Here is a 53,848-nt window from a genome sequence, read left to right on the forward strand (position 1 = left end):
CCGATGGCCGGGTGGCCCTCTGGCTGCCGGTGAACGGCGTGGCGGATCCCGCCGCCCTGGCGGCCCTGGCCGAGGGGCGAGAGGGGGTGTTCTGGCAGGATCAGCGCAGCCAGTGGAGCCAGCTGTTCGCCCACTATCGCCTCACCCTGGCCGAGCTGCTGGCCCTGGCCGTCGCCCTGGTGGGCGGCCTGCTCTGGTACCGGCTCGGCTGGCGCAAGGGGGGGCGGATCCTGCTGGTCAATGGCCTGGCGCTCGGGGCCGGTCTGGCCCTGCTCGCCGCCTTCGACCAGCCTCTCACCCTGTTCGGGGTGCTGGCCCTCGCCCTGATCTTTGGCATCGGCATCGACTATGGGCTCTTCTTCGCCCACAGCGGCGCCGATCCCCGGCGTCAGCGGGCGACCCTGCTGGCGGTCCTGCTGGCGAACCTGACCACCCAGCTGGCGTTCGGTTTGCTGGCCCTGAGTCACACCCCGGCCATCGCGGGCTTCGGCCTGGTGTTGAGCGGGGGTATCTTTACCGCCTTCCTGCTGTCGCCCCTGGTGTTGGAGAAATCATGAGAATTGCGATGCTGTTTGGTCTGCTGCTGCTCACGGCCTGTGCCGATCGGTCAGGCGCCGGGGCGCCGGACAACCGCGCCCTGCTGACCCCGACCGTCAGCCTGGTGCTGCCCGCTCCCCTGCGGGATCAGCCCCTCTATCGCCAGCAGCTGCTCAGTGCCCGGACCCGGGGCGGCGAGCATCAGCTGCTGACGGTGCTGGAGGCAGACGGTCGCCAGCTCACCCTGGTGGGGCTGACCCCGAGCGGGATCCGGCTGTTTCGGCTGAGCTATGACGGCGAGGCGATCCGCAGCGAGCAGCTCTCCAGCCTGCTGGGGGGCACGGCGCTGCCGCCGGTGGCCCAGGTGCTGGCCGACGTCATGCTCGGCTACTGGCCCCTCTCGGCCTGGCAGCCCAGGCTGCCCAGGGGCTGGCGTCTGGAGGACGAGGGCATGGTGCGTCGCCTGCGGGATCCTGCGGGTACCCTGGTGAGCGAGATCCACTACCGGGAGATAGGCGGGGAGCGGGAGCCGGTGCGCCTGGTGCAGCACGCCTTCGATTACGAGCTGCAGATGGAGAAACTGGCCCCATGAACACTGTGATGACTCGCGTCTCTCCCTGCTTCATTGCGGATTACGGCCTGATCTGCGCCCTGGGAGAGGGGAAGACGGCGGTCGCTGCGGCCCTGAGCCGCTGGCAGGAGAGCGGCATAAGCCCCCTGGACGGCGAGCGCCAGCCACTGAGCGACGGCAGGTTGACCCCGGTCGGCCGGGTGAAAGGGGCTCTGCCGTCCGTGCCACAGGCGCTGTCGGCCTACGACTCGCGCAACAACCGCCTGCTGCTGGCGGCCCTGGCCCAGATCCGGCCCGGGCTGGATGCGCTCATGGCCCGGCTGGCTCCGGATCGCATCGCCATCGTGCTCGGCACCAGCACCTCGGGGATCGCCGAGGCGGAGCGGGCGGTCGCCGCCTGGCAGGGGGGGGAGGGGATCCCGGCCGGGTTTGACTATCGCCAGCAGGAGCTGGGCTCCCCGAGCGATTTTCTCGCCCGCCACCTGGCCCTGACCGGCCCGGCCTATACCCTCTCCACCGCCTGCTCCTCCAGCGCCCGCGCCTTTATCAGCGGCCAGCGGCTGCTGGCGGCCGGGCTGGCGGATGCCGTCATCGTCGGTGGCGTCGACAGCCTGTGCGGCCTGACCCTCAACGGCTTCGACAGCCTGGAGTCCCTCAGCCTCAGCCGCTGCCGTCCCTTCGGGGCCGAGCGGTGCGGCATCAACATAGGGGAGGGGGCCGCCCTCTTCCTGCTGACCCGGGAGCGGGCCGGGCTCGCCCTGCTGGGGGCGGGCGAGTCTTCCGACGCCTGGCATGTCTCGGCACCCCACCCAGAGGGGCTGGGAGCCGAGGCGGCCATGCGCATGGCGCTGCGCCAGGGGGGAGTGACGCCGGGCGAGCTGGATTACATCAATCTCCACGGCACCGCGACCCGGCTCAACGACGAGATGGAGAGCCTGGCCCTCGCCCGGCTGTTCGGGGCGGCGCAGAGCGCGCCCGCCAGCTCCAGCAAGATGCTGACCGGCCATACCCTGGGGGCGGCCGGTGCCATAGAGGCGGCGATCTGCTGCCTGTTGCTCGCCCGGGAGATGGCGCCGCCCCGTCAGGGGGAGGCCCAGGATCCCGCCCTGGCCCCCATCCGGCTGGCCCGGGGGGAGGCGCCGGCAAGGCCGCTGGCCCGGGTGCTGTCCAACTCCTTTGCCTTCGGTGGCAACAATGTCAGCCTGCTGCTGGGACGGGTCCCGGCGCGAGAAAAGGGAGCCTCCCATGAATGAGATAGCCATCGACGCGCTCTTGCCCCATCAGGCCCCCATGCTGCTGCTGGATCGCCTGCTGGATTATCAGGGGGCCCGGGTCTGCTGCGAGACCCGGGTGGGGGAGCGTCACGCCCTGCTTCTCGATGCCGATGGCGCCCTGCCGGGCTGGGTCGGCATCGAGCTGATGGCCCAGACCATCGCCGCCTGGGCCGGGATGCGGGGACGGGAGCGGGGGGAGCCGGTGCGCATCGGCATGCTGCTTGGCAGCCGCCAGTATCGCAGCCGGGTAGCCGCCTTCGCCCCTGGGGATCGCCTGACGATCGAGGCCGAATGCCTGCTGGAAGATGGTGCCATGGCCAGCTTCGAGTGCCGGATCCTGCGCGAGGGGCAACCGTGTGCCGAGGCCAGGCTCAGTACCTATCTCCCCGCCGAGGGAGAGCTGGCTCAGCTGCTGGCGCCGTCATCGCCATGAGCGCCGGACCGGCGGCAAGACCGAATTTGATGAATCTGTGAGGAAAGGATTGATGATGAATTCCACCGTACTGGTGACCGGGGCCAGCAAGGGCATAGGCCGCGCCATCGCCCTGAGACTGGCCGCCGATGGCTTTCACATAGTGGTGCACTATCACGGCGATGAGACAGGTGCCCAGACGACCCTGGACGCCATAGTGGCGGCCGGGGGCCAGGGGCGGCTGATCCAGTTCGATATCTCGAACCGGGAGCAGTGCCGCAGCCGGCTCGAGTCCGATATCGAGGCCCATGGCGCCTACTACGGCGTGGTCAGCAATGCCGGCGTCATCCGCGATGGCGCCTTCCCGGCCCTGACCGACGAGGAGTGGGACGGGGTGCTGCACACCAACCTGGACGGCTTCTACAACCTGCTCAAGCCCTGCATCATGCCCATGATAGGGCTGCGCCGGGGCGGGCGCATCGTCACCTTGTCGTCGGTTTCCGGCATCATGGGCAACCGGGGGCAGGTCAACTACAGCGCCGCCAAGGCGGGGATCATAGGGGCGAGCAAGGCCCTGGCCCTGGAGTTGGCCAAGCGCAGGATCACGGTCAACTGTGTCGCCCCCGGCCTCATCGACACCGGCATGGTGAGCGCCGAGGTGGAGGCCGAGGCGATGAAGATGATCCCCCTCAAGCGGATGGGGCAGGCGGACGAGGTGGCGGGCCTGGTCTCCTATCTGATGTCGGACATCGCAGGCTATGTCACCCGTCAGGTGATCTCCATCAACGGGGGGCTGATATGAACGCAGTCAGTCTCTTGATTCAAACGCGTCACACATGGCAGGGAGTGGGAATATGAAACGGGTCGTGGTAACCGGCATGGCCGGGGTGACCGCCTTTGGCAACGATTGGCAGAGCGTGGGGCCCCGCCTCAAGGCGGAGCGCAACGCGGTGCGCCAGATGCCGGAGTGGGCCGTCTATGACGGTCTCAACACCCGGCTGGCGGCCCCCATTCCGGAGTTTGCGCTGCCGGCGCACTATCCCCGCAAGAAGACCCGGGCCATGGGGCGGGTCTCCGAGCTCGCGACCGTGGCGACCGAGCTGGCCCTGGCCCGGGCCGGGCTTCTCGGCCACCCCGTGCTGACCGGCGGGCGTACCGGCATCGCCTATGGCTCTTCCACCGGCAGCACGGCACCCATCAGCGCCTTTGGCGCCATGCTCAACGACAAGACCACGGCCAGCATCACGGCCACCACCTATGTGCAGATGATGCCTCACACGGCGGCGGTCAATACCGGCCTCTTCTTCGGCCTGCGGGGCCGGGTCATTCCCACCTCCAGCGCCTGCACCTCCGGCAGCCAGGGCATCGGCTATGCCTATGAGGCGATCAAGCACGGCTACCAGGATCTCATGGTGGCGGGGGGCGCGGAGGAGCTCTGCCCGTCCGAGGCCGTGGTGTTCGACACCCTGTTTGCCACCAGCCAGATGAACGATCACCCCGAGCTGAGCCCCAGGCCCTTCGATCGGCAACGGGACGGTCTGGTGATAGGGGAGGGGGCGGGCACCCTGATCCTGGAGGAGCTGGAGCATGCCCAGGCACGGGGCGCCCCCATCATCGCCGAGCTGGTGGGCTTTGCCACCAACTGCGATGCGGCCCATGTCACCCAGCCCCAGCAAGAGACGATGCAGCTCTGCATGGCCCTGGCCCTGGCCGACGCCGGCCTGGAGGCCGGGCAGATCGATTACATCAGCGCCCACGGCACCGCCACCGAACGGGGGGACATCGCCGAGAGCCACGCCACCTCGGCCCTGTTCGGGGACAAGACCCCCATCTCCTCCCTCAAGAGCTATTTCGGTCACACCCTGGGGGCCTGCGGCGCCGTCGAGGCCTGGCTCTCCCTGGAGATGATGGCAGAGGGCTGGTTCGCCCCCACCCTCAACCTCGGCGAGCCGGATCCCGCCTGCGCCCCCCTTGACCATATCCGCAGTGGTGGCCGGGTGCTGGATGCCACCTACCTGATGTCCAACAATTTTGCCTTTGGCGGCATCAACACCTCGCTCATCTTCAAGCGCTGGTCATGAAGGCGCGTCCCTGAATGAACAGAGGCGCCAGGGGCGCCTCTGTCATAGGGGGGCAGGTTATTTCTTGGGACGAAACGGCTTGATGACGCGCTCGTCGCACTCGAGATAGGGTCCCTCCATCAGATCGATGCAGTAGGGGATGGCGGGGAAGACCGCATCCAGACACTCGCGGATGGACTTGGGCTTGCCAGGCAGGTTGACGATGAGGGTGCTGCCCCGCAGGCCCGCGGTCTGGCGCGACAGTATGGCGGTGGGCACGAACTTGAGGGATTCGGCCCGCATCAGCTCGCCAAAGCCCGGCATCATGCGATCGCACACCGCCTCGGTGGCTTCAGGGGTGACATCCCGTCTGGCCGGCCCTGTGCCGCCCGTGGTGACGATGAGGCAGCACCCCTCCTCGTCCGCCAGCCGGGCCAGGGTCGCCTCTATCTGATCCTGCTCATCGGGGATCAGCCGGTAGACCGGCTCCCAGGGGGAGGTGAGATAGGTGCCCAGGGTCTCCATGATGGCCTTGCCGGAGAGATCCTCGTAGATGCCTGCGCTGGCTCGGTCGCTGACGGTGACGATGCCGATTCTTGCCTTGTTCATACGACCCCTTGTCGTGACGGTAAATAGGCAAATAAAATAGCATAATCAGATAGATGTGTTAAACGCCCTATATGACGCCTCTCTTTCGAGGCGGTCATTTTCCACAGGCGTTCCTGTGCTTGAAAATATATTTTCAGGGGATGTTTCGAGAAAGGGGAATAATGACGCGGCTATGGCCATGAAAAATGTATAAGTAATAGCGTTAGGACTTATTTGCCACCCTCCATATTCAAGGTGTTGATCCCTAATGGGGAATAGGAAGGCATCATGAAAATACGTTTTCAATGGGAGCCTTGCTTCCCGTCGCCGTCAAATTGAACTCCCGCCCTCGCTGGCATATATAACCAGTAGAGGGTGCCGGGCCCGGTCGGGCACTGGCACCACACCCTCTCATCTCGAGAGTGGAGGGAACCATGGAATTACCCGACTTCGATACCCTGAAACGACTCGCCGCCAGCGAGCCGCAATTGCTGGAAACCCTGCTCTATGAACAGATAGAGGCGGTCATCGCCAGCGCAGGCCCGGATCAGCAGCGCAGGTTGCGAGGGTTGCAGTTTCAGGTCGATTGCCAGCGCCGCCTGGCCAAGAACCCCATCGACAGCTGCATTCGCATCGTCAACATGATGCAGGAGACCTTCTTCCTGATGCATTGCGAGATGAACCGGCTCTGCTCCCTCTCCGCCGAGGATGAGCCGCCTCCTCCGATCCGGCGAAATAACAATGTGGTGTCGCTGCAAGATCGTCTCCCCAAATAAGGGCAGAGGGTAGCGGGCCAGGGCCCTTATCCGTCGCCGGGGGCGATGATCCTTTCATCTTTTCCGTTTGGCGCCATATCGAGGGGCGCCTTCGCTGCGCTGGCGGCCAGAGGCGCTCGCTGGACGAGTTATCTGCCAACATCTTGATCTTCTCACCTGTTTCCCCCGCTCTTCCCGGATGAATGGTCTGCCGGGTTTGGTTAAGATAACGGCTTTCATGCCATGTCTCGAAGGGAAGATGAGAAGTATGAGCCCAAGCAGGGAGCTGTCCCGGGAACAGCAGACGGACGTCACCCGTATCGTCGTCAAGACGGGGCAGATGCTGGCCCAGTTCGGTGCCGAGAGCCGTCTTATCGAGCAGACCACGACGCGGCTCGGCCTGGCACTGGGGCTGGAGAGCGTCGAGATGGCCATCTCCTCGAGCGCCATCGTCCTGACCAGCCTCTATCGGGGGCACTGCGTCACCACCACTCGCCGGGTCCGCGAACACGGCATCAACATGCAGGTGGTGTGCGAGATCCAGCGTCTGTGCATCATGGCGGAGAAGCAACTGATCGAGGCGCGGGAGGTTCGGCATCGCCTCGATGCCATCAAGCCGTTCCACTACCACCCCTGGCTGGTGGTGCCCATGGTGGGCCTCTCCTGCGGTGCCTTCAGCCTGCTGTTTGGCGGCGACTGGCCCATCTTCCTGGTGACCTTCCTCGCCAGCGCCTGCGCCATGCGGGTACGTCAGCTGATGGCGCGCCACCATCACAGCCCCCTCATCAACTTTGCCGTGACCGGCTTCATCGCCACTCTGCTCGCCTCCAGCGCCACCTTCTTCGGCTGGGGTCAGCAACCCTATCTCGCCATGGCGGCCAGCGTGTTGCTGCTGGTGCCCGGCTTCCCCCTCATCAATGCCGTCTCCGACATGGTGAAGGGCTACTTCAACATGGGGCTGGCCCGCTGGGGGACGGCGAGCCTGCTCACCATCAGCGCCGCCATCGGCATCATTCTGGCGATGTCCATCGCCGAGGTCTGGGGAGGCAAGGTATGGTGGAGGCTGATATGAACCTGGGTCAGTGCCCCATGAGGTGCTTGCCTGCCCGGTCGGCTGTCGCGGGCGAGGGGAGGGGGAGGCCATGATGGAGCTGTTCTGGCTGCTGGCCAGGGATGCCTTCTGGTCGGCCATTCCGGCCGTCGGTTTTGCCATGCTGTTCAATGTGCCGCCGCGCATGCTGAAATATTGCGCCATGGGGGGGGCCCTGGCCCACAGCCTGCGCACCCTGCTGATCCACCAGGGGGTGCCCATCGAATGGGCCACCCTGGCGGCATCCACCATGGTGGGTTTCGTGTGTGTCTATTGGTCGCGGCGGCTGCTGGCGCCACGGCCCGTGTTCAGCGTGGCGTCCATCATCCCCATGATCCCCGGCGGCTATGCGTTCAAGGCGATGATCGCCATCGTCGAGCTCAACATTCATGGCGTGACCATGACACTTATCGAGAGCGCGCTGGAAAATGGACTCAAGGCGCTCTTCATCGTCGGCGCCCTGAGCTTCGGGCTGGCGATACCCTCCCTGGTCGTGTACCGTAACCGCCCCATTGTGTGAGAGACGCTGCGAGATGAAGATTTCCATGATTGCCGCCATGGCCCGGGACAGGGTGATAGGGCTGGACAACCAGATGCCCTGGCACCTGCCCGCCGATCTGGCCCATTTCAAGCGGGTCACCCTGGGCAAGCCGGTGTTGATGGGACGCAAGACGTTCGAGTCCATTGGCCGCCCGCTGCCCGGACGACGTAACCTGGTGATCAGCCGCAATGCCGGATTCACGGCGCCGGGTATCGAGGTGTTCTCCTCCATCGAGGACGCATTGACCACCCTGACCGAGGGGGAGGCGCCGGCGGAGTTGATGGTGATTGGCGGTGGTCATCTCTATGCCCAGCTGTTGCCGCGGGCGGATCGCCTCTATCTGACTCACATCGATCTGGCGGCCGAGGGGGATACCCGCTTCCCGGAGTATGAGGGGCCGCAGTGGCGCTGTATCGAGCAGGAGATCTATCAGCCCGATGCACGCAACCCCCATTCCTACCGCTTCGAGACCCTGGAGCGGATCGCCGGTTGATCCCCGGCGTCCCATCATGAAAAAAGGCCCGGTACGGGCCTTTTTGCTGTCTGCGTCCCTCAGCGGGCGTAGGCGGGACAGGGGGTGCTGAAGAGGGCGTCATCCTCCTGGCGCCACAGGGTGAGGCTGTTGCCCCAGACGCAGCCGGTATCGAGGGCCTTGATGTGGTCTCGCCCCGTGTTGCCCATCAGGGCCGCCCAGTGACCGAACACCAGGATGGGATCCTCGTCGCGACGCGTCCGCAGCTCGAACCAGGGACGCAGCCCAGGGGTGGATTCGTCCGGTCCCAGCTTGCACTTGAAGTCGAGTCGGCCATCGAGGTGGCAGAACCGCATCCGGGTGAAGCTGTTGATGATGTAGCGGTAGCGTTCTATGCCGAGCAGCCCTTCATGCCAGGCATCCGGCTGGTCGCCATACATGTGGTGCAGCAGCCACGAGTATTGATCCCCCCGCAGCAGTGTCTCCACTTCCCGGGCGCAGCGCCGGGCGGTCGCCACGTCCCAGCTGGGGGGCAGGCCGGCATGCACCATCAGCACGGGGCGGGTCGGATGCTCGCTCTCGGCGAGCAGGGGTCGATGGCGCAGCCAGTCGAGCAGCGCATCCCTGTCCGGCGCCTCCATCAGGTCGTGCAGCCTGTCTTTCTTCTTGAGCGGCGCCACCCCTTCGGCCACCGCCAGCAGGTGCAGATCGTGGTTGCCCAGGATGCAGACGGCGCGCTCGCCGAGGGAATGGGCATAGCGCAGCACGGCGAGGGAGTCCGGCCCCCTGGCCACCAGATCCCCCGCCAGCCAGAGGGTGTCATGGGCGGGATCGAAACCGGCCATATCGAGCAGGCGACGCAGGTCGTCATAGCAACCCTGCACATCGCCGACAAAACAGTTTGCCATGGGACCTCAGTTGATGATGTGGGGGACGGCCAGGGTGAAGGGGGCGATGGGGGCCTCGAACTCGTGGCCCGCCTCGTCACGCATCAGATAACTCCCCTCCATCACCCCCAGCGGCGTGTCGAGGGGCACCCCGCTCTGGTAGCGGAACGTCTCGCCGGGGGCGATGACGGGCTGTTCACCGACCACTCCGGGTCCCTCTACCTCGATCCGCTTGCCGTTGGCGTCCGTGATGAGCCAGCGGCGGGCGAGCAGCTGCGCCTTGCCCGGCCCCAGGTTCTGGATCTCGATGAGATAGAGGAACTGGTAAGGGTCCCGGCTGCCCTCGATATAGCTGGGGTGGGGGCGGATCTGTATGGTCGGTGTCGCCATGGCGTCAGCCCTGCTGCTGATCGGCCAGCCAGTTGGCCACGGTCACGAACTGCTCTAGGGAGAGGTTCTCCGGGCGCAGGTTGCCGTCGATGCCAAGCTCGGCCAGCTGGGCTTCGGTGATGAAGTTCGCGAAGCTGTTGCGGATGGTCTTGCGGCGCTGACCGAAGCCTTCGGTGCAGACCCGGTTCAGGCAGCGAATGTCTTTCGCGACGATTGTCGGGTTCTTGTGGGGCACCAGGCGCACCACGGCGGAATCCACCTTGGGGGCCGGCTTGAAGGCACCCGGGCCCACTTCCAGCACGGGGATCACCTGGCAGTAGTACTGGGTCATCACGCTCAGGCGGCCATAGGCCTTGCTGCCGGGGCCGGCGGCCAGACGCAGCACCACCTCTTTTTGCAGCATGAAGTGCATGTCTTCCACCCGGTCGGCGAAGTCGCACAGGTGGAAGATGAGGGGGGTGGAGATGTTGTAGGGCAGGTTGCCGAAGATGCGCAGCGGCCCCTTGCCTTCTCCCATCAGGGTGCTGAAGTCGAAGCGCATGGCATCGGCCTCGATGACGGTCAGCTTGTCCTTGAGGGTGGGGTGTTCGCGCAGGCGCGCCGCCAGATCCCGGTCCAGCTCGACCACGGTCATCTTGTCCATCTGGGCGGCGACCGGCTCGGTCAGCGCGGCCAGGCCCGGGCCTATCTCCACCAGGTTCTGGCCCGGCTGGGGGTTGATGGCGGCCACGATCTGGTCGATCACATAGCTGTCGTGCAAGAAGTTCTGACCGAAACGCTTACGGGCCGTGTGGCCCATGTGCATCTTACTGCTCATATTTTTTTCTCTACCATCAAGATGGCGTGGTTAAGCGCGGTGACCAGGCTGCCCGAGTCTGCCAGGCCCTTGCCTGCCAGATCCAGTGCGGTGCCGTGGTCCACCGAGGTGCGGATGAAGGGGAGTCCGAGGGTGATATTGACCGAGCGCCCGAAGCCCTTGTATTTGAGCACGGGCAGCCCCTGGTCGTGGTACATGGTGAGTACCGCGTCCGCATCCTTGAGGTACTTCTCCTGGAACAGGGTATCGGCTGGCAGGGGGCCAACCAGATCGATCCCCTCCTGGCGCAGGGCGTCCAGGGCGGGCTCGATGACATCCATCTCTTCACGGCCCAGGTGACCCCCTTCCCCGGCGTGGGGATTGAGGCCGCAGACATAGATCCTGGGGGCCTTGATGCCGAACTTGTCTCTGAGGTCGGCATTGAGGATGCGGATCACCTTGCCCAGGCGCTCCGCCGTGATGGCGCGGGCGACGCAGGCGAGGGGAATATGGGTGGTGGCCAGCGCCACCCGCAGGCCGTCGGTGGCGAGCAGCATGACCACATCCGGTACCCCCGCCTGCTGGGCGAAGAATTCGGTGTGGCCGCTGAAGGAGACCCCGGCCTGGTTGATGATGCCCTTGTGCACGGGCCCGGTCACCACGGCGGCAAATTCACCGTTCATGTTGCCGTCGCAGGCACGCTGCAAGGTGGCCAGCACATAGGCGCCATTGGCCTCGTCGAGCTGACCGGCCTGCTCGGGGGCGCCGAGGGCGACCGGACACAGGGTCAGGGTGCCGGCCCGCTGGGGGCGGGCAGGCTGGGCGGGATCATAGGGCAGGAGCGCGATCTCAAGCCCGAGGGCCTTGGCCCGGCGCTGCATCAGCTCGGGGGAGGCAATCACCACCAACTGGTGGGGCCAGTCGCGCCGGGCGATGTCGAGTACCAGATCCGGCCCTATGCCGGCCGGCTCACCCGGGGTGATGGCAAGACGCTGACAGGTGATCAACTGCCGGCACCTTCGATGCGGATATAGGCCTCGTCACGCAGCTCGTCGAGCCATGCCTGGGACTCTTCCACGAAGCGACGGTTGTAGATCAGCTGATAGGCGCGCTGCTCCTGGGCCTTGTCGGTGGCATCCTGGCTGCGTCTCTCTTCCAGCTGCACCAGGTGCCAGCCGTGGCTGGTCCGGAAGGGCTCGCTGTACTGGCCGGGCTGCAGGCGGTTGACCATGTCACGGAATTCCGGCACATAGACGTTGGGATCGGACCAGCCCAGCTCGCCGCCCTGCACCGCAGAGCCGGGATCTTCGGAGTACTTCTCCGCCAGGGCGGCGAAGTCGGCCTTGCCGCTCTTGATGTCGTGGAGGAAGCCGTCCAGCATGCCCTTGGCCTTCTCTTCGCTCAGTATGATGGAGGGCTTGATCAGGATGTGGCGAGCCTTCACCTCGGTCTGCACCACCTGCTGTAGACCCTTGGTATCGAACACCTTGACGATGTGCAGACCGGCGCCGGAGCGCAGCGGGCCGACGATGTCCCCCTTCTTGGCACCCTGTACCGCTTCGGCCATCAGGGTGGGCATGCCTTGCGGGCTCATCCAGCCCCAGTCACCCCCTTCCAGGGCCTTGGGACCGTTGCTCTCGGCGATGGCCAGCTCACGGAAGTCGGCGCCGCCACGTAGCCGGGTCAGCAGGCTCTCTATCTTGGCCTTGGCGGCATTGAGCTGCTCGGCGCTCGGGTTGTCCGGCAGGGCGATCTGGATGTGACCGACGTGGTACTCCTGCTGCTGCTGGCCCTGGGCCTGCAACGCCTGTACCACCTGCTTGACTTCCTGATCCGAGATGTTGATGCGGCGGCGGATCTGGTTGCGGCGCACCTCGTTCATCAGGATCTCGCGGCGTACCTCTTCCCGGTACTGGGCATAGCTCATGCCCTCGCGCTCCAGCTGGGCCCGCAGTTGCTCCAGGCTCATCTTGTTGTCCGCCGCTATGCTGCGGATGGCCTGCTCGAGCTGGGTGTCGCTGATCTTGAGGCCCTGTCTGTCCGCCAGTTGCAGCTGCAGGCTCTCCTGGATCAGGCGATCCAGCGCCTGTTTGCGCAGGGTGGCGTCATCGGGCAGCGCCTGGCCGCTCTCCTTGGCCGAGAACTTGATCTTGTTGACCAGGGCATCCTGCTGGCTGGCGAGTACTACATCCTTGTTGACCACGGCCAGCACCTTGTCGATGAGCTCGGGGGAGGCAAACGCGCTCTGGCTCATGACTCCGAACAGACCTGCGGTCAGCAGGGAAATCCACGTCTTCTTCATATCCATCTCTCAAGGCGTTTTGCGATGACTCACTGGTCCCGCAGGTTAAACGGACGAATGTAAGGCAGGGCATCGGTATCCAGGCTGGTGCCCTTGGCACCCGTACCCACACTGCCCAATCCTTTCATCTCAAACTGGATGCCGAAACTACGCTCCGAGGTGGGCTGGTAGGTGACGTTATCCGGGCTGTTGACCCATTCCAGGTTGAAGTTGATGCTCCAGCAGCAGGAGTCATATTTGATCCCTACCTTGCGGTCAACATTCACGTTCTGATCCAGGTCGTAGTAGTAGCCGCCATAGAGGTGCCACCGGTCGTTGAGGGGGGTACCGAGCAACATGCCGACCTGGTTGATGTCGGCGCTCTCGCCACTGCGGGAGAGGTCGTAGTTGGCATCGCGCACGAAGCGGTAGTTGAGCTGGCTCAGCAGCTTCTCGTGGCGATACTCCAGGGCGCTGTTGGCGGAGCTGAACTCCTTCTCCTGCACGTCATACTGGGCACCGACGTGGGCAAACCACTGCTCGCTTATCTTGGCATCCCCCTCGAATGACAAGGGTGAGCGGGTGTTGGTGCTCGCCTCGTCGCTGGGATAGAGGGTGACCCTGGGGGCGACGAAGTCGAATGCCTGGGCCAGGGCCAGGCGCAGGCGCTCGTCACCGACGGCATCATAGACCCGGCTGGTGACCCCGACAGAGACTCGGTTGGAGTCGCTGATCCGATCCAGCCCGGCGAAGCGGCGATCGCTGAACAGGCTGTAGTAGTCCTGGCGCATGCTGGTCGAGTCGTAGATGCCTATGTTGTCCTGATCCTTGTAGGGGATATAGAGGTACTGGAACTCGGGCTCCAGGGTCTGGTTGGCACGCTCGCCGAACCAGTCCTGCTGACGATCGAAGGTGAGGCCACCCTTGAGGCGGAACGAGGGCAACACCCGGGTGACGTTGTCGTCGAGGTGGGTCAGCCCCTTGTTGCGGTAGTAGCTGGTGAGCTTGCTGGTATCCGGGACATCCTGATTGTACTGGGTGTACATCAGCTTGTACTGGCTGTCGAGGTAGTAACCGTCCGCATCGATGAGCGGCACCGTCAGGGTCGGCGCGCTGTAGAGGCGGGTGCCGGTATAGGCTTCTCCTATGGTGGACTGGTCGTTGTCATAGCCGAAATTGGTCAGCTCTGTGTTCCAGGCCAGATCGTACCAGCGGCCCTGATGGTAATAGTTGTGGTTGATGCGCGGCAGCATGGTGTGGGGCTGCTGGGCACCGGCCAGCAGGATCTGGTAGGTGCGCGCCTCCGTGGTCAGGTTCCAGTTCTGCTGGTAGTAGCCGGCGGTGAGGGACTGTTGCAACTGGTTGTCGACCTGGGTGCCGACCGGCGGCGAAAAGTCATTGAAATAGTTGTAGTCGTTGTCCCGCACCTTGGTGTAGTCGAGGGAGACCACCAGGGCGTTGTCGAGGAAAAGAGAGGTGTGACGGGCGCTCAGCAGGTAACGGTGACCATCGGCAAGATAGTCGTTGAGGCTGGCCGTGTCGTCATACTGCTTGTCGTCTGCCAGGTTCTCGAAATAGAGGGTGCCGCTGTGGGCCGGGTCCGGCATGTAGCGGAACTCGACCTGCTCCATCAGGCCGCGCCTGTCCATGAAACGGGAGCTGATGGTGGCGTCGTAGTTGGGGGCGATATTCCAGTAGAAGGGCTGGTTGATGTCCATGCCGTTCTTGGAACTCTGCTCATAGCTGGGGTAGAGCAGACCCGTCTTGCGCTCGTCCTTGATGGGGAAGTTGATATAGGGGAAGTAGAACACAGGGTAGTCATAGAGCCAGAGGCTGGCGTTCCAGGCTTCGCCGAACACCTCGTTCTGGTCGATGTCGATGCTGCCCGCCTTCAGGGTCCAGGCTTCCTGGCCCGGTGGGCAGGTGGTGTACTGGGCCCCTTCCAGGGTGATGTTCTGGTTGTTGTTGGTCATGATGACCCGATCGGCCGAGCCGCGCACCGCAGAGCCATGGACCTGATACTTGCCCTCTTCGAGCTCTGAATCCTTGGTATCCAGGTTGGACTTGAGGGTCTTGTCGCTGGTGACCGTGATCTGGCCATCGTTGTAGTAGATGTTGCCGATGGCGATCACATCCCGGCTCTTCTGGTCGAGCTGGGCATAATCGGAGTCAAACTTGCGCACGCCCTGACGCACCTTGACGTCGCCTTCATAGACGGCGGTGCCGCCCTGCTTGGCTTCGAGCCGGTCGGCGTCCACCTCCACCGGCAGGGCATTGGCATCCTGACTGGCGGGGGCTTTTTCTATCTTGGGAACATAGTCATAGCAGAGCTCGTCCAGCAGACCCGTGGCGGCGGGTACGCTCATTGGCGCAGCCTGGAGATATGCCGGGCTCAACAGCGCCGGAGCAAGGCCAATGGTCAGGGCGATGGGACAGGCACGCCCCAGTGTCCATTTTGTCATGTAGAAGACTCGCGCAATCCGTATCGAAACGGCTGATTCAAGAGCATGCATAATACGCCAGGACTCATCGAGTTGACATTGCATCTCATTGCTTTATGTTAGCCGGCAATGATAAAGCATTATTGCGGCCAGGGCTAACAGCCAAGCGCTGCTTTCCACCTTGGTCCTTCACCCATGCCAGATCGTTTTGACTCCCTGCTCCAGTTCGCTCGCCACCACACGGGCGACCACACCCTGACCTTGTCTCTCATTTCCGGCGACGCCAGTTTCCGTCGATACTATCGGGGCGGCGGCCTTGTCTGGGTGGATGCCAATCCACAAACAGAGAAAAATCAAGAGTTTGTCCGCAATGCTTCGGCCCTGCACGCAAGGGGCCTGCTGGCTCCCGAGGTGCGGGCGGTCGATTATGCTCTCGGGCTGCTGGCGGTGACGGATCTGGGCGACACCCAGCTCATCCGTTGCCTGGACGAGACCTGCGTGCTGGCCTGGTATCAGAAAGCCATCGCCTTGCTGCCGCGGCTCGGTGGCGTGACCCTCTCGCTTGAGCCCTTCGATGCCGCCTTCATGGCCCGGGAAAACGCCATCTTCCCCGAATGGCTGCTGGGTCAGCACCTCAATCTGACCCTGGACGAGGACGAGCGACGACAGCTCGAGGACACCTTCGCCTGCCTCACCGAGAACAACCTGGCCCAGCCCCAGGGGGTGATGCACCGGGATTTCCACAGCCGCAACCTGATGGTGTGTGGTGGCGACACCCCGGACGAGAGCGAGCTGGCCATCATAGATTTTCAGGACATGGTCATCGGGCCGCTGAGCTATGACCTGGTCTCCCTGCTCAAGGACTGCTATGTGCGCTGGCCGGACGAGGTGATGGAGCAGGGCATGCGCCACGGCTTCGAGACCCTGAGCCGCGCCAATCTGCTGGCCGGGCTCGACTATGCCAGTTTCCGTCGTCATGCAGATCTGACCGGCATGCAGCGTCACCTGAAGGCGGCGGGGCTCTTCACCCGCCTTTATCACAGGGATGGCAAATCCGGCTATCTCAAGGACATTCCCCGCACCCTGGGTTATGTGGTGGATGCGTGTCGTATCCATGGCGAAGCCCATCCGGTGCTGAAGGCATTTGGCGACTGGCTGGTGCGCCGGGTGCTGCCCGGCTTTGCGCCACGACAAGCGGGTGAGGGCGAATGAAGGCGATGATCCTGGCCGCCGGCCGTGGCGAGCGGATGCGCCCGCTGACCGACACTCTGCCCAAGCCGCTCTTGGCGGTGGGGGGCAAGCCCCTCATCGTGCACCATATCGAGAAACTCAAGGCGGCCGGGGTAAGCGAGCTGGTCATCAATCACGCCTGGCTCGGCCACAAGCTGGTGGCGGCCCTCGGCGATGGCCGCCAGTTCGGGGTGCAGATAGCCTGGTCGGCGGAGGAGAGCGCCCTGGAGACGGCGGGGGGCATAGTGCAGGCCCTGCCCCTGCTCGGCGATGCCCCGTTTCTGGTGATCAACGGTGATACCTGGCTCGATGCGGATTATGGCGCTCTGGTGCACCAGCCGCTGGGGGCGGATCTCGCTCACCTCTGGCTGGTGCCCAATCCGCCCCAGCATCCCGAGGGGGACTTCTCCCTCGCCGCAGACAGGGTGCAAGACAGGCCCGGCCTGACCTTCAGCGGCATCGGCCTCTATCGGCCCGAGGCCTTTGCCCCCCTCGCCCAGGGCAGCCGCAAGCTGGCGCCCCTGCTGCGCGACTGGATGGCTCAGGGACGGGTCGGCGGTTCGCGTCTGGTCGGTGAGTGGCGTGATATCGGTACCGTGGCGCGTCTGCGCGCCCTGGATGACGAGCTGGCAGGCTCCACTAATTGAGATGAGGTCTTGAGTCATGCGTATTTGGGGCAAGGTGCTCGGCGCCTTCTTCGGTTTTCTGCTCGGCAATGTCTTCGGGTTGCTGATCGGCCTCTGGCTCGGTCACCGGTTTGACCGCGGGCTCGGCATCCAGGGGGCGTTTCGCCGTACCCCGAGCGCCGAGCAGCAGGCCATCTTCTTCCACGCGACCTTCGCCGTCATGGGTCACATCGCCAAGGCGGGGGGCCAGGTCACGGAGCAGGAGATCCGGGTCGCCTCCAACCTGATGGACAGGATGCGGCTCTCTCCCGAGCAGCGCAGCAGTGCCCAGCGCTCGTTTCGCGAGGGCAAGGAGGCCGATTTCCCCCTGCGCCAGACCCTGGCCGGGTTTCGCAGTGCCAGTCAGGGGCAGCGCGACATCTTGCGCTTCTTCCTGGAGGTGCAGCTGCAGGCGGCCTTTGCCGATGGTCAGGTGGAGGCGGCCGAGCGGGTCATCTTGCAGACCATCGCCGAGGAGCTGGGCTTCAGCCAGATAGAGCTGGCGCGGATCCTGGCCATGGCCGAGGCGCAGATGAACTTCTTTCGCCACGGCGGCCAGTACCAGGGCGGGCATCAGTCTGCGGGGCAGCAGCCTCCGAGTCGTGACAGGCTCAAGGATGCCTACCAGCTGCTGGGGGTGAGCGAGGAGGCGGCCGATGCCGAGGTCAAGAAGGCCTATCGCAAGGAGATGAGCAAGCATCACCCGGACAAGCTGGCCGCCAAGGGGTTGCCCCCCGAGATGATGGAGATGGCCAAGGAGAAGGCCCAGGAGATCCAGCAGGCCTGGGAGTGGATCCGCGAGGCCCGCGGCATTCGCTGAGCCCCTCCTTCGCCAGCCATAAAAAAATGCCCGTCGATGACGGGCATTTTTGTTTGTGCAATAAAGGCTTAGTGGCTATCGACCCAGACGAACTTGAGCACGAACAGCAGGGCCACCACCAGCACACAGGGGTTGATCTCGCGCCAGCGACCCGTGCCCGCCTTCATCACGCAGTAGGAGATGAAGCCCACGGCTATCCCCTCGGTGATGGAGAAGCTGAACGGCATCATCACCGCTGTCATGAAGGCCGGCACCGCCTCGGTCAAGTCTTCCCACTTGACCCGGGTCAGCTCGGAGCACATCAGCACCCCCACGTAGATGAGGGCGCCGGCGGCGGCATAGGCCGGCACCATGGCGGCAACCGGGGAGAAGAAGATCGCCAGCAGGAACAGCACGCCGACCACGATGGCGGTGAGGCCGGTGCGACCGCCGACCGCCACCCCTGAGCTGCTCTCGATATATGCAGTGACCGAGGAGGTGCCCATGAAGGCGCCGCCGACCGAGCTCACGCTGTCCACTACCAGGGCCTGTTTCATGCGCGGGAAGCGGCCCTGCTCATCGGCCAGCTTGGCGCGGGTGGTGACCCCGATCAGGGTGCCGGACGAGTCAAACAGGTTGACCAGCATGAAGGAGAAGATGATCCCGGCGAGGCCGATGTCGAGCGACCCCATCAGGTCCAGCTGACCGAATACCGGCGCTATGCTCGGCGGCAGGGAGACGAATCCCTTGAAGGTGACATCGCCAAACAGCCAGCCCAGGGCCGTGGTGACCACGATGGCGATCAGTACGGCGGAGTGGACGCCACGGGCCGAGAAGATGCAGATGAGGAAGAACCCCAGCAGCCCCAGCAGGCAGGGCAGGGAGGTGAGGTTGCCCACGGTCACCATGGTGGCCGGGCTCGCCACCACTATGCCGGCGTTGTGCAGGCCGAGCAGGGCGATGAGCAGACCGATACCGGCTGTGATGCCGACCCTCAGGGTGAGGGGAATGTTGGCAATCAGCCAGTAGCGCACCCGCAGCAGGGTCAGGATCAGTAGGCCCAGCGCGCCCCAGAAGATGGTGCCCATGCCCACCTGCCAGGAGTAGCCCATGCCCGCCACCACCACGAAGGCGAAGAAGGCATTGAGCCCCATGGCGGGGGCCAGGGCGATGGGCAGGTTGGCCAATAATCCCATCAGAATGCTGCCGATGCCGGCGATGAGACAGGTGGTGACGAACACCGCCTGGGTATCCATGCCCGCATTGGAGAGGATCTGCGGGTTGACGAACACGATATAGACCATGGTCAGGAAGGTGGTGACCCCGGCGATGAGCTCGGTGCGGGCATTGGTGCCATGGCTCTTGAGCGCGAACAGACGCTCGAGCCATCCTTGCCCCGGGGCAGGCTGAGCGGTTTGTGGTGCTTGATTCATGTTGGATTCCATAGGTGACGTGAAATAGGTGGCAGGCACGGGGTCGGTCCCATCCATGCGGGGCATGACCCGGAGCTGATGACAAACCATCAGATCCCTCCTGATACCGTGACAGCGCGCACATTCTCACACAGGCGGCGCCATTCATAAACCTGGGAAGCGGGTGTTTGCTCCATCAATAGAGCAAAAATTCAAACGTTTGCCGGGTCGGGCTGGAAAAGGGTGCCGATAGACGCTTGTTGCTGGGCCCTGGCGCCAGGGTCAGGGGCTTCTGCTCCCCAGGGTCTTGAGGTAGCGATCCACCAGTTCGGCCAGTCGCTCGTCCGCCTGTTCGCGCAGTGGCGCCAGGGCCAGCCCCAGCCGTTGCAGGTAGCGCTCGGCCTGGGGATCGGTCAGGGTCTGATCCTGGAGCAGGAAACTCAGTTCGGGCAGGCGCTTGTCGTGGCGCGGGATCAGCTGCCAGCAGAGCCCCTGGGGCGCGCTGGCGGCAAACAGCCGGGTCGCGGCGGCGCAGAAGGTCGCTATGTGCAGCTTGCCGTCCGGGCCGAGGCAACCGGGCTCGATCCGCATCAGCAGGGTGAGTCGGGCAGGGTGTGGGGTCATGATGTGGATCCGGACCTGGGTCAGCCGTCAGTATGGCAGCGGACAATGGGGGCATGGGGGATAAGTGCAGGGGGAGCCAAGGTTCCCCCTGCGGCGCATCACTTGGTGATGCGTTTGTACTTGGCACGGTGCGGCTGAACCGCATCGGCGCCATAGGTCTTCTTCTTCCACTCTTCGTATTCGGTGAAGTTGCCCTCGAAGAAGGCAATCTTGCCCTCGTCCTGGTAGTCCAGGATGTGGGTGGCGATACGGTCGAGGAACCAGCGATCGTGGGAGATGACCATGGCGCAACCCGGGAACTCCAGCAGGGCGTTCTCGAGGGCGCGCAGGGTTTCGATGTCCAGATCGTTGGTCGGTTCATCCAGCAGCAAGACGTTGCCGCCGGTCTGCAGCAGCTTGGCCAGGTGCAGACGGCCCCGCTCACCACCGGACAGCTCGCCCACCCGCTTCTGCTGATCGGCGCCCTTGAAGTTGAAGCGGCCGATATAGGCGCGGCTCGGGAACTCGTGGTTGCCGATGCGCAGGATGTCCTGACCGTCGGCCACCTCTTCGAACACCGTCTTCTTGTCATCCATGGTGTCGCGGAACTGGTCCACCGACGCCAGCACCACGGTGTCACCCAGGGTGATGGAACCGGAATCCGGCTGCTCCTGGCCCGACATCATGCGGAACAGGGTGGATTTACCGGCGCCGTTGGGGCCGATAATGCCGACGATGGCACCCTTGGGAATGGAGAAGGAGAGATCGTCGATCAGCTGCCTGTCACCATAGGACTTGCAGAGGTTCGCCACCTCCAGCACCTTGTCGCCGAGGCGGGGTCCGGGCGGAATGAACAGCTCGTTGGTCTCGTTGCGCTTCTGGTAGTCGCTGGTGTTGAGCTCCTCGAAGCGGGCCATACGGGCCTTGGACTTGGCCTGACGGCCCTTGGGATTCTGACGAACCCACTCCAGCTCCTTCTCGATGGACTTCTTGCGCGCCGCTTCCGAGCTCGCTTCCTGGGCCAGACGGGCATCTTTTTGCTCCAGCCAGGAGGAGTAGTTGCCCTCCCAGGGGATGCCTTCGCCGCGGTCCAGCTCAAGGATCCAGCCTGCCACGTTGTCGAGGAAGTAGCGGTCGTGGGTGATTGCCACCACAGTGCCTTCGTAGTCGTGCAGGAAGCGCTCCAGCCAGGCCACGGATTCTGCATCCAGATGGTTGGTCGGTTCGTCCAGCAGCAGCATGTCCGGTTTTTCCAGCAGCAGGCGGCACAGGGCAACCCGGCGGCGCTCACCCCCGGAGAGGTGCTTGATCTGGGCGTCCCAGGCCGGCAGGCGCAGGGCATCGGCCGCGCGCTCCAGCTGGTTCTCCAGGTTGTGGCCACCCTGGGATTCAATGATGGCCTCCAGCTCGCCCTGTTCCCGGGCCAGCTTGTCGAAATCCGCATCCGGATCGGCGTAGGCCGCATAGACCTCATCCAGGCGGGCCATGGCGCGCTTGACCTCGCCGACCGCCTCTTCCACCGCCTCGCGCACTGTCTGCTCCGGATCCAGCTTGGGCTCCTGGGGCAGGTAGCCTATCTTGATGCCTGGCTGAGGACGGGCTTCCCCTTCGATCTCGGTATCCAGCCCCGCCATGATGCGCAGCAGGGTGGATTTACCGGCGCCGTTCAGACCCAGCACGCCTATCTTGGCGCCCGGGAAGAAGGAGAGGGAGATGTTCTTGAGAATATGACGCTTGGGCGGCACGACCTTGCCGACCCGGTTCATGGTGTAAATAAATTGAGCCATTGGCTAATTCTCTTTCCTTTTCATCAGGTTAACTTGTTTTTGTCAACGAGCTGATGCCGTGGTGGGGCCAGCTGACGACTGGGGTCAGCCGGTTCCGAATAACGGGGCGATTGTAAACCAATGGCCGACGGGGGGAAAGCCGATGGCGCCGTGAGGGAATGGCCCCATGGCGCCAGTCGAGGCGCGGGCGCAGTCGCTAGCGGTTCGGGCGCCCGGCCTGCTTGGCCAGGGGATCCTGGCCGGCGAAATAGAGCACCTTGCGCACATAGTGCTGGGTCTCGGCATAGGGGGGGATGCCGCCATAGCGGGTCACGGATTCCTCGCCGGCGTTGTAGGCGGCCGACATCAGTACCCAGTCCCCGTCGAACTCCCGATCCAGCCACTTGAGATAGGCCAGGGCCCCCCTGATGTTCTGCTCCGGGTCGAAGGGGCGAGTCACTCCGAAGCGCGCCTGGGTGGCGGGGATGAGCTGCATCACCCCCTGGGCATTCTTGGGGGAGACTGCATGGGTCTCCAGATTGGACTCGGCGATGGCAATGGCCAGCACCAGGCGGGGGTCTATCTCATGGCGATCGGCGGCCTGGCGCAGCAGGGTGGCGAGCCTGCGTTTGGCGGGAGACTGGCGGGCGAGATAGGCGTCGAGGTTGAAGGGGGTGCTGGGGATGGTGAAGCCGCCGCCACCGCCCAGCTGGGCGCCGCAGTTGTCCCCTATGGGGGTGTTGCCGACCCGGCTGTTGTAGTAGCGAGCGGCCTGCTGGCTGCCAAGGCGCATGGCCATGGCGAGATAGCCGTTGGCCAGCTTGGGATTGCGGGGGGCAAGCAGGCGACCGATGCGGTAGTAGCCTTCCGGGTTGCCCGTGCTGGCCGCCACGCAGTAGTGGCGTATGGCCTGGCTGATGTTGCCCCGGTTCTGGGCCGCCTGACCCTGCTGCAGGGCATTGATGGCGCGCGGTGCCTGACGAAACTGACCCTTGTCGGCCGCCTGGGCCGCGGCGGCGGGCAGCAGGGGCAGCATTATCAACAGCAGGGTTGCGGGCCAGTTCACCATGGCAATTCTCCAGCGAATGTCCAGAACCTATAGGGGAGATCGGCGCGCACTGCCAGTGGCACGGTGGAACCTGTGGTTATGGCAGGGCGACTCGCGAGAACGAAATCATCTGGAACTAACAGCGAGCTCCCGGATTGACACGGCTGTCAGGGAGTGATCACGGCGTGGGGAGTGGCGGGAGGCTGGCAGAGTTGCCGCTAATAACTATTTTGTTATTACAGTGTGCAATTGCTGCCGGGCAGGGAAGCGGCCATGGCTAAGGACGGCATATGACCTCTGACGATATAGAAATAGTGCAGCGAGCATGGAGCCGTATCTCGCTGTTTAGCAATGAATTTGTCAAGGAGATCTACCGGGAGCTGTTTCGCCTTGACCCGGGATTGCTCCCCATGTTCACCATGACGGATGAGCGCCTCATCAACAAGGTGGCTCAGACCCTCAACACGGTGTTGACCAGCCTGGAGCAGCTGGACGCGCTGCGCTTCATCATTCGCCACCTCGGCCAGCAGCACAGGCGCTACGGGGTGAAGCCGGAACACTTCGTCCTGGTCAAGGTCGCCATGACCCGGGTCATGGCCCAGCGGCTCGGCGAACACTTCACCCCGACCCTCGCCCAGGCCTGGTCCGCCGCCTATGACGAGATTGCCGCCATCATGATAGAGGGATTGCAGCAAGAGCCCAGGGCCGAGGAGCCGGCGGACATGGCGCTGCCCTGGCTCTGCTGAGTCGCCGGGAGGGCGGGGGATGAGCCTCATCTTGGTGCAACGACTGTCAATGGAGGCTGACAGGCACCAAAAGGGGGCGTGGTGGACGGCTATTGTGATCATGGTCGCAAAAAATAGACTGGACCCCATAACGAAGCCCTGAGGACAGGGCTCGCGTCCGCCAGCGCGGACTCGCGGACTAAAGACACGCTTTTCACTTCGCCATTGGATACAGGTTATGGACAACACCCCCCACGCGGCCCAGCCCGCTCGCTCTGCGCACCCCCTCTATGAAGATGTGCTCGCCCTGCTGACCGCGGCGGGTTTCGTCTCCCTCGGTATCTTTCTGTTTCATCAGGTCGGCTTGCTCACCGGCGGCACCGCCGGGCTGGCACTGCTGCTGCAGCAGGTGACGGGCCTGAGCTTTGGTCTGCTGTTCTTTGCCATGAACCTGCCGTTCTACGCCCTGGCCTGGCTCAGGATGGGACCGCGCTTCACCTTCAATACCTTCGTCTCGGTGGCAGCGGTCTCCTTCATGACGGATCACCTCAACGCCGTGCTGCAAATCGGCAAGATAGAGCCGGTCTACGCGGCCCTGATCGGCGGCACCCTGATCGGCATGGGGCTGCTCATCATGTTTCGCCACAAGTCCAGCCTGGGGGGCTTCAACATCCTGGCGCTGTTTATCCAGGATCGGTTCGGCATCCGCGCCGGCAAGCTGCAAATGGGGCTGGATTGCACCATAGTCGTCGCCTCCTATTTCGTGGTGCAGCCCTGGATCCTGGCGCTCTCCGTGGTGGCGGCCATCATCTGTAACCTGGTGTTGACACTCAATCACAAGCCGGGCCGCTACCAGATAGCCTGAGCTCCCCTTCACTTCCCAAACAAACAGAGCGCCTGATGGCGCTCTTTTGCTATCCGGGATCCTGGCTGGATTCACACCACCATGGGCAGTCCGGTCTCGGGATGAGGGATCACCTGGGCCGGGTAGTCATAGAGGCGGGTCACCAGCTCGGGGGTGAGCACCCTTGCCGGGGGGCCATCGGCCATCAGTCTGCCCCGCTCCAGCATCAGCAGCCGATCGGCGTAGCGGGCCGCCAGATTCAGATCGTGCAGCACCACCAGCACGGCGGTGTTGCGGGAGGTGAGGGCGCGGGCCAGGGTGAGCAGCTGGTGCTGGTACTTGAGATCCAGGGCCGAGGTGGGCTCATCGAGCAGCAGCAGCCTGGGAGGCGCATCGGCATCGGGGGTCTGCCAGATCTGGGCCAGCACCCGGGCAAACTGCACCCGTTGGCGCTCGCCGCCGGAGAGGCCCGGATAGAGGCGGCTGGCCAGGTGCTCCACCCCGGCATGGGCCATGGCGGCTCTCACTATCTCGTCGCGCCGGCTGCCGGGTTCGCTGTGGGGCAGGCGTCCCATGGCCACCACCTCTTCGCACAGGAAGGGGAAACTCAGGGAGGAGCTCTGGGGCAGCACCCCGACCCTGTGGGCCAGTTCGGTGCCGTCCCACTCCTGGCGCTTTCGGCCAAACAGGCGGGTCTCTCCTTCATGGTCCAGCTCGCCGGTCAGGCATTTGAGCAGGGAGCTCTTGCCTGCGCCATTGGGGCCGAGCAGGGCGGTGAGGCTGCCCCCGTGCAGGGTGAGCTCGAGCCCGTCCAGGATGAGGCGGCCACCTCGGGTGAGGCTGAGCTGGCGGCAATGCAGCAGAGGAGGAAGTGCTGACAAGATGGGATCTCCGGTTACAGCGTGCGGCGGCTCTTGATCAGCAGCCAGATGAAGAAGGGGGCACCGAGCAGTGCCGTGATGATGCCCACCGGCAGCTCGGCCGGCGCCAGCAGGGTGCGGGCCAGCATGTCGGCCCCCAGCAGCAGGGCGGCGCCCACCAGGGCACTGAGCGGCAGCAGCCTGACATGGTTGGGGCCGGTCAGCAGCCGCACCAGGTGGGGCACAACCAGGCCGACGAAGCCGATCATGCCGGCCACCGCCACGGCCACCCCCACTCCCACGGCGGTGAGCAGTATCAGTCGGCGCTTGAGGGCCTGCACATTGACCCCCAGGTGACGGGCCTCTCCTTCCCCCAGCAGCAGGGCATTGAGAGGGCCGGCATCGCGCATGAACAACAGCAGCAGCAGGGCGAGGGCCGCCAGTGACAGGGCGACATCGGCGGGTTTGCCCGCCGCCAGGGTGCCCAGTTGCCAGAGGCTGAGGTCGCGCAGCATCTGATCGTCGGCGAGATAGGTGAGCAGGCCGATCACCGCGAAGGAGAAGGCCGTGATGGCGACCCCCGCCAGCAACATGACGGTGACCGAGGTGCCCCCCTCCCGGGAGCCCAGCAAATAGACCAGGGTGGTGGTCAGCGCCCCGCCGAGGAAGGCAAACAGGGGGAGCAGGCCGATGCCGAGCAGGCTCTGCAGCTGCTGGCCCAGGGGGGCCAGCAGCACTATGGCCAGGGCGGCGCCCAGCGCCGCGCCGCCGGAGACGCCAATGATGCCGGGGTCGGCCAGGGGGTTGCGAAACAGCCCCTGCATCACGGCCCCGCAGAGGCCGAGCATGCCCCCCACCGCGATGCAGAGCAGGGTGCGCGGCAGGCGGATCTCCTGCACGATCAAGATCTTGTGCGCTTCAATTCCACTCTCCTGCCCGGCCAGCAGGGCGCGCAGGCTCTCGCCGAGGGAGAGGGCAAGGGGGCCGGTGGCCAGCGACCCGACCAGCAGCAGTGCCAGCAGGCCGCCGCTGAGGGTGATGAGCCAGGGCAGTGGCAGGCGCATCATGACCCCTGCTTGATCCACTGGGCTATCTGGGCCGCCTGCTGCAAGGAGCGCAGACTGAGGCCCCCTTGCAGGGCCTGGCCGTCGATGGCGTGGATGGCGCCCCGTCTGCCCGCCGGGGTGGCGGCCAGTGCCGGTACCTGGGCCAGCACGCTGGCCGGATCCTGATACAGCTGCCAGTCGCGGCCGCTCACCAGCACCAGATCCGGTTGCAACTCGATCAGGGATTCGGCGGACACAGGCTTGTAGTCCCGCAACTGGGCGACCGGATTGACGCCGCCCGCCAGGGTGAGCAGGGCGCTGGCGGTGGTATTGCCCCCGGCGATGCTGGTGGGCTGGCCCTTGTGCAGCAGCAGGAAGGCGACCTTGAGGGGCTGGTTCCCGCTCGCCTGGGCGGCCAGGGCGTCGCTCTGGGCCTGGATCTCGGCCTGCAAACGGGTACCGGCGGCCGGATCCCCCAGCAGCCGGGCCAGGGTCTCGATCCGCGCGTTCAGGTTGGCCAGGGTCGGCGCCGTCTCCAGCACCTTCACCTCGACCCCGGCCCGGCGCAGCTGATCCAGCACAGGGGCCGGCCCCATCTCGTCGCTGCCGATCAGCCGGGTCGGGGCCAGGCTGAGGATCCCCTCCGCGGCCAGGGCGCGGTGATAGCCGACCCTGGGCAGCCCCTTGGGCTCCGGGCTGCTGATGTCGGTGGCGATCAGGCTGGATTGGCCGCCGAGCGCCAGTATGAGTTCAGTGGTGGCCGGGCCTATGCTGACGATACGTTCCTGTGCGCCTGCTGGCAGGGCCATGACCGAACAGCCGAGCAGGGTGAGTGCGAGGGCAAGACGAGGGCCCATGCTAACCTCCGAGGGTAAATGAAGTTGGGTTTGCGCCGAGAATATCAAGCCGAAGGAGAAAATGCACTGATAATGAAACTGATTATCAATTGCATTGGTTTTGCGGCTTGATTAGAGTATCCGCCATGACAGTCGAGGGGTGGCAAACCCCTCCCAAGGGAGAACCCATGAGCATTGCACAACGCATCCAGGCGCTGCTGGAACAAGATCCCGGCGCCCATCCATCCAGCCTGGCGACCCAGCTGGCGGTCAGCGAGTGGGAGGTGGTGCGCCATCTGCCGTCCGAGCTGGTGACCCGGGTGCCCGCCGAGCAGGCCGAGGCCCTGCTGGCGGACCTGGCCAATTGGGGCCAGGTGACCACCATCGTCGAATCCGACGGATCCATCTTCGAGGTGAAGGCCCCCTTCCCCAAGGGCAAGCAGGCCCGCGGCTACTACAACCTGATGGGACGAGACGGCGAGATGCACGGCCATCTCAAGCTCGACAAGGTGGTCGGCATTGCCCTGGTCAGCAAGCTGTTCATGGGCAAGGAGGGACACTCCTTCCAGTTCTTTGGCGCCAGCGGCCGCTGCATCTTCAAGGTCTATCTGGGTCGGGACGAGCAGCGTCGGTTGCTGCCTGATCAGGTGGAACGTTTCATGGCCTTGCGCCACCAGTATCAAGAGGAAGTGAAAGCATGAGTGAACGTCAGGAGCGTCTGCAGAACCGCCTGCAACCGGAGATCCGCGAGTTTCGCGATGGTTGCCGCACCCTGCAGCTCGCCACTGTGGACAGCGAGGGCAGGCCCAACGCCAGCTACGCCCCCTTCGTGTTGCAGCAAGATGGCTACTATGTGCTCATCTCCGAGATTGCGCGCCATGCCCGCAATCTGCAGCAGGTGCCCAGGGTCTCCCTGATGCTGATCGAGGACGAAACCGGCGCCCGCGAGCTGTTCGCCCGCAAGCGTCTCACCTTCGATGCGCTGGCCGAGGTGGTGGCGCGGGACGACCCACGCTGGGGCCAGGCGATTGCCGCGCTGGAGGGGCGCTTTGGCGACATCGTCAAGGGTCTCTCCAACCTCAAGGACTTCGTGCTGTTTCGCCTCAAGCCCGAGCAGGGGCTGTTCGTCAAGGGCTTCGGCCAGGCGTTCCAGGTCTCCGGCGACGAGCTGGTGGACTTCGTCCATCTGGCGGAGGGCCACAGGCGCATCGACAACGGTGCCGAGTTGACCCGCGAGACAGACGCACCGGTCTGACGAGGGGAGATGAAATGAAAAACGGACAGCCCAGGCTGTCCGTTTTGATTGATGGGCCCATTAGCCTTGCCAGTTGCCCCGGTTGGGGAAGGCCTGGCGGTCGGCGTCGCTGGCGGTCTCGTTGCACTCCCCCCTGATGCGCCAGGAGGTCTGGCTCAGCACGATGAAGCCCTGATGGCAGTAGCCCCTTTGCTCCAGGGTGTGCTGGAGCTGGGCATCCTGCAAGGCGGTGCGCCGCTCCAGCAGGCTCTTCTGGCGCTGCAATTTGCCGCCATCCTCATCCTGCAGCCGGGTGGGCAGCGTCTCCAGTGGCGCGGCTTCAAACAGGAAGCGCTTGCTGCCCTCTTCGTTGATATGGGTGCTGAACAGCGGCGCCGGCTGATCCGATGGTGGCGTGAAACCACAGCCGGTCAGGACCGGCACCATGGCAAGCAGCAGGGCGCAGGGGAGGGGAAGTCTCATTCAGATGATCTGATCCGTGGGTTGCACCAGGACGCGGCGATCACCCGGCAGGGCCAGGTTTTCCCACATCCAGTTGTGATGGGTGATGATGTCGTCCGCACCCAGGTGGGGGCGATCGGCCGTGGTGTGGGCGTCCCGGGCCACAGTGACCTCGAAGCCGTGGGAGGCGGCGCTGCGCACCGTGGTGTCGACGCAAAAGTCGGTGGCGCAGCCGCACAGGATCAGCCTGTCCACGCTCTGCTCCGCCAGCAGGAAACCGAGTTCGGTATCGAGGAAGCTGTCGCAGGCGCGCTTGCGAACCCGGCTGTCGGCGGGCCTGGGGGAGAGGGCGGCATGGATCTGCCAGGCCGGGCTGCCGGGCTCAAGTTCGCCACCCGGCTCGTCATGCTGCACATAGATGACGCGCCCGCCGCCCTGGCGCACCCCCTCGGTCAGGCGGTTGATATTGGCCAGCACCTGCGCGTCCTGGTGACGCGGTTGCTCGAACAGCCCTTGTTGCACATCGATAACCAGTAACACGTCCATATGCACTCCTCGTGCTGTTCATCGTTGGCCCTTGCGGGCCTTGGGATAGACGGGGGTTACCCTGTCATGGCGCGAGCGGGTGCCGGCTTGCCCGCGCCGCTCAGTCAGCCTGGGATTGCAACCACTGGGTACAGTCCCGTTGCCGGGACCGATGCAGCGTGCCCATATCTTGCTTCATTTCCCCCTCGCTTTGCCAGCGTTTGGGCAAGGGTGCCATGGTGACCCGCACCTCGGGGGCCCGTCCCGGCACAGGTTCAGCCGTGGTGACGGGGACCACCAGGCTGACCTTGAGGGCCGGATTGCGGCTGGCGATGCGGCTGGCGAGGCCAAGCCCTCCCTCCACGTGGAAGTTGCCGGCGATGTGCATGATGCGTCTGCCCGGATGGCTGGCCAGGTAGTCCACCATGGATTCGGCCATGGTGTCATCCCAGCTGGTCTGGGCGGCGAAGCGGCGGGCATTGCCGTCCGCATCCCCATGGTGCAGGGAGGCCATGAACTTCTGGCGATAGGGGTCATCGCCCAGGGTGAGGGTGCGTGCCAGCTGGCCGCGATAGACGGGGGCGAGCCGGTCGAGCCATGCCGGGCCTTCCTGACCGATGCAGCTCACCAAGGGCTTGGGGGCGTTGGCCGCGATGACGGCCAGGCCCTGCTCCTTGGCAAATTCCACCAGGGGGCGATAGTCGCTCTGGTAGTTGGGCCAGGCGTTGCCATCGCGGATGAGGGCCGCCTCACCGATGCGCCCGGCGAGATAGGCATCGAGCACCGGCTGGGCGTCGCGACCGAACTGCTCCATGGAGAGCGCCAGGGCCCGGCCATGGTCGCGGCTCTGGCGCTGCAAGCCGGCCAGCAGCTGGGCCTCGAGCAGGTGGGCGGCCGGATGGCTGTGCAACTCCCCCACCAGCACTATGTCGGCGTCCCTGACCCTGCCCAGTGCTTGCTGCAGGGTCAGTGTCTCGCCGTCTGCCGAGCTCAATCGGTAGTCGTAGAGGGTGCCGGTCAGGGGAGGGGTGGGGGATGGGGGGCTTGCGCAGGCCCAGAGCAGCAGGGGCAGCGTCAGCAAGGTCAGGGATCGGATCATGGTCTCTCACGACAAGGTTGGTCAGCCAGCATCAGCATGGCAGAGGTGGCGTCATGATGACAGGGGGGCTCAGGGGGATGCAAATAAATCACAACAAAAATGATAACCATTATCATTGATCTTTCCGTCGCGCTGGGTAAGATGCATGCCGTTGATAACTATTCTCAATAAGGACATGCAGTGGCTCACATAACACCCCCCACCCAGATTGCGATCGCGGTCATGGCCGCCCTTAGCCTCCCGGTTCAGGCGGCGCAGCCGACTCACTCCCGCGGCAATGACGATGTCATGGTGGTCAGCGGCTCCCGGATGGAGCAGAAGCTGGAAGATGTCTCGGGCCCCATCACGGTGATCACGGCCGAACAGATCGAAGAGCAGCTGGTCAGCAACGTCGCCGACCTGTTCCGCTACCAGCCCGGGGTGACAGTGGTGGGCGGCGCCGGCGATGCCCAGACCTTCGTGGTGCGCGGCATGGGGGAGAACCGGGTCAAGACGGTGCGCGACGGCGTGCGCCAGAATGATGCCTACAAGAACGGCGGTGTGGGGCAGAGCTACTTCGATACCGACATGATCAAGCAGGTGGAGGTGGTCAAGGGACCGGCATCCGCCGCCTACGGCTCCGATGCCCTGGGTGGGGTCATCGCCATCACCACCAAGGATGCCAGCGATTTTCTCAAGGGGCGCGACAGCTATCTGGATGCCACCACAGGCTATGCCTCCAGCAGCCACCAGAACATGGCCGGTTTCACCGGCGCCCTGCGCAGCGGCGAGTTCGAGCACCTGCTGCGCTACACCTGGCGCGACGGCGGTGTGACCCAGAACTATGACGGCGACAAGAACGAGTTCGACATCGCCAGCCAGGCGGTGCTGTTCAAGAGCCGGTGGGACATGAGCGAGGATCAGTTCCTCAAGCTGACCGTCGACTACTTCACCGAAGATGAGGATCCGGATGCGGTCGATCTGACCAAGTCAGGCTCCGTCTTCAATCAGCCGATCACCGACAAGGAGACGGACAACCTCTCTCTGATGCTGGATCACGGCATCGCCCTGAATGCCCCCTGGGTCGATCGCATCGACAGCAAGCTTTACTACGCCCGCACCAAGCAGACCCTGGATCAGTACGCCTCCTCCAAGTACCCGGTCAATCCGCGCAACCCCTATGTGACCAAGAACTCCCTCGATCACAACGGTTTCGAGCAGGAGAGTCTGGGGGCCCAGGTGAAGTTCAGCAAGGCGCTGGCGAGTCAGCGTCTGGCCTGGGGTCTGGAGTATGAGCACACCGACAACGAGCGGACCCGTGTCAAGGGGCCGGCCACGGCGGGGGACTTCGTCTCCTACAGCGAGCTGAGCTTCCCCTCCACCACCAGCGAACACGGCGCCCTCTGGGCGTTCGACGAGCTGAAGTTCGGCGAGCGCTGGGTGCTGACCCCAGGGCTGCGTTACGACTACTACAAGATGACCCCGGACGAGGATCCCGCCTACACGGGAAACAAGCTCAAGGCCTTCTCCGAAGGGGAGCTCTCCCCCAAGCTGGGGCTGGTGTTCAAGGCACACGAGGCGGCCAATCTGTTCGCCCAGTACAGCCATGGCTTCAAGGCGCCCATGTATGACAACGCCTTCTCCACCCTGAATCACCAGGCCTATGGCTATCGTATCGAGCCGAACCCGGATCTCAGCCCGGAGAGCAGCGACGGCATCGATCTGGGGGTACGCGGCAGCGACGGCGGGTTCAGCTATGAAGTGGCCACCTTCTACAACAAGTTTGACGACTTCATCGAGCTGGGCCAGGTCGGCAGCGAGGGCCGTACCGCCGTCTACCAGTACCGGAACCTGGACGAGGCGACCACCAAGGGGGTCGAGGCCAGGGCGGACTACTGGCTCAGCGATCTGGTCAACGTCTGGGGCAACCTGGCCTACATCGAGGGCAAGGACGGTGACGGCAACTACATCAACAGCCTGAGCCCCCTCAATGGCAGCCTGGGCCTGCGTCTGGATCAGCCGAACTGGAACATCAACACGGCGCTGCGCTTTGCCGATGACATGAACAAGGTGGGCAAGGATGCCAGGGGCAACGACAACATCAAGAGCGCTGGCTGGGGCGTGGTGGATCTCTACGCCCAGTTCAAGCCGATGCAGGATCTGCAGCTCAACGTCGGTGTCTTCAACCTGTTTGACAAGGAGTACGTCAGCTACGAGAGCATCACGGGTCTCTCCGCTACCACCAACGTCAGCAACCAGACCGAGCCGGGCCGCAACCTGAGCGCGCGGGTCAAGTACCAGTTCTGAGTGGCGCGAGCCGTGCACAGATATCCGATGAGTCAGGGGCCGCAAGGCCCCTTTTTCGTGGGGCGCGGCCAGCCGTGGGGCCGCCAAAAAGAAACCCGCCAGAAGCGGGTGGAAGGATTGCAACACTAACCAGGAGGAGGTGTTGTTCAATAGACACGGGTCCTCTGGCAATAGTTCAATTTTATTGATGTTTTTCATTTCGGCTGGCGTCCTGGTCACAGGATCCCCGGTCAAAAATCGGTTATCATCTGCGTCCCGTTTCGCTCCCCTGAGGCCCTATGCCCGCCTTCTCCTGGTTAGCCCCGTTCTTTGGTGCCTTCTACTTCGTCTATGGCGCCTATCTGCCGTTCTGGTCCCTCTGGCTCGAGGGGATGGGGGTGAGCGCCGAGCAGATAGGCATGCTGCTGGGGGCCGGCATGGGGATCCGCTTCGCCGGCAACCTGATGGTGATGGGGCGCATCAAGGGGGCGGGCCAGCTGCTGCCGGTCACCCGCTTGCTCTGCCTGCTCAGTCTGCTGGCCTTCCTCGGCTTCTATCTCGGCCACAGCCTCTGGTGGCTGGTGGTGCTGACCCTGGTTGCGAACTTCATCTACCCGACCCTGATGCCGGTGGGGGAGGCGCTCGCCACCCGCATGGTGATCCAGACCCAGCTCGACTATGGCAAGGTGCGCCTGTGTGGCTCCTTCGCCTTCATCGTCGCCTCCACCCTGGTGGGGGCCCTCATCACCGACCTGGGCAGCGACTGGGTGCTGCACGTCATGGTGCTGGGGCTGGCGCTCATGGTGCTGCTCAGCTGGCTGCCCCTGGATCCTGCCCCCCGGGACGTGGTAGGCGAGCGGGCGCGCCCCTCCCTGAGAGAGACCCTCAAGAGTGCCGCCGTGCGCCGCTTCCTGCTGGTGACGGCGCTCTTGCAGGGCAGCCATGGCGCCTACTATGGTTTCAGCGCCATTCACTGGAAGGCGGCGGGCTACAGCGGCGCCACCATCGGCTATCTGTGGGCCCTGGGGGTGGTGGCGGAGATCGCCATGTTCGCCGCCGACAAACGCTATTTCAGCCGCTTCGGGGCCCAGACCCTGTTCCTGGTGGGGGCGCTCGGCTGTCTGGTACGCTGGAGCCTGCTCGGGGCCAGCACGGACCTCACCCTGTTGCTGCTGGCGCAGCTGCTGCACGGGGTCACCTTCTGCATCAGTCATCTGGGTGCCGTGCGTTTCATGACCCGGGATCTGCCCCCGGAGCAGCTGATCGGCGCCCAGGCGCTCTACGCCGCCCTCTCCCTCGGCATCATGGTGGCGGCCCTGATGACCCTCAGCGGCCAGCTCTACGGGCCCCTGGGGGGCGGCATCTTCTACCTCATGGCGCTGGCGGTCTTGCCGGTGTTTTTCCTGCGGCGACATGTCGATATGGGTCTCTCTGGCAGAGGCTGAAACGGACGCAACGAGAAGGGGAGAGCCAAGGCTCTCCCCTTTTTCATCGATGTCGGGGCGGATCACGCCTCGTCCGCTTGCCCGTAGGCCAGCAGGTCGCCCGGCTGGCAGTGCAGCTCGCGGCAGATGGCCTCGAGGGTGGAGAAGCGGATCGCCTTGGCGTGACCATTCTTGAGGATGGAGAGGTTGGCTTCGGTGATGCCAACCCGCAGGGCCAGCTCTCGGGCGGTCATCTTGTGCTGGGCCAGCAGGGCATCGAGCCGGATGATGATGGGCATGGTTTCCTCACACCGTCAGTTGCTGATCATCGGCCAGTTGCTTGGCCTCCCACATCACCAGTGCCAGCGCCGAGACGATGAGCCCTGCCAGCAGCAACCTGAAATCCGACGAGCCTATGCTGATGGTGCCGTGCAGTGAAGGGCCCTGCATGGTGAGCGCTATGTCTACCAGGGGCAGGGTAATGATCTCGGTGACGAAGCTGGCGCACAACAGCAAGCCAAGCCAGCGATAGCGGCGGATCTGGTCGAAGGTGAACAGCATGGCGTGGCGGTAGCCACGAAACAGCTGGCGCAGCTGCCACAGGATCAGCATGAAGACGAGATCCGGCAGCAGCAGGATCAAGGTGGCCAGCAGACGATTGCCTAGGGTGAGGGGATAGTCGCTCAGGGAGGGGGCTCCCATGCTGGCCAGGCCAGTGGCACCTTGTTGTCCCAGGGCCTTGAGCAGGGTGTCTTGCAGTCGATCATCGCCACCAAACAGGTGAGACCAGGTATCCGCTACCGTGATGAGCGGGGTCGCCACCAGGGCGAACAACAGGATCCATTCGATCAGTGTACTCATGGGGGCGAGCTTGCTGGGTGTCATGATAGGCCTCATGGTGGACGATGTGGATGGGCTGCCGGTGCTGATTGGCAAGGGTGTCGTATTGATGTTTATCGTTTTTCGATATTCCGTCAAGGGTGTTTTATTGATAAACGATAAATTTCGTGCCGACATCGGGGGATGACATTCTTTCCACACCTCTCTAGACTGGCGGCTGCTTCGTTTAAATATTCAGCATGGACAAGGGGTTACAGATGCACCAGGGATGGCTGCTGATTGGGTTGTCACTCGCATATCTTGGGCTCTTGTTCCTCATCGCCTACGGGGCGGACAAGAACAAGCGCCGTCGCCTCAAGGGACAGCCCCTGCTCTACAGCCTGTCCCTCGCCGTCTACTGCACCTCCTGGACCTTTTTTGGCACCGTCGGTCAGGCCAGCGAGTCCCCCTGGTCCCCGGTGCCCATTTATCTGGGACCCATGCTGGTGTTCCTGTTCGGCTGGCGCCTGCTGGCCAGGCTCATCCTGGTGGCCAAGCGCGAGCACATCACCTCCATCGCCGACTTCATCGCCGCCCGCTATGGCAAGTCCCAGCGTCTGGCCATGCTGGTAAGCCTGGTGGCCATCATAGGGGTGCTGCCCTATCTGGTGTTGCAGCTCAAGGCCATCGTCACCGGGCTGGACCTGCTGATGGCCAATGCCGTGCCCGCGGGCCCCGCCGGCAATACCGCGGAGCTGGCCCTCGGCGTCACCCTGCTGCTGGCCCTGTTCAGCATACTGTTCGGCACCCGCAACCTGGATGCCACCGAGCACCACAGGGGCATGGTGGTGGCCATCGCCTTCGAGTCCGTGGTCAAGCTGCTCGCCTTCATGGCGGTGGGGGGCTTCGCCCTCTGGTTGATCCTGAGCCAGTCCAACGAGAGCCGGGATCTGGTCACCCGTGACTTCTTCCGCGCCGTGGTCGATGTGAGCCCGGGTAACCTGCTCGAACTCGCCATCTATACCCTGCTCGCCATGTGCGCGGTGATCTGCCTGCCGCGCCAGTTCCACGTGACCGTGGTGGAGAACAACCAGGGGCAGGATCTGCACTGGGCGCGCTGGCTGTTTCCCGCCTACCTGTTTCTGATGGGGCTCTTCATCTGGCCCCTGGCCCTGGCGGGGCAGCAGTGGGTCGGGGCCGACATGGCCTCGGACACCTATGTCATCAGTCTGCCCATGGCGCTGGGCAACCAGGGCATGGCCATGCTGGCGTTTCTTGGCGGCACCTCGGCCGCCACCGGCATGGTGATCGTCTCCACCATCGCCCTGGCCATCATGGTGAGCAACGATCTGGTGCTGCCGGTGCTGCTGCGCCGCTTCTGGCAACGGGGACGCGACGAGCGGCTGGCGCACCTGCTGCTGCAGGTGCGCCGCGGCGCCATCTTGCTGATCCTGCTGGCCGCCTGGGGGCTCTACCTCTGGCTCGGGGATCTCACCAGCCTGTCGCGCATCGGCTACCTGTCGTTCGGCGCCGTGGCCCAGTTTGCCCCGGCTCTGCTGCTCGGTCTCTACTGGCGTCACGGCAACCGCAAGGGTGTCTACCTGGGGCTCGCCCTCGGGATCAGCCTCTGGTTCATCACCCTGCTGGCCGAAAGTGGCCTGCTGGCGGGATCCCCCTTGCAGGCCATGTTGGCGCCCCCCGACTGGCCCGCCTTTCGCGACCTGAGCCTGGGGGCCTGGTGTCTCTTCCTGAGCCTGTTGCTCAACCTGACCGGTTATGTAGCGGGCTCCCTGCTGACCCGGGCCGCGGTGAGCGAGCGATTGCAGGCGGCGAACTTCGTCGGCCAGGCCAGCCGGGATACCACGGCCCTCTATCAGGCCAAGGTGACGGTCAAGGAGCTGGAGATGCTGGCGGCCCGCTTCGTCGGCCCGAGCCGGGTCAAGCGCTCCTTCGGCCGCTTCGCCGGCGAGTCGGGCGGCACCCTGGCGCCCCAGATGCAGGCCAGCGCCGGGCTCATCGCCCACACCGAGCGACTGTTGGCCGGGGTGTTCGGCACCTCGTCGGCCAGGCTGGTGCTGGCCTCGGCCCTGCAGGGGCGCGACATGCAGCTCGAGGAGATCGCCACCATAGTGGACGAGGCCTCGGACGTGCTGCGGTTCAACCGGGGTCTGCTGCAGGGGGCCATAGAGCATATCGGCCTCGGCATCTCTGTGGTGGACAGGGAGCTGAGGCTGGTGGCCTGGAACCAGCGTTACATCGACTTGTTCCAATACCCGGTGGGGCTGATCCAGGTGGGGCGCCCCATCGAGGAGATCATCCGCTACAACGCCGTCAAGGGGCTGTGCGGTCCGGGGGAGGTCGAGGCCCATGTGGCGCGCCGGGTCGGCTTCATGCGCCGTGGCAGCGCCCATCTCTCCTCCCGTGAGCGGCCCGATGGCCGGGTGATCGAGCTGCAGGGCAACCCCATGCCGGGGGGCGGCTTCGTGATGACCTTCGCCGACATCACCCCGTTTCGCGACGCCGAGCGGGTGCTGAGGGAGGCAAACGAGCATCTGGAGTCGCGGGTGGCCGAACGGACCCGCGAGCTGTCGGCCCTCAACAGCCAGCTGCGGGCGGTCAACGAGCAGGTGGAGCGGGCCAACCAGTCCAAGAGCCGCTTCCTGGCGGCGGTGAGCCATGATCTGACCCAGCCGCTCAATGCCGCCAAGCTGTTCACCTCCTCCCTGATCGAGACGCTGCCCGGGGAGGGGGAGGCGGCTCGCCTCGCCCATCACATCGACGATGCCCTGGGGGCCACCGAGGATCTCATCACGGATCTGCTGGACATCTCCCGGCTCGAGGCGGGCAAGTTCAAGGCCAGGAAGCTCGACTTTGCCCTGGCGGAGGTGTTTGACAACCTCAAGGCGGAGTTCGGGGTGCTGGCCCGGGCGGGGGGCATCGAGTTTGCCGTGGTGGACACCCGCCTGGCGGTCCACAGCGATGCCCGCCTGCTGCGCCGGGTGCTGCAAAACTTTCTCACCAATGCGTTTCGCTACAACCCGGGGGGCCGGGTCCTGCTCGGTTGCCGCCGCCTGGGCCAGCAGCTGCGCATCGAGGTGTGGGACACGGGGCCCGGCATTCCCCAGGACAAGCAGGAGGCCATCTTCGAGGAGTTCCAGCGACTGGATCACTCCCGCACCGCCCGCGAGCAGGGGCTTGGCCTGGGGCTCGCCATCGCCCGGGGCATCTCCCTGGTGCTGGGGCATCCTCTGACCCTGCGCAGCTGGCCCGGCGCCGGCTCAGTGTTTGCCATCACCCTCAACCTGGCCAGTCGTCCCCTGGTGGCCAGGGCGACGCCCGCGCCCCAGCTTCGTCATGACAGCCAGCTGGCGGGAGTGAGGGTGCTCTGCCTCGACAACGAGCCCGAGATCCTGGTGGCCATGGCGTCCCTGCTGGGGCGCTGGGGCTGCGAGGTGCGCTGCGTGCAGGATCTGGCCCAGGCCCAGATCCTGGTGGCGAGCTTCAGGCCCGATCTGGTGCTGTCCGATTATCACCTGGACGACGGCAAGACCGGATTGCAGGCGCTGCACATGCTGCGCCTCGCCCTTGGCAAGGAGCTGGGCGGCATCATCATCAGCGCGGATCGCAAGAGCGAATTGCAGGCCCAGATCCGCGAACATGGCTATGGCTACATCAGCAAGCCGGTCAAGCCCCTCAAGCTCAGGGCGTTGATGAACAGCATGGTGGGGACCGGGAAACTTGATGATGATCACGAATTAACACATTAGTCCTCTGGCAATGGGCAAGCAACTTGGCAGAGGATCTCCACAAAAATGGCGCTTAATACCGGTAAAAAGGCGCTTTTTTGTGCTGTTTGAATCCCTGCGACAAGGGGTGACTCGCAGGGAGGGTTTGCCTGAGCCCCCCGGGTGGCCTATATTGCCCAGGCGATTTTTTTTATCGCGAATCAAGTTGTGCCAAAGGGCAAACCGGTCGAAAGGCCGGGACGCAAAACCTCCGGTCTAAGGGTCTGTCGTACCTAAGATAGCGGGGTCACCACAGGGTTGTGTTTCCCACCGGACGCCAAGCCGGGGCGGGGATGTTGTCTGTGTTACCTGTCTGACATGCGTTGCCTTTTTCGTGACCAAAATGAGAAACGAAATAAGGATATTCAACATGTTAAGTCCAAAACCTTCCCTGCTGGCCCTCCTGGTCGCCGGCAGTTTTGCCGCCTCGGTGCAGGCTGCCGCCCCGGGCAAACCCACCATAGGCTGGGGTGAGACCAAGTTTGCCATCGTCGAGGTGGATCAGGCCGCCACCGCCTACAACAAGCTGGTGACCGTCCATGCCGACGGCGCGCCGGTCAGCGTGAGCTGGAACCTCTGGTCCGGTGACGTGGGCCAGACCGCCAAGGTGCTGCTGGACGGCGTCGAGGTGTGGAGCGGCCCGTCCGGCGCCTCCGGCACCGCCAACTTCAAGGTGACCAAGGGCGGTCGCTACCAGATGCAGATCGAGCTGTGCAACGCCGATGGCTGCACCCGCTCCGATCCCAAGGAGATAGTGGTCGCCGACACAGATGGCAGCCACCTGGTGCCCCTCAACGCCCCGCTGCAAGAGAACAACAAACCCTACGTCAACAAGTCCGGCAAGGTGGTGGGGGCCTATTACGTGGAGTGGGGTGTCTATGGCCGCAAGTTCACGGTGGACAAGATCCCGGCCCAGAACCTGACCCACATCCTCTATGGCTTCACCCCCATCTGCGGCGGCAATGGAATCAATGATGGCCTCAAGAGCATAGAGGGCAGCTTCGAGGCGCTGCAGCGCGCCTGCGCCGGTCGCGCCGACTTCAAGGTGGCCATGCACGATCCCTGGGCCGCCATCCAGATGCCCCAGGGCAACCTCAAGGACTTCGATGAGCCCTACAAGGGCAACTTCGGCAACCTGATGGCATTGAAGCAGGCCCATCCCGACCTCAAGATCCTGCCCTCGGTGGGCGGCTGGACCCTCTCGGACCCCTTCTATTTCCTCGGTGACAAGACCAAGCGCGATACCTTCGTCGCCTCGGTCAAGGAGTTCCTCCAGACCTGGAAGTTCTTCGACGGGGTGGACATCGACTGGGAATTCCCGGGGGGATCGGGTGCCAACCCCGACCTCGGCGCCCCGAGCGATGGGGCCACCTATGTGACCCTGATGCAGGAGCTGCGGGCCATGCTCGACGAGCTGGAAGCCGAGACGGGTCGCCAGTACGAGCTCACCTCGGCCATCAGCGCCGGTGGCGACAAGATAGCCAAGGTCGATTATCAGGCGGCCCAGCAGTACATGGACCACATCTTCCTGATGAGTTACGACTTCAATGGTGCCTGGACCAATGCCGAGCTGGGTCACCAGACCAACCTGTTTGCGGCAAGCTGGGATCCGGACACCAAGTACACCACGGACAAGGGGGTCAGGGCCCTGCTGGATCAGGGGGTGACCCCGGGCAAGATAGTGGTCGGCGCCGCCATGTATGGCCGTGGCTGGACCGGGGTGAGCGGCTATCAGGCGGGCAACCCCTTCACCGGCACCGCCACCGGCCCGGTCAAGGGCACCTGGGAGAACGGCGTGGTGGACTATCGCCAGATAGTGAACGACTACATGGGCGCCGGCTGGGAGCAGGGTTATGACGAGGTGGCCGAGGCCCCCTATGTGTTCAAGGCGAGCACGGGGGATCTCATCACCTTCGACAACGACCGTTCGGTCAAGGCCAAGGGGCAGTACGTGCAGGCCAATCAGCTCGGCGGTCTGTTCGCCTGGGAGATCGACTCGGATAACGGCGACATCCTCAACGCCATGCACGAAGGGCTGGGCCACGGGGATGGCACGGCTCCCGTCAACAAGCCGCCCATTGCCAATGCCGGGGCCGATCTGACCGTGACCGGCCCGGCCAGCCTGACCCTGGATGGTTCCGCCTCCCGGGATCCGGAAGGGACCACCCTCACCTATGGCTGGCGTCAGCTTTCCGGCCCTCAGGTGACACTGAGCGGTGCCGATCAGGCCAAGGCCAGCTTCAATCTCGATGGCGTCAGTGCGGATGTCACCCTGACCTTCGAATTGACGGTGACCGATGGTGAAGGATTGACGGCCAAGGACAGCGTGGTGGTGACCAACAAGGCACCGCAGCCCAACCAGGCACCGACCCTGACTCTGCCCGCCACGGTCAGCGTCGAGTCCGGCAAGCAGGTGAGCATCCAGGCCCAGGCGAGCGATCCCAACGGCGATGCCCTGAGCTATCAGTGGACCCTGCCCGCCGGCCTGAGCGCCACCGGTCAGGACAGCGCCACCCTGGTGGTGACAGGCCCGGCGGTGGAGGCGGCGACCTCCTATGATCTGACCCTGACCGTCACCGACGGTGCCCTGGACACCCAGGCCAGCACCCGTCTCACCGTGACCCCGGTGAGTGGCGGTGACTGTGGTGCCACGGATCCGGATGCCGCCAACTGGCCGGCATGGCAGGCCAGCGCCACCTATAACGGCGGCGACAAGGTCAGCCATCAGGGGCTGGTGTGGCAGGCCAAGTACTGGACCCAGGGCAACGAGCCGAGCCGCAGTGCCGATCAGTGGAAGCTGGTCAGCAATGTGCAACTGGGCTGGGATGCCGCCGTGGCCTACAACGCGGGAGATCTCACCACCCATAACGGCCGCAGCTGGAAAGCCCAGTACTGGAGTCGTGGGGATGAGCCCGGTGTGGCCGCCGTCTGGCTGGATCAGGGGGCTGCCAGCTGCAACTGATCCAGACGGTTGCGCGGGATCCCCGCAAGGGCCCCTGCTGGGAGCAGCAGGGATGCCACGACCATAAAAAAAGGCCCGTTCGGGCCTTTTTTATTGGGCGTCTCAGCGCGGCTTCTGCCACAGGCTGAGCAGCAGATCCTGCTCGAGCTGCTCCGGGCCCTGCTGGATGAACCGGTGGCGCTGCTCGGCGTCGGCGCGCCAGCCGAGACGGCTGGTCTCGAGCACGAAGCCACGCAGCTTCTGATCCAGGGTCAGGGAGAACTGGCAGCGCTGCTGTGCCAGCGGGTCGAAGCCGGCCAGGGCGGGCCAGCTCAGGGGATGCTCCATGCTGACCGGATTGAGGCTGACCCTCAGCTGCCACTGGTGGCGGGGGCCTGGCTGCAGATGGAGCAGATAACCGCCCGGCGCCAGCCATTCATGCAGCTGTTCCGTCTTGACCCTGAGGTCATTGACCAGCAGCAGCTGGGCGGTGCCCGGCATGATGGGCGCCCGGGCCGGATCGGCGATGACGAAGCTGGCCTCGGGCTGCGCCTTGCTGGCGGCGAAGATGGCATTCTTGGCCAGATCCACCCCGGCGAAACCCCAACCGGGCAGACGCTCGGCCAGGGCGCGGCAGTAGTAGCCTTCGCCGCAGTCGAGGTGGATCAGCTCACGCTCGCCGAGGGGGGTCAGCAGGCCGGCCATGGCGTCGACCAGGGGCTGCATGTGGCCCTGCTCCAGGAAGTGGCGCTTGGCGCGCATCAGGGCGCGGCTGTCGCTGTCCTTGGGATTCTTCTTGCCGGGGATCAGGTCCAGGTAGCCTTCTGGCGCCGGATCGAAGTGGTGCTTGTTATCACAGTAGCGGCCCTTGCTGGCCTGGTGAAGATGCAAGGGGTGACGGCAGCGGGGACATTGCAGGTGCATGGCTTCTCGTTCCGATCAAGGGGGCTGGCAGGCTGACGGGAGTGCCGAGCCTGATTGGGGGGCATTATAGGGGGATTGCGCCGAAAAGGGCGGCCCCGACGGGTTTTATCTTGGCGCGACCCGGGCAGGTGCGGCGCCCGGATCGAAAAAGGCTGCCTCGGCAGCCTTTGTCCTGGGGCTGACCGCGGTCAGCGGGTGCCAAACACCACTATGGTCTTGCCGTGGGCCGAGATGAGCTCCTGCTCTTCCAGCATCTTGAGAATGCGGCCGACGGTTTCCCGGGAGCAGCCGACGATCTGGCCAATCTCCTGACGGGTGATCTTGATCTGCATGCCATCCGGGTGCGTCATGGCATCCGGTTGCTTGGCCAGGTTGAGCAGGGTCTGGGCGATCCGGCCGGTCACGTCGAGGAAGGCCAGGTTGCCGACCTTCTGGCTGGTGTGCTGCAGGCGCAGCGCCATCTGGCCGGAGAGACGCATCAGGATCTCGGGATTGACCTGGATCAGCTGACGAAACTTCTTGTAGGAGATCTCGGCGACTTCGCAGGCACCCTTGGCGCGCACCCAGGCGCTGCGCTCCGGGTTGTCGTTCTCTTCAAACATGCCCATCTCGCCGAGGAAGTCCCCCTGGTTGAGATAGGAGAGGATCATCTCTTTGCCTTCATCGTCCTTGATGAGGACGGCCACCGTACCCTTGACGATGTAATAGAGGGTCTCCGCTTTTTCACCCGCATGGATAAGGGTGCTCTTGGCGGGATACTTATGAATGTGGCAGTGCGACAAGAACCATTCCAGGGTGGGATCGCTTTGCGGTTTGCCAATGACCATGAGATTTCCTCTGTAGTGTCTTTTTATGGACTCGTGCGTCCGTGCAAGCTGCCAATCTTGCCATTCCTTGTGTCAGTCGCAGTAGGATAAGAGCCTTTGCCGGTGCTGACAAGGCTTAGGGCCTCCTTTGGGCGCTGGCTACCGCACTGGACAGGGCATTCTAGGGAACTTGGCCGCCACAAACCTTGATTTTGATCTAGCCTGCGCTGGCTTGTGGTGATGTCGACGCCTCGGCCGGGTGCAGGGACGGCCTCGGCTGGGGTATGCTATGGCATCGCGTCCGCCGGGACACTCGTATCATGCATGAGGTAATGAAGATGAAAGCCAAGGTCAACTGGGTTGAAGGGATGAAGTTTGTGGGTCACAGCGAGTCTGGTCACCAGCTGATCCTCGACGGCGCCAACCCGGGTGAGGGGGCCAGTCCGATGGAGTTGATCCTGCTGGCGGTGGGTGGTTGCAGCTCCATCGATGTGGTCTCCATCCTGGAGAAGGCACGCCAGAACGTGAGCGCCTGCCATGTGGATCTCTCGGGGGAGCGGGCCGAGACTGTGCCCAGGGTGTTTGAGAAGATCCACTTGAACTTCGTGGTCACGGGCCAGGGGCTGGCCGAGAAACAGGTGGCTCGCGCCGTCGCCCTCTCCATGGAGAAGTACTGCTCCGTCTCCCTGATGCTGGAAAAAGCTGTCGAAATTACCCATAGTTATCAAATCATTGAGGCCTGATAACCCGCTTCTCTCGTCATCACAAAAGGAAAGTGCAATGAAGAAACTAGTCGCTCTGATCCCCGTGTTGGGACTGGCAGCCTGTAGCTCGCCGCAACCGACCCAGTACCAATATAACCAGTATCAGTGTGGTGAAGAGATGTTGGCGGTGACCTATGACCCCCAGGCCGACATGGTGCAATTTCCCCTGAACGGGGTCTACCAGAAGCTGGGCCGGGTCGAATCCGAGAAAGAGAGTGCCCGCTATTCGGACGGGGTCACCATGTTCTGGATCCAGGGGGATCAGCTGACCCTGACCCAGAAGGGGGTCACCCTGCTCAACTGTACCCGGCTGTAACGGCTATCAGCACGGACAAAGGCCTGCACCATGCAGGCCTTTGTCATTTGCGGGGGCTGGATGCGGGCTCAGGGCAGGGTGCGGAGCATCTTGTCGACCAGCTCCTGGCTGAAGGCCGCCCGCTGTGATTCGGCAATGGCCTGATCCGTGGTGAGCTGGATGACGCTGCTCCAGGCCGATTGTTGCCGCTGGCGATCCAGCATGATGATGGCGAGGGTCCCCTTGCGGGCGCCAGCCCTGGCCTGTACCCCAGGATTCATGCCGAGGCGGGCGAACAGCGCCTCGTCGCTGATGTCCTGGGCGCCGGCGACGCCGATCGCCACCCAGATATCGGCCTCATCGAGGGGGGCGCTGCGCCAGCCCTTGCCATCGAGATATAGCGCCACCGCCTGTTGCAGGGGAGCGAGCCAGCCTTCGGCGCTCGCCCCCGAATACTGGTACTGCTCGGCCAGGGCGTAGCGGGGCTGGGCCGGGAAGGGCCACTGCTCGGCCGGACGGGTCACCTGGGTGCCCATGTCGATCACGGGGGCCTGGTGGCCACTGCTGCAGCCGCCGAGCAAGCCAACCAGTCCAAGCAGCAGGAGTGGCCAGGGGGTTCTCAAGATAGTGCGCATGGGGGTCGCCTCGGGTCAGGTGATCTTGCCGGTTTCGATCAGTTGCTGGATGAGGGGGCGCAGGATCAGCTCCATCGCGAAGCCCATCTTGCCCCCGGGGACTACAATGGTATTCATTCGGGACATGAATGCGCCATCGATCATCGACAGCAGATAGGGGAAATCGACGTTCTTGATGCCGCGAAAACGGATCACCAGCATGCTCTCGTCCAGGCTGGGTATCACCTTGGCACTGAAGGGGTTGGAGGTGTCTACGGTCGGCACCCGCTGGAAGTTGATATGGGTGCGCGAGAACTGCGGGGTGATGAAGTTGATGTAGTCGTCCATGGAACGCACGATGGAGTCCGCCACCGCCTCGCGGGAGTGGCCGCGCTCCGAGGTATCGCGGATGAGCTTCTGGATCCACTCCAGGTTGACGATGGGCACCACGCCGATGAGAAAGTCGACGTGGCGGGCCACGTTGTGATCCGCCGTGACCACGCCGCCGTGCAGCCCCTCGTAGAACATCAGGTCCGTCTCGCTGGCCAGATCCTGCCAGGGGGTGAAGGTGCCCGGCATCTGGTTGAAGGGGACGGCCTCATCGAACGAGTGCAGATAACGGCGGTACTGGCCGGTCCCATCCTGGCCGTAGCGCTGGAAGAAGGATTCGAGCAGGGCGAAGTCGTTCGCCTCCGGGCCGAAATAGCTGATGTGGCGCCCCTGTTCCCGCGCCTTGCGAATGGCGACGTCCATCTCGGGACGGGTGTAGCGATGAAAGCTGTCGCCCTCGATCACCGCCGCCTGGTAGCCGAGCTGGTGGAACATGGAGCGAAAGGCATTGGTGGTGGTGGAGGTACCTGCACCGGATGAACCGGTGACCGCTATGATGGGGTGCTTGGCCGACATTGGGGTCTGTTTCCTTGCTGTTGCCCCCGCGCAGCAGGGGTTGTCCGTCTGGATCGATAGGGAGAATGTACCGGTTAAGGGCTCTCTGTCCACGATGAATCGAAGCGATCGGCGGGCACTATGTTCACGCTTTCGTGCAGCTCGCTGTAGACGATCACCGCCACTCCCTGGCGCAATTGGGTGAGAACCGTCTCAACCTTGTCGGCAAGAGTGGACTCCTGCTCGCCATAATCGGTACCCTCCATCAACACAAATTGCTCAACAAGCCGTTGCAGGGTATCGGGCTCCAGGCTCTGCCAGGGAATGATCATGGGTATGCTCTCGAAGGGGAATGCGTCATTGTCGATTCAGGGGGGCTGCGCTGCAAACTGTTTTTCGTCCATGGGGAGGGCTTATGCCGCTATTGTCCAGTCGTCGTCATTCACCTCAGTTGCAACGCCTGCTCGAGCAGGCCGGCCGTGATGCGTTGAGAAAGGGGACCTTCTGGATCTGGGGGGTGCAGCTGCTCATCGCCCTCTTCCTGCTCTTTCACGTACGGGTGATGCAGGAGATGCACCTGCTGGTCGAGCATGCGCTGCCCTGGCAATTGAGTGCCCAGCTCTGGCTGATAGTCTTGCTGCTGTTGTTGCAGCCCGCGATCTGGCTCTGGTTGCGCCACTTGTCCTTGCCGCGCTGGCACCAGAGTGTCGGCATATTGGCGCTCATATGGGGCTGCCTCTGGGCTGGCGTCATCTACGCCCTGCTCAAGAGCGAGCTGCCGGGCAGGAGTGTGCTGGAACCCGCCCTGGCGGCCACCTTGCTGCTGCTGGGGCTCATCGCCCTCTACCCCGTGAGCCGGGCCCTCTACGGCTTCTGCCTGCCTATCCTGCTCGGCTTCGCCAGCATGCTGCTGCTCAAGACGGTGGCCTCTCCCCTGGCATTCGTCGCGTCCTTGCTGGTGTTGCTGGTGGTGCTGGAGACGGGGCGGCGCATGCTCAAGAACTGGTTCGTGCTGGCCGTCAACCGGGAGCATGAACAGCGGCTGATGCTGCAGCGACTCGATGCCCTGGCTCACCAGGATCCCCTCACCGGGCTGGCCAATCGCCGTCACTTCGATCAGGTATGCAAACGGGCCATCGCCCAGGGGGTGACCCTGGAGATGCCGCTGACCCTGATCCTGCTCGATGTGGATTTTTTCAAGCGTTACAACGATCACTACGGCCATCAGGCCGGGGATGAGTGCCTGATCCTGGTGGCCGAGTGCCTGGAGGAGAGCGTGCGGGAACCCGGCGATCTGGTGGCCCGCTACGGGGGGGAGGAGTTCGTGGTGCTGCTGCAGGAGACGGACAAGGCTGGCGGCCTGCAGGTGGCAAGGCGCATCCGCGAGACCCTGGCGGCCCGGGCACTGCCCCACGCAGGGTCAGAGGTGGCGCCCCATCTCACCCTGAGCCAGGGCATCGCCCAGTGGCAAGCGGGAGAGACGCTGACCATGCTGCTGCAGCGCACCGACGAGGCCCTCTATCGGGTCAAGGAGCAGGGGCGAGACAGTTATGGGGCGGCCTGACCCTGCTCGTCGAGCCACTGGCCGAGCCGCTCCTCCAGCCAGAAGCGCGGCCGCCAGGGGGGACCATAGACGAAGCCCACATGACCGCCTTGCTGGCTCAGTTCATAGCGTACCTGGGGTGAGAGCTGCTCCGGGCGCGGGATCACTTCCCGGGTCATGAAGGGATCATCGGCGGCGTGGAGGATCAGGGTCGGCACCGGGATCCGGGCCAGCAGCGGCAGCCCGGAGCAGATCTGATAGTAGTGCTCGGCGCTGTCGAATCCGTGCAGGGGAGCCGTCACCCTCTGGTCGAACTCGTGCAGGGTGCGAATGGCCTTGATGTCTCGGGGAAGAAACGGGGCGCCGGCCTGGGGATGGCACGCCAGCTTGCGCAGCAGGTGGGCGCGCATGGTGCCGAGCAGGTAGCGCTGATAGACCCTGGAAAAGCCCTGATTGATCCGGTGCGAGCAGGCATCGAGCCGCATGGGGGCCGAGACCACGGCCGCCGCCTTGAGGGCGGGGGGACAGGCCCGGGCCAGCAGATTGACCAGCATGTTGCCCCCCAGGGAGTAACCCACCGCCAGCAGCGGTTTGCCCGGGAAGCGACGGGCAAGCTCGGTGATCAGTGCCTGGGCATCTTCGATGGCGCCGGAGTGATACGCCCCCAGATGGCGGTTGGGCTCGCCGCTGCAGCCGCGAAAGTGCATCAGCACCGCCTGGTCGCCCCGACGTTGCAGGTGTTGCAGCATGCCGCGGGCATAGTGGGACTCCACGCTGCCCTCCAGCCCGTGAAACAGCACGATGAGCGGACGAGTGTCCGGGCTGATGGGGCCGCTCCAGGCGAGATCGACGAAGTCGCCGTCCGCCAGCTCGAAACGCTCGGCGATGTAGCGCGCTGGCCGGCGGCGCAGCCACTTGGGCAATATGGTCTGCAGGTGGGGGTTGCGGGCCCACCAGGGGGCGCGAAAATGACTCTCGGTCAGCATTTTGATCCCGGTCGCTTCAGGGTTGGCTCACCAGGCTGTCATGATGCTCGGCGCCGCGCAACATGGCCTGGACCAGTTCATTGGCCTCGAATTTGGTGAGCGCCTCGTGGGCACCGACTTGATGGGCCTGCTCGACGCTGATCTCGCTCGACAGCGAGGTATGCAGGATGATGTAGGCCCGGGCCAGACGGGCATCATTCTGGGCCTCGAACGCCAGTTCGTAGCCATCGAGTCCCGGCATCTCTATGTCGCTCACCAGAATGTCGATGGGGGTGCCCCGGCTGGCGCGCTCCTGCATCAGGGTCAGAGCATCCCGGCCATTGGTGCACACCTCATAGGGGATGTTGATGTAGTCCAGGGCGGCGGTGAGCTGCTTGCGGGCTACCGCTGAGTCGTCCACCAGCAGGATCCGCATCGGCTTGATGCGCTCGCGCTGCACGTCGGTCAGCACGGGATAGAGGTGGCTGGGGTCGTCCGGATAGACCCGCGACAGGATCAGTTCCACATCGAGCAGCTGGATCAGCTGATCGCCCACCCGGGTCACCCCGGTCACGAACACATTGCTGCCAAGGGCCGCGGGAGGGGGTTCTATGTCGCGCCAGTTGCACTCGGTGATCTTGTCGATGCCACGGACCAGAAAGCCCACCAGGGTACGACGGCAGTCGGTGATGATGATGAAGCAGTTCGCCATCTCCTCTTCGCTGATGCGTCGATAGCCCACCGCCATCGCCATGTCGATGACGGGAATGGTGGTGCCGCGCATGTTGGCGGCGCCGAGCACGGTCGGATGTGCGTGGGGCAGGGCGGTCAATCGGGTATAGGGCACTATCTCCTTCACCTTGAGGGTGCCGATGGCGAATGACTGTCGGGCGGCGAGGTGAAACAGCAACATCCCCTGGGATTGGTTGGCCTTGCTTTTCATGGCAAAAATCCTGTGGTCGAGAGAATAAGGGCAAAACGGTGCGGACCCGGGTTCATTCAAGGCGGCCCTGCACTGTTAGCGACCGCACTCGGAAAATCTGTAATCTTCCCTGGTGGCGGCCAGGGATCCTCCTCATCCAGCCAGACTGTCGGCGAGGGGGCAGCCCAGCCAGCGCAGGCTGGCCTGCTCCAGCGCCGCCGGGGTCAGACCCAGCTTGCCGGGGAGGGTGTCAGCCTTGTTGCCCCCCTTGAGCAGGCGCAGGGCCTGTACCAGCTGCCACTGGCTGACGAGGGCATCGGCATCGACCAGGGCGCCGCCCAGCCGGTTCCAGCTGACCTCGGTCCCTTCCTCGCCCCGGGCCAGGGCCTGCCAGGCCAGCTGCAGTGCGTCATGGGCCTGAGGCTGGAGCGCATGGTGCAGCAGCTCATCGTGGATCACCTGCAGGCGCTGACCATAGGGGCCCTGCCACTCCCGTGGCCGCTGCCAGTCGGTCAGGCTCTCCAGCAGACAGCTGAGCAGGGGGCCGGGTGTCAGCCAGCCCGCCTGGCTCGGCTGGGGCAGACGCAGGGAGCAGCGTACGCGGACATAGCGGCAACCGGCCAGGGGGGTGAAGGCCGCCAGTGCCTCGGCCGGCAGCCAGAAGGCGCTGCCGGCGGGGAGCAGCAGCTCATGCTGGCCAAGGCGCAGCAGGGCCGCACCCTGAACCAGATGCAGCAACTGGCCCATGGGGGCTCGCTTGCGGGCACCGGCGTGCAGGTAGCGGGGGGAAAAATGCTGACATTCGATGGCGTGATGCATGAGTAAATCCTGATATGATGCTGCCCGGAGGTAACAAAAATGGAAACCAGACGTAAAAAACGCTTCATTGCCGGGGCGACATGCCCGGCGTGCGGCAAAATGGACACCATGATGCTGTATCTGGAGCATGGAGTCGAGAAGGTGACCTGCGTCCAGTGTGGCGATACCCAGGTGCAGACCCAGGAGGCGGTGGCCGAGGCGAGCCGCCAGGCCGAGCAGGTGATCGGCGTCTTTCGGCCGGAATGATGACGCTGCCGGCGGTGCATCTCAGGGACGGGCTCGGGTCGCGCCATATGCTTGCCCCGCATTTTAGGGTATTCTGGGGCGGTTTTTTCTCTCATTCGCAGGATCACTGACATGAAAGTAGCTCCCCTGAGCGTAGTTACGCTGGAATACACGGTCACCGACGAGCACGGTGAAGTCATCGACAGCACCATCGGCAAGGAGCCTCTGGTCTATCTGCATGGCACTCGCTATCTGGTCTCCGGCCTCGAGGCCGAGCTGGAAGGGCGCAGTGTGGGCGATGCCTTCGAAGTGACCCTGGCCCCGGCCCAGGCTTACGGTGAATACGACGAGACCCTGGTACAAGAAGTGCCGGGCGAACTGTTCGACGGCATGGAAGTGTCCGAAGGGGATACGTTCGTCGCCGAGACCGACGATGGCCACCGCCCGGTGACCGTGGTGGAAGTCTCCGAATCCTTCGTCAAGGTCGATGGCAACCACCCGCTGGCCGGCGTGACCCTGGCGTTCAAGGTGGAAGTCAAAGAGGTGCGTGCCGCGACCGCAGAAGAGCTGGCGCACGGCCATGTGCACGGTGCCGGTGGCTGTGGCCATGACCACGGTCATCACCATGATCACGACCATGATCACGAGGGCGGCTGCTGTGGCGGCGGTCACCATGGCCACAGCCATGATGACGCCGAGGAGCAGGGCGGTTGCTGCGGTGGTGGCGGTTGCGGCAGCAAGGGCCACCAGCACTGATCCCCGGGCCTGACCCCATGATAAAAAAACCCGCGACTGTCGCGGGTTTTTTTATGGGGCGAAGGGACGGGCTCAGTAGTGGGGCGGCGGCGTCTCTTCGGCCATGCTGGCGATCTGGCTTGGCTGCACGCCCTGCAGTTTATCTACCAGCAGCTGGATCTGGTGCTTGAGTCGATCCAGCTCGCGGCCCTGGGTGGTGACCTCGTCATTGAGCTGCTCCACCGTGTATTCGGCGAAGGCGAGGCGGCTTTCCAGGGTCTCGATGCGATCGTTAAGTTGCTGACTCATGGGCCTTTAGGTCCTTACTTGATGGTCCAGATTTCCGCCAGGCCGCTGGAGCTGGCGCTGACGAGGTGGCCATTGTCGCGCAAAGCGGCGGCGTACACCACTGCGCTAGGGGGTTTGACCCCGGGGCGGGGGGCCACCTGCCAGTTGGCCAGGGCCTTGCCATCCTTGACTCGCCACAGGGTGAGCTTGCGCGACGGGGCGCCCGTGATCAGCCAGTTGCCCTGGTTGGCGAAGCGGGCGCTGGTGTAGACCTCGAAGCGGGATGACTTGTCGAGGCGGCTCAGCTCCTTGCCGCTGACCAGATCCCAGATGCGGCCGCTGCGGCTGTCGGCGGTGAAGGCGTAGCGGCCAGATTCGTCCAGGCGCACCATCACCACCCGACCCTGGTGATTGAAGCGGTGCAGCACTTGGCCGCTCTGGGTATCCCACAGGTAGGCGCTGTAGTCGTTGCCGCCGGTCAGGGCGTAGCGGCCATTGGGGGAGAGATCCACGCTGTTGACCTGCTCGCTGTGGCCGAGAAACTGTATCCGGCGCCCGCTCTGGGTGTCCACCAGCTCGGCCTTGCCATCCTCGCGGCCGATCAGCACGGCGCGGCCGTCGCTCGAGATGGCGATGTCGCGCAGTTTGGATTCGGGCAGGGAGTAGTAGCCCTCGGCCTGGCCATTATCCAGTCGCCAAATGGCAAAGGTCTCCAGGCTCGCGATCACCGCATGGCTCGCCCCCGGGCCGAAGCGGGTGATGAAGACCTGCTCCTGCGGCTTGTCCGACAGGCGCCAGCGCCACAACTGCCGATCGTGTTCCAGATCCCAGGCCAGGGTGCCCTGCTCTATGCTGGAGACCAGTGCCAGCTTGCCATCTTGGCTCAGATCGGCGCTCACCGCACCGGCGCTGGAGAGGGGGATCTGGCGATCCGAGGCAGACTCGGAATTGCAGCCGGTCAGTATCAGACAAACCCCGATCAGATAAATGGCACTTTTTATCATTTTTCCTGTCTCATGCTTTCGTTACCTGGGATCCCGGCGTTAGTATAAGGCGCTTATCACGATAAACCTCTCATTTCACGAAGGAACCGAGAGCGGTATTTAGAGTTTTGGAGAAACTGATGAACAATTTTCTGAAGGTGTCCCTGCTGGCCGCGGCGGTTGCCGTAGGTCTGACTGCTTGCCAAAAAGATGAGAAACCTGCTGCAACCAACACCGCAGAGGTCAAGGCAGAAGCCAGCCAGCCGGCAGAGGCGCCCAAGGCGGATGCCAAGAGCTTTGAAGAGCAATCTGGTTATGCAATTGGCCTCTCCATGGGTCGCTATATCGCCAACACCCTGGAGCGTCAGCAAGAGCTCGGTATCAAGCTGGACAACGCCGTCATCCTCAAGGGGGTGACCGACGGTCTGGACAAGAAGGCAGACATGAAGGATGAAGAGATCCAGAAGGTACTGCAGGCCTATGATGCCAAGATCAACGAGCTGACCAAGGCCAAGGCCGACAAGGACGCCGAGGAGAACCTGAAGAAGGGTGAAGAGTTCCTGGCCGCCAACGCCAAGAAAGAAGGGGTGAAGAGCACCGAATCCGGCCTGCAGTATCAGGTCGAGAAGATGGGCGACGGCGCCAAGCCCAAGGCCACCGACGTGGTCAAGGTGCACTACACGGGGACCCTGATCGACGGCACCAAGTTTGACAGCTCCGTCGATCGTGGCGAGCCGGCCACCTTCCCGCTCAACCAGGTGATCCCGGGCTGGACCGAAGGCGTTCAACTGATGCCTGTTGGCTCCAAGTTCAAGTTCTTCCTGCCCTCCAAGCTGGCCTATGGCGAGCATGGTGCCGGCTCCATCCCGGCCAATGCCGTGCTGGAATTCGATGTCGAGCTGCTCGCCATCGAAGCGCCTGCCGCCGAAGGGGATGCCGCCAAGGCGGACGCCGCTGCCAAGCAGTAAGGCGACGGCTGAGATGTGAAACGGCTCCTTCGGGAGCCGTTTTTACGGGTGCTTGCCGGACAGAGTACAAGAAAGAGGCGATCGCAGGCTTGAGTCCATGGCGATAGCCCAGCAAAATAAACAAGCAAATCAATCGCAAGGATGAATCGCCGTGGCGGAAAACAAACCTCGCGTACTGCTGGTGGAAGACACCCGCAGCCTGGCCGTGGTCTACGAACAGTACCTGCGTCAGGAGGGGTATGAAGTCATGTCCGCCGACTGCGGGCAGCGAGCCATCGAGTTGATGCTGGCCCAGCCGCCGACCGTGGTGCTGCTCGATCTGGAGCTGCCGGACATGTCCGGGATGGACATCTTGCAGCAGATCACCGAGCAGCAGCTGCCCAGCGCCGTGGTGGTGATCACGGCGCACGGCTCGGTGGACGTGGCGGTGGAGGCGATGCGGCTGGGGGCGTTCGATTTTCTGACCAAGCCCTTCGATGGCAAGCGACTGTGCGCCACGGTGCGCAACGCCGTCAACCATCAGCAGCTCAGCTTCCTGGTGGCCCAATACCGGGAGAACTTCGAGCGCAGCTCCTTCGCCGGTTTCATCGGCGCTTCCCTGCCGATGCAGGCGGTCTATCGCATCATAG

Annotated in this window: 57 protein-coding genes, 1 pseudogene and 1 riboswitch (1 of these 59 only partly in view); of the genes and pseudogenes, 29 read left to right on the forward strand and 29 right to left on the reverse strand. The window is 64.1% G+C overall.

Annotated elements, in window-relative coordinates; genetic code table 11:
- The 6 genes and pseudogenes from BN1119_RS06400 to BN1119_RS06425 form a co-directional block, all read left to right on the forward strand.
- Window positions 1–557, forward strand: a pseudogene (locus BN1119_RS06400) (MMPL family transporter); the annotation flags it as partial.
- Window positions 554–1,129: a DUF3261 domain-containing protein gene (locus BN1119_RS06405; protein ID WP_041995450.1), complete on the forward strand. Its 576-nt coding sequence runs from the start codon at window positions 554–556 to the stop codon at window positions 1,127–1,129. The pseudogene BN1119_RS06400 and the gene BN1119_RS06405, both read left to right, overlap by 4 nt.
- Window positions 1,126–2,361 (forward strand): beta-ketoacyl-ACP synthase, encoded by a 1,236-nt coding sequence (locus tag BN1119_RS06410; protein ID WP_084205327.1) that lies wholly within the window; start codon window positions 1,126–1,128, stop codon window positions 2,359–2,361. Before BN1119_RS06405 ends, BN1119_RS06410 begins: the two co-directional genes overlap by 4 nt.
- Window positions 2,354–2,815, forward strand: coding sequence for a hotdog family protein (locus tag BN1119_RS06415; protein WP_041995452.1), 462 nt, complete (start codon window positions 2,354–2,356; stop codon window positions 2,813–2,815). The genes BN1119_RS06410 and BN1119_RS06415 overlap by 8 nt, the downstream gene beginning before the upstream one ends.
- Before the next feature lie 55 nt (window positions 2,816–2,870).
- Window positions 2,871–3,596 (forward strand): 3-ketoacyl-ACP reductase FabG2, encoded by a 726-nt coding sequence (locus BN1119_RS06420; protein ID WP_041995454.1) that lies wholly within the window; start codon window positions 2,871–2,873, stop codon window positions 3,594–3,596.
- A 52-nt stretch (window positions 3,597–3,648) separates the two neighbouring features.
- Entirely contained in the window at window positions 3,649–4,875 is a 1,227-nt protein-coding gene (locus BN1119_RS06425) for a beta-ketoacyl-ACP synthase (protein ID WP_041995456.1), read from the forward strand.
- A 57-nt stretch (window positions 4,876–4,932) separates the two neighbouring features.
- On the opposite strand, the gene mog is transcribed toward BN1119_RS06425, so the two are convergent.
- Window positions 4,933–5,463 carry a molybdopterin adenylyltransferase gene (mog, locus tag BN1119_RS06430; RefSeq protein ID WP_041995458.1) on the reverse strand — a complete coding sequence of 177 codons (531 nt, stop codon included), beginning with the start codon at window positions 5,461–5,463 and terminating at the stop codon, window positions 4,933–4,935.
- 413 nt (window positions 5,464–5,876) lie between these two features.
- Between mog and BN1119_RS06435 the strand changes: the two genes are divergently transcribed.
- From BN1119_RS06435 to folA, 4 genes are all read left to right on the forward strand, one after another.
- Window positions 5,877–6,218 (forward strand): DUF3135 domain-containing protein, encoded by a 342-nt coding sequence (locus tag BN1119_RS06435; protein ID WP_041995460.1) that lies wholly within the window; start codon window positions 5,877–5,879, stop codon window positions 6,216–6,218.
- Between the two features lie 247 nt (window positions 6,219–6,465).
- A complete protein-coding gene (locus BN1119_RS06440) occupies window positions 6,466–7,269 on the forward strand; it encodes a threonine/serine exporter family protein (RefSeq protein ID WP_041995462.1) in 804 nt (267 codons plus the stop codon).
- Between the two features lie 70 nt (window positions 7,270–7,339).
- A complete protein-coding gene (locus BN1119_RS06445; protein ID WP_041995464.1) occupies window positions 7,340–7,807 on the forward strand; it encodes a threonine/serine exporter family protein in 468 nt (155 codons plus the stop codon).
- Between the two features lie 13 nt (window positions 7,808–7,820).
- Complete coding sequence (gene folA, locus BN1119_RS06450) at window positions 7,821–8,321, forward strand: type 3 dihydrofolate reductase (RefSeq protein WP_041995466.1); 501 nt, start codon at window positions 7,821–7,823, stop codon at window positions 8,319–8,321.
- A 59-nt stretch (window positions 8,322–8,380) separates the two neighbouring features.
- On the opposite strand, the gene BN1119_RS06455 is transcribed toward folA, so the two are convergent.
- From BN1119_RS06455 to lptD, 6 genes are read right to left on the reverse strand one after another with little or no spacing between them, the layout of a single operon-like run.
- Window positions 8,381–9,208 (reverse strand): symmetrical bis(5'-nucleosyl)-tetraphosphatase, encoded by an 828-nt coding sequence (locus tag BN1119_RS06455; RefSeq protein ID WP_041995468.1) that lies wholly within the window; start codon window positions 9,206–9,208, stop codon window positions 8,381–8,383.
- Between the two features lie 6 nt (window positions 9,209–9,214).
- Complete coding sequence (gene apaG / locus BN1119_RS06460; RefSeq protein WP_041995470.1) at window positions 9,215–9,577, reverse strand: Co2+/Mg2+ efflux protein ApaG; 363 nt, start codon at window positions 9,575–9,577, stop codon at window positions 9,215–9,217.
- A 4-nt stretch (window positions 9,578–9,581) separates the two neighbouring features.
- Complete coding sequence (rsmA, locus tag BN1119_RS06465; RefSeq protein ID WP_041995472.1) at window positions 9,582–10,394, reverse strand: 16S rRNA (adenine(1518)-N(6)/adenine(1519)-N(6))-dimethyltransferase RsmA; 813 nt, start codon at window positions 10,392–10,394, stop codon at window positions 9,582–9,584.
- Window positions 10,391–11,377, reverse strand: coding sequence for a 4-hydroxythreonine-4-phosphate dehydrogenase PdxA (gene pdxA, locus BN1119_RS06470; protein WP_041995937.1), 987 nt, complete (start codon window positions 11,375–11,377; stop codon window positions 10,391–10,393). The genes rsmA and pdxA overlap by 4 nt, the downstream gene beginning before the upstream one ends.
- Window positions 11,377–12,675, reverse strand: a complete 1,299-nt coding sequence (gene surA / locus BN1119_RS06475) for a peptidylprolyl isomerase SurA (RefSeq protein ID WP_041995474.1) — start codon at window positions 12,673–12,675, stop codon at window positions 11,377–11,379. The genes pdxA and surA overlap by 1 nt, the downstream gene beginning before the upstream one ends.
- 29 nt (window positions 12,676–12,704) lie before the next feature.
- Complete coding sequence (gene lptD, locus BN1119_RS06480) at window positions 12,705–15,116, reverse strand: LPS assembly protein LptD (protein WP_041995476.1); 2,412 nt, start codon at window positions 15,114–15,116, stop codon at window positions 12,705–12,707.
- Window positions 15,117–15,290: 174 nt separating this feature from the next.
- On the opposite strand from lptD, the gene BN1119_RS06485 reads away from it, so the two are divergent.
- Genes BN1119_RS06485 through djlA form a run of 3 tightly spaced genes read left to right on the forward strand, consistent with a single transcriptional unit; the run spans window position 15,291 to window position 17,810 of the window.
- Window positions 15,291–16,307: an aminoglycoside phosphotransferase family protein gene (locus tag BN1119_RS06485; protein ID WP_041995478.1), complete on the forward strand. Its 1,017-nt coding sequence runs from the start codon at window positions 15,291–15,293 to the stop codon at window positions 16,305–16,307.
- Complete coding sequence (gene murU / locus BN1119_RS06490; RefSeq protein ID WP_041995480.1) at window positions 16,304–16,972, forward strand: N-acetylmuramate alpha-1-phosphate uridylyltransferase MurU; 669 nt, start codon at window positions 16,304–16,306, stop codon at window positions 16,970–16,972. Before BN1119_RS06485 ends, murU begins: the two co-directional genes overlap by 4 nt.
- Before the next feature lie 16 nt (window positions 16,973–16,988).
- Window positions 16,989–17,810, forward strand: a complete 822-nt coding sequence (djlA, locus tag BN1119_RS06495; RefSeq protein ID WP_041995482.1) for a co-chaperone DjlA — start codon at window positions 16,989–16,991, stop codon at window positions 17,808–17,810.
- Between the two features lie 68 nt (window positions 17,811–17,878).
- Here the strand turns inward: djlA and BN1119_RS06500 are convergent, their stop codons facing one another.
- The 4 genes from BN1119_RS06500 to BN1119_RS06515 form a co-directional block, all read right to left on the reverse strand.
- A complete protein-coding gene (locus BN1119_RS06500; RefSeq protein WP_174217910.1) occupies window positions 17,879–19,234 on the reverse strand; it encodes an NCS2 family permease in 1,356 nt (451 codons plus the stop codon).
- Window positions 19,235–19,483: 249 nt separating this feature from the next.
- On the reverse strand, window positions 19,484–19,825 hold the full coding sequence (locus BN1119_RS06505; protein WP_041995486.1) for a hypothetical protein: 342 nt from the start codon (window positions 19,823–19,825) through the stop codon (window positions 19,484–19,486).
- Window positions 19,826–19,923: 98 nt separating this feature from the next.
- Window positions 19,924–21,591 (reverse strand): energy-dependent translational throttle protein EttA, encoded by a 1,668-nt coding sequence (ettA, locus tag BN1119_RS06510; RefSeq protein WP_041995488.1) that lies wholly within the window; start codon window positions 21,589–21,591, stop codon window positions 19,924–19,926.
- 196 nt (window positions 21,592–21,787) lie between these two features.
- Window positions 21,788–22,639, reverse strand: coding sequence for a lytic transglycosylase domain-containing protein (locus BN1119_RS06515; RefSeq protein WP_084205329.1), 852 nt, complete (start codon window positions 22,637–22,639; stop codon window positions 21,788–21,790).
- A 269-nt stretch (window positions 22,640–22,908) separates the two neighbouring features.
- Here BN1119_RS06515 and BN1119_RS06520 point away from each other — a divergent pair, with 269 nt between their 5' ends.
- Both BN1119_RS06520 and BN1119_RS06525 read left to right on the forward strand, forming a co-directional pair.
- Window positions 22,909–23,364 carry a globin domain-containing protein gene (locus BN1119_RS06520; protein ID WP_041995491.1) on the forward strand — a complete coding sequence of 152 codons (456 nt, stop codon included), beginning with the start codon at window positions 22,909–22,911 and terminating at the stop codon, window positions 23,362–23,364.
- A gap of 217 nt (window positions 23,365–23,581) precedes the next feature.
- Window positions 23,582–24,208: a YitT family protein gene (locus tag BN1119_RS06525; RefSeq protein WP_041995493.1), complete on the forward strand. Its 627-nt coding sequence runs from the start codon at window positions 23,582–23,584 to the stop codon at window positions 24,206–24,208.
- Between the two features lie 71 nt (window positions 24,209–24,279).
- Here BN1119_RS06525 and BN1119_RS06530 read toward each other — a convergent pair whose 3' ends face one another.
- Genes BN1119_RS06530 through BN1119_RS06540 form a run of 3 tightly spaced genes read right to left on the reverse strand, consistent with a single transcriptional unit; the run spans window position 24,280 to window position 26,950 of the window.
- Complete coding sequence (locus BN1119_RS06530; RefSeq protein WP_041995495.1) at window positions 24,280–25,068, reverse strand: heme ABC transporter ATP-binding protein; 789 nt, start codon at window positions 25,066–25,068, stop codon at window positions 24,280–24,282.
- 14 nt (window positions 25,069–25,082) lie between these two features.
- Window positions 25,083–26,114: a FecCD family ABC transporter permease gene (locus BN1119_RS06535; protein ID WP_041995497.1), complete on the reverse strand. Its 1,032-nt coding sequence runs from the start codon at window positions 26,112–26,114 to the stop codon at window positions 25,083–25,085.
- A complete protein-coding gene (locus tag BN1119_RS06540; RefSeq protein WP_041995499.1) occupies window positions 26,111–26,950 on the reverse strand; it encodes a heme/hemin ABC transporter substrate-binding protein in 840 nt (279 codons plus the stop codon). Before BN1119_RS06540 ends, BN1119_RS06535 begins: the two co-directional genes overlap by 4 nt.
- A gap of 167 nt (window positions 26,951–27,117) precedes the next feature.
- Between BN1119_RS06540 and hutX the strand changes: the two genes are divergently transcribed.
- Window positions 27,118–27,630, forward strand: a complete 513-nt coding sequence (hutX, locus tag BN1119_RS06545) for a heme utilization cystosolic carrier protein HutX (protein WP_041995501.1) — start codon at window positions 27,118–27,120, stop codon at window positions 27,628–27,630.
- Entirely contained in the window at window positions 27,627–28,184 is a 558-nt protein-coding gene (gene hutZ, locus BN1119_RS06550; protein ID WP_041995503.1) for a heme utilization protein HutZ, read from the forward strand. Before hutX ends, hutZ begins: the two co-directional genes overlap by 4 nt.
- A 60-nt stretch (window positions 28,185–28,244) precedes the next feature.
- Here hutZ and BN1119_RS06555 read toward each other — a convergent pair whose 3' ends face one another.
- The 3 genes from BN1119_RS06555 to BN1119_RS06565 form a co-directional block, all read right to left on the reverse strand.
- The gene (locus BN1119_RS06555; protein ID WP_041995505.1) at window positions 28,245–28,646 is read right to left on the reverse strand and encodes a hypothetical protein; all 402 of its coding nucleotides are present in this window, start codon (window positions 28,644–28,646) and stop codon (window positions 28,245–28,247) included.
- On the reverse strand, window positions 28,647–29,171 hold the full coding sequence (locus BN1119_RS06560) for a cysteine hydrolase family protein (RefSeq protein ID WP_041995507.1): 525 nt from the start codon (window positions 29,169–29,171) through the stop codon (window positions 28,647–28,649).
- A gap of 100 nt (window positions 29,172–29,271) precedes the next feature.
- A complete protein-coding gene (locus tag BN1119_RS06565) occupies window positions 29,272–30,249 on the reverse strand; it encodes a ChaN family lipoprotein (RefSeq protein WP_041995509.1) in 978 nt (325 codons plus the stop codon).
- Between the two features lie 222 nt (window positions 30,250–30,471).
- Here BN1119_RS06565 and BN1119_RS06570 point away from each other — a divergent pair, with 222 nt between their 5' ends.
- Complete coding sequence (locus BN1119_RS06570) at window positions 30,472–32,535, forward strand: TonB-dependent hemoglobin/transferrin/lactoferrin family receptor (protein ID WP_157438637.1); 2,064 nt, start codon at window positions 30,472–30,474, stop codon at window positions 32,533–32,535.
- A 278-nt stretch (window positions 32,536–32,813) separates the two neighbouring features.
- The gene (locus BN1119_RS06575; RefSeq protein WP_041995513.1) at window positions 32,814–33,959 is read left to right on the forward strand and encodes a 3-phenylpropionate MFS transporter; all 1,146 of its coding nucleotides are present in this window, start codon (window positions 32,814–32,816) and stop codon (window positions 33,957–33,959) included.
- A 62-nt stretch (window positions 33,960–34,021) separates the two neighbouring features.
- Here the strand turns inward: BN1119_RS06575 and BN1119_RS06580 are convergent, their stop codons facing one another.
- On the reverse strand, window positions 34,022–34,237 hold the full coding sequence (locus BN1119_RS06580; RefSeq protein WP_041995515.1) for a helix-turn-helix domain-containing protein: 216 nt from the start codon (window positions 34,235–34,237) through the stop codon (window positions 34,022–34,024).
- A gap of 7 nt (window positions 34,238–34,244) precedes the next feature.
- Window positions 34,245–34,823, reverse strand: a complete 579-nt coding sequence (locus BN1119_RS06585; RefSeq protein ID WP_041995517.1) for a DUF2975 domain-containing protein — start codon at window positions 34,821–34,823, stop codon at window positions 34,245–34,247.
- A 10-nt stretch (window positions 34,824–34,833) separates the two neighbouring features.
- Between BN1119_RS06585 and BN1119_RS21015 the strand changes: the two genes are divergently transcribed.
- The 3 genes from BN1119_RS21015 (at window position 34,834) to BN1119_RS06595 (ending at window position 41,504) form a co-directional block, all read left to right on the forward strand.
- Window positions 34,834–34,965, forward strand: coding sequence for a hypothetical protein (locus BN1119_RS21015; RefSeq protein ID WP_280136475.1), 132 nt, complete (start codon window positions 34,834–34,836; stop codon window positions 34,963–34,965).
- 70 nt (window positions 34,966–35,035) lie between these two features.
- Entirely contained in the window at window positions 35,036–38,524 is a 3,489-nt protein-coding gene (locus BN1119_RS06590) for a hybrid sensor histidine kinase/response regulator (RefSeq protein ID WP_041995519.1), read from the forward strand.
- A gap of 185 nt (window positions 38,525–38,709) precedes the next feature.
- Window positions 38,710–38,797: riboswitch (cyclic di-GMP riboswitch) on the forward strand.
- Between the two features lie 115 nt (window positions 38,798–38,912).
- On the forward strand, window positions 38,913–41,504 hold the full coding sequence (locus BN1119_RS06595) for a glycosyl hydrolase family 18 protein (protein ID WP_041995521.1): 2,592 nt from the start codon (window positions 38,913–38,915) through the stop codon (window positions 41,502–41,504).
- A gap of 102 nt (window positions 41,505–41,606) precedes the next feature.
- Here the strand turns inward: BN1119_RS06595 and BN1119_RS06600 are convergent, their stop codons facing one another.
- Together BN1119_RS06600 and crp are read right to left on the reverse strand one after the other, a co-directional pair.
- Complete coding sequence (locus tag BN1119_RS06600; protein WP_041995523.1) at window positions 41,607–42,407, reverse strand: putative RNA methyltransferase; 801 nt, start codon at window positions 42,405–42,407, stop codon at window positions 41,607–41,609.
- 188 nt (window positions 42,408–42,595) lie between these two features.
- On the reverse strand, window positions 42,596–43,234 hold the full coding sequence (crp, locus tag BN1119_RS06605) for a cAMP-activated global transcriptional regulator CRP (protein WP_041995525.1): 639 nt from the start codon (window positions 43,232–43,234) through the stop codon (window positions 42,596–42,598).
- A 317-nt stretch (window positions 43,235–43,551) separates the two neighbouring features.
- Here crp and BN1119_RS06610 point away from each other — a divergent pair, with 317 nt between their 5' ends.
- Window positions 43,552–43,956 (forward strand): OsmC family protein, encoded by a 405-nt coding sequence (locus BN1119_RS06610; protein ID WP_041995939.1) that lies wholly within the window; start codon window positions 43,552–43,554, stop codon window positions 43,954–43,956.
- A gap of 37 nt (window positions 43,957–43,993) precedes the next feature.
- Complete coding sequence (locus BN1119_RS06615) at window positions 43,994–44,293, forward strand: MliC family protein (RefSeq protein ID WP_041995527.1); 300 nt, start codon at window positions 43,994–43,996, stop codon at window positions 44,291–44,293.
- Window positions 44,294–44,361: 68 nt separating this feature from the next.
- On the opposite strand, the gene BN1119_RS06620 is transcribed toward BN1119_RS06615, so the two are convergent.
- The 3 genes from BN1119_RS06620 to BN1119_RS06630 form a co-directional block, all read right to left on the reverse strand.
- Complete coding sequence (locus BN1119_RS06620; RefSeq protein ID WP_041995529.1) at window positions 44,362–44,907, reverse strand: DUF4136 domain-containing protein; 546 nt, start codon at window positions 44,905–44,907, stop codon at window positions 44,362–44,364.
- Between the two features lie 15 nt (window positions 44,908–44,922).
- Window positions 44,923–45,792: a phosphoribulokinase gene (locus BN1119_RS06625; RefSeq protein ID WP_041995531.1), complete on the reverse strand. Its 870-nt coding sequence runs from the start codon at window positions 45,790–45,792 to the stop codon at window positions 44,923–44,925.
- 74 nt (window positions 45,793–45,866) lie between these two features.
- Window positions 45,867–46,103 (reverse strand): YheU family protein, encoded by a 237-nt coding sequence (locus BN1119_RS06630; protein ID WP_041995532.1) that lies wholly within the window; start codon window positions 46,101–46,103, stop codon window positions 45,867–45,869.
- A gap of 83 nt (window positions 46,104–46,186) precedes the next feature.
- Here BN1119_RS06630 and BN1119_RS06635 point away from each other — a divergent pair, with 83 nt between their 5' ends.
- On the forward strand, window positions 46,187–47,335 hold the full coding sequence (locus BN1119_RS06635) for a GGDEF domain-containing protein (RefSeq protein ID WP_041995534.1): 1,149 nt from the start codon (window positions 46,187–46,189) through the stop codon (window positions 47,333–47,335).
- Here the strand turns inward: BN1119_RS06635 and BN1119_RS06640 are convergent.
- From BN1119_RS06640 to BN1119_RS06650, 3 genes are all read right to left on the reverse strand, one after another.
- Window positions 47,320–48,300 carry a hydrolase gene (locus BN1119_RS06640; RefSeq protein ID WP_041995536.1) on the reverse strand — a complete coding sequence of 327 codons (981 nt, stop codon included), beginning with the start codon at window positions 48,298–48,300 and terminating at the stop codon, window positions 47,320–47,322. The two genes, BN1119_RS06635 and BN1119_RS06640, sit on opposite strands and share 16 nt — an antisense overlap.
- A 16-nt stretch (window positions 48,301–48,316) precedes the next feature.
- A complete protein-coding gene (locus tag BN1119_RS06645; protein ID WP_041995538.1) occupies window positions 48,317–49,222 on the reverse strand; it encodes a chemotaxis protein in 906 nt (301 codons plus the stop codon).
- Between the two features lie 132 nt (window positions 49,223–49,354).
- Window positions 49,355–50,020, reverse strand: coding sequence for a hypothetical protein (locus tag BN1119_RS06650; RefSeq protein ID WP_041995540.1), 666 nt, complete (start codon window positions 50,018–50,020; stop codon window positions 49,355–49,357).
- A gap of 39 nt (window positions 50,021–50,059) precedes the next feature.
- Here BN1119_RS06650 and BN1119_RS06655 point away from each other — a divergent pair, with 39 nt between their 5' ends.
- Window positions 50,060–50,266: a YheV family putative zinc ribbon protein gene (locus BN1119_RS06655; protein WP_041995542.1), complete on the forward strand. Its 207-nt coding sequence runs from the start codon at window positions 50,060–50,062 to the stop codon at window positions 50,264–50,266.
- A gap of 111 nt (window positions 50,267–50,377) precedes the next feature.
- A complete protein-coding gene (locus tag BN1119_RS06660; RefSeq protein ID WP_041995544.1) occupies window positions 50,378–51,001 on the forward strand; it encodes an FKBP-type peptidyl-prolyl cis-trans isomerase in 624 nt (207 codons plus the stop codon).
- Window positions 51,002–51,073: 72 nt separating this feature from the next.
- On the opposite strand, the gene BN1119_RS06665 is transcribed toward BN1119_RS06660, so the two are convergent.
- Together BN1119_RS06665 and BN1119_RS06670 are read right to left on the reverse strand one after the other, a co-directional pair.
- On the reverse strand, window positions 51,074–51,289 hold the full coding sequence (locus tag BN1119_RS06665) for a SlyX family protein (RefSeq protein ID WP_041995546.1): 216 nt from the start codon (window positions 51,287–51,289) through the stop codon (window positions 51,074–51,076).
- A gap of 14 nt (window positions 51,290–51,303) precedes the next feature.
- Window positions 51,304–52,272 (reverse strand): WD40 repeat domain-containing protein, encoded by a 969-nt coding sequence (locus BN1119_RS06670; protein WP_041995548.1) that lies wholly within the window; start codon window positions 52,270–52,272, stop codon window positions 51,304–51,306.
- A 119-nt stretch (window positions 52,273–52,391) separates the two neighbouring features.
- On the opposite strand from BN1119_RS06670, the gene fkpA reads away from it, so the two are divergent.
- Both fkpA and BN1119_RS06680 read left to right on the forward strand, forming a co-directional pair.
- A complete protein-coding gene (fkpA, locus tag BN1119_RS06675; RefSeq protein WP_041995550.1) occupies window positions 52,392–53,219 on the forward strand; it encodes an FKBP-type peptidyl-prolyl cis-trans isomerase in 828 nt (275 codons plus the stop codon).
- Window positions 53,220–53,370: 151 nt separating this feature from the next.
- On the forward strand, window positions 53,371–53,848 hold the 5' end (the start) of the coding sequence (locus BN1119_RS06680; RefSeq protein ID WP_041995553.1) for a sigma-54-dependent transcriptional regulator. 926 nt of this gene lie beyond the right edge of the window; 478 of the gene's 1,404 nt are visible here — the first part of the coding sequence; its start codon is at window positions 53,371–53,373; its stop codon lies off the right edge, out of view.

The organism is Aeromonas bivalvium (assembly GCF_000819765.1).
Classification (GTDB): Bacteria; Pseudomonadota; Gammaproteobacteria; order Enterobacterales; family Aeromonadaceae; genus Aeromonas; species Aeromonas bivalvium.

Excerpts from the sequence above, each read along its gene's own strand:
- BN1119_RS06405 (WP_041995450.1), top strand. The coding sequence starts at position 554 with ATGAGAATTGCGATGCTGTTTGGTCTGCTGCTGCTCACGGCCTGTGCC.
- BN1119_RS06410 (WP_084205327.1), top strand. The coding sequence starts at position 1,126 with ATGAACACTGTGATGACTCGCGTCTCTCCCTGCTTCATTGCGGATTAC.
- BN1119_RS06415 (WP_041995452.1), top strand. The coding sequence starts at position 2,354 with ATGAATGAGATAGCCATCGACGCGCTCTTGCCCCATCAGGCCCCCATG.
- BN1119_RS06420 (WP_041995454.1), top strand. The coding sequence starts at position 2,871 with ATGAATTCCACCGTACTGGTGACCGGGGCCAGCAAGGGCATAGGCCGC.
- BN1119_RS06425 (WP_041995456.1), top strand. The coding sequence starts at position 3,649 with ATGAAACGGGTCGTGGTAACCGGCATGGCCGGGGTGACCGCCTTTGGC.
- mog (WP_041995458.1), bottom strand. The coding sequence starts at position 5,463 with ATGAACAAGGCAAGAATCGGCATCGTCACCGTCAGCGACCGAGCCAGC.
- BN1119_RS06435 (WP_041995460.1), top strand. The coding sequence starts at position 5,877 with ATGGAATTACCCGACTTCGATACCCTGAAACGACTCGCCGCCAGCGAG.
- BN1119_RS06440 (WP_041995462.1), top strand. The coding sequence starts at position 6,466 with ATGAGCCCAAGCAGGGAGCTGTCCCGGGAACAGCAGACGGACGTCACC.
- BN1119_RS06445 (WP_041995464.1), top strand. The coding sequence starts at position 7,340 with ATGATGGAGCTGTTCTGGCTGCTGGCCAGGGATGCCTTCTGGTCGGCC.
- folA (WP_041995466.1), top strand. The coding sequence starts at position 7,821 with ATGAAGATTTCCATGATTGCCGCCATGGCCCGGGACAGGGTGATAGGG.
- BN1119_RS06455 (WP_041995468.1), bottom strand. The coding sequence starts at position 9,208 with ATGGCAAACTGTTTTGTCGGCGATGTGCAGGGTTGCTATGACGACCTG.
- apaG (WP_041995470.1), bottom strand. The coding sequence starts at position 9,577 with ATGGCGACACCGACCATACAGATCCGCCCCCACCCCAGCTATATCGAG.
- rsmA (WP_041995472.1), bottom strand. The coding sequence starts at position 10,394 with ATGAGCAGTAAGATGCACATGGGCCACACGGCCCGTAAGCGTTTCGGT.
- surA (WP_041995474.1), bottom strand. The coding sequence starts at position 12,675 with ATGAAGAAGACGTGGATTTCCCTGCTGACCGCAGGTCTGTTCGGAGTC.
- lptD (WP_041995476.1), bottom strand. The coding sequence starts at position 15,116 with ATGACAAAATGGACACTGGGGCGTGCCTGTCCCATCGCCCTGACCATT.
- BN1119_RS06485 (WP_041995478.1), top strand. The coding sequence starts at position 15,291 with ATGCCAGATCGTTTTGACTCCCTGCTCCAGTTCGCTCGCCACCACACG.
- murU (WP_041995480.1), top strand. The coding sequence starts at position 16,304 with ATGAAGGCGATGATCCTGGCCGCCGGCCGTGGCGAGCGGATGCGCCCG.
- djlA (WP_041995482.1), top strand. The coding sequence starts at position 16,989 with ATGCGTATTTGGGGCAAGGTGCTCGGCGCCTTCTTCGGTTTTCTGCTC.
- BN1119_RS06500 (WP_174217910.1), bottom strand. The coding sequence starts at position 19,234 with ATGGAATCCAACATGAATCAAGCACCACAAACCGCTCAGCCTGCCCCG.
- BN1119_RS06505 (WP_041995486.1), bottom strand. The coding sequence starts at position 19,825 with ATGACCCCACACCCTGCCCGACTCACCCTGCTGATGCGGATCGAGCCC.
- ettA (WP_041995488.1), bottom strand. The coding sequence starts at position 21,591 with ATGGCTCAATTTATTTACACCATGAACCGGGTCGGCAAGGTCGTGCCG.
- BN1119_RS06515 (WP_084205329.1), bottom strand. The coding sequence starts at position 22,639 with ATGGTGAACTGGCCCGCAACCCTGCTGTTGATAATGCTGCCCCTGCTG.
- BN1119_RS06520 (WP_041995491.1), top strand. The coding sequence starts at position 22,909 with ATGACCTCTGACGATATAGAAATAGTGCAGCGAGCATGGAGCCGTATC.
- BN1119_RS06525 (WP_041995493.1), top strand. The coding sequence starts at position 23,582 with ATGGACAACACCCCCCACGCGGCCCAGCCCGCTCGCTCTGCGCACCCC.
- BN1119_RS06535 (WP_041995497.1), bottom strand. The coding sequence starts at position 26,114 with ATGATGCGCCTGCCACTGCCCTGGCTCATCACCCTCAGCGGCGGCCTG.
- BN1119_RS06540 (WP_041995499.1), bottom strand. The coding sequence starts at position 26,950 with ATGGGCCCTCGTCTTGCCCTCGCACTCACCCTGCTCGGCTGTTCGGTC.
- hutX (WP_041995501.1), top strand. The coding sequence starts at position 27,118 with ATGAGCATTGCACAACGCATCCAGGCGCTGCTGGAACAAGATCCCGGC.
- hutZ (WP_041995503.1), top strand. The coding sequence starts at position 27,627 with ATGAGTGAACGTCAGGAGCGTCTGCAGAACCGCCTGCAACCGGAGATC.
- BN1119_RS06555 (WP_041995505.1), bottom strand. The coding sequence starts at position 28,646 with ATGAGACTTCCCCTCCCCTGCGCCCTGCTGCTTGCCATGGTGCCGGTC.
- BN1119_RS06560 (WP_041995507.1), bottom strand. The coding sequence starts at position 29,171 with ATGGACGTGTTACTGGTTATCGATGTGCAACAAGGGCTGTTCGAGCAA.
- BN1119_RS06565 (WP_041995509.1), bottom strand. The coding sequence starts at position 30,249 with ATGATCCGATCCCTGACCTTGCTGACGCTGCCCCTGCTGCTCTGGGCC.
- BN1119_RS06570 (WP_157438637.1), top strand. The coding sequence starts at position 30,472 with ATGGCCGCCCTTAGCCTCCCGGTTCAGGCGGCGCAGCCGACTCACTCC.
- BN1119_RS06575 (WP_041995513.1), top strand. The coding sequence starts at position 32,814 with ATGCCCGCCTTCTCCTGGTTAGCCCCGTTCTTTGGTGCCTTCTACTTC.
- BN1119_RS06580 (WP_041995515.1), bottom strand. The coding sequence starts at position 34,237 with ATGCCCATCATCATCCGGCTCGATGCCCTGCTGGCCCAGCACAAGATG.
- BN1119_RS06585 (WP_041995517.1), bottom strand. The coding sequence starts at position 34,823 with ATGACACCCAGCAAGCTCGCCCCCATGAGTACACTGATCGAATGGATC.
- BN1119_RS21015 (WP_280136475.1), top strand. The coding sequence starts at position 34,834 with ATGGTGGACGATGTGGATGGGCTGCCGGTGCTGATTGGCAAGGGTGTC.
- BN1119_RS06590 (WP_041995519.1), top strand. The coding sequence starts at position 35,036 with ATGCACCAGGGATGGCTGCTGATTGGGTTGTCACTCGCATATCTTGGG.
- BN1119_RS06595 (WP_041995521.1), top strand. The coding sequence starts at position 38,913 with ATGTTAAGTCCAAAACCTTCCCTGCTGGCCCTCCTGGTCGCCGGCAGT.
- BN1119_RS06600 (WP_041995523.1), bottom strand. The coding sequence starts at position 42,407 with ATGCACCTGCAATGTCCCCGCTGCCGTCACCCCTTGCATCTTCACCAG.
- crp (WP_041995525.1), bottom strand. The coding sequence starts at position 43,234 with ATGGTCATTGGCAAACCGCAAAGCGATCCCACCCTGGAATGGTTCTTG.
- BN1119_RS06610 (WP_041995939.1), top strand. The coding sequence starts at position 43,552 with ATGAAAGCCAAGGTCAACTGGGTTGAAGGGATGAAGTTTGTGGGTCAC.
- BN1119_RS06615 (WP_041995527.1), top strand. The coding sequence starts at position 43,994 with ATGAAGAAACTAGTCGCTCTGATCCCCGTGTTGGGACTGGCAGCCTGT.
- BN1119_RS06620 (WP_041995529.1), bottom strand. The coding sequence starts at position 44,907 with ATGCGCACTATCTTGAGAACCCCCTGGCCACTCCTGCTGCTTGGACTG.
- BN1119_RS06625 (WP_041995531.1), bottom strand. The coding sequence starts at position 45,792 with ATGTCGGCCAAGCACCCCATCATAGCGGTCACCGGTTCATCCGGTGCA.
- BN1119_RS06630 (WP_041995532.1), bottom strand. The coding sequence starts at position 46,103 with ATGATCATTCCCTGGCAGAGCCTGGAGCCCGATACCCTGCAACGGCTT.
- BN1119_RS06635 (WP_041995534.1), top strand. The coding sequence starts at position 46,187 with ATGCCGCTATTGTCCAGTCGTCGTCATTCACCTCAGTTGCAACGCCTG.
- BN1119_RS06640 (WP_041995536.1), bottom strand. The coding sequence starts at position 48,300 with ATGCTGACCGAGAGTCATTTTCGCGCCCCCTGGTGGGCCCGCAACCCC.
- BN1119_RS06645 (WP_041995538.1), bottom strand. The coding sequence starts at position 49,222 with ATGAAAAGCAAGGCCAACCAATCCCAGGGGATGTTGCTGTTTCACCTC.
- BN1119_RS06650 (WP_041995540.1), bottom strand. The coding sequence starts at position 50,020 with ATGCATCACGCCATCGAATGTCAGCATTTTTCCCCCCGCTACCTGCAC.
- BN1119_RS06655 (WP_041995542.1), top strand. The coding sequence starts at position 50,060 with ATGGAAACCAGACGTAAAAAACGCTTCATTGCCGGGGCGACATGCCCG.
- BN1119_RS06660 (WP_041995544.1), top strand. The coding sequence starts at position 50,378 with ATGAAAGTAGCTCCCCTGAGCGTAGTTACGCTGGAATACACGGTCACC.
- BN1119_RS06665 (WP_041995546.1), bottom strand. The coding sequence starts at position 51,289 with ATGAGTCAGCAACTTAACGATCGCATCGAGACCCTGGAAAGCCGCCTC.
- BN1119_RS06670 (WP_041995548.1), bottom strand. The coding sequence starts at position 52,272 with ATGATAAAAAGTGCCATTTATCTGATCGGGGTTTGTCTGATACTGACC.
- fkpA (WP_041995550.1), top strand. The coding sequence starts at position 52,392 with ATGAACAATTTTCTGAAGGTGTCCCTGCTGGCCGCGGCGGTTGCCGTA.